Consider the following 56370-nt stretch of genomic DNA (forward strand, 5'->3'; position numbering starts at 1 on the left):
AAAGACGCAGTTCCTGCGGGTAGAAAAATGGTGATCGGCATGATGTTATTGGCTGATCGACATGATGTTATTAGCCAATCAGTTCGTCCAACAACCAAATCGGTTTTTGCTCACTGGCAATCCGCCCCTCACTAACCCCCCAAGCTAACATTCTATTCTGGAGCATACATACTCCTCCCAAAAAAAGTTATTATTATTTGTTGTTTTTATAAATCAATGGTAGATATTAATTATTGCTATTTATAAAGATAAACATTGCAAGTAATCTTGTATTGATGATGTTCCGCAAATATAAAAAACAAACGCCATTCAGAATATTTTACAAAGAAAGATCTGAATCCATTTCATGACGTGCAGTCCTCTGGCCAGAGTGCTCGTGCTGAGATTTTAATGCATACTCTCCAGGCCTCATCCTGAAACGTGCAATTTTTTTGGCTGCTAATATAGGGTTATCCATTATGATTCTAAGACCTCGAGTAGCAATCTCACCGACCTCTGCGTACTCTCTACGGAGCCGCTCAAGGTCTGAACCTGCTCCTGCAACTGTTCGAGCGAAACGCTCATCTGATGAATGGAGTTCTCGGCAGAGACGTTGCTGTCGCTGGTATGCGTGTTCAAATGCTGCACCATGGTCAGCAAGACCTGATGGTCGTTCATTATCTGCTGCTGTGTGACATGCTGCGATTGAACCTGCTCCCTGAGTGTTGCTATCGAGCTCATCTGCTCGGTGTTGATAAAACTGAGCAACTCTAATAATTGTTTCTCTAAATTCATGATTCACTCCTAGTAATGCTAAAATAGCGCTCAAAATTTTCATCAGCAGTTGAATTAATGCCTTTTCGGTGTCTACTGTTAGGGTTCCCTCAGGGTTAATTGGGGTCAGTGTGTAACCTGCATATAGCTGCATCTGCTGTTGCCAAAAAAGAGCATTTGTTGGCTGTTTGCGATGTCTCTGGGTTATCACTGCGGCCATACCTGTCGGTCGTCTCACAGGCCTCGGAGAGGGCATTGGGTGCAGCGTCTCAGTGACGTTATAGCGGCTCTGATTGAAGGCCCGGCGTTTGGCTATCCGCTCCTCAATCTGCTGCCAGAGTGCATCCAACGACGGTTGTGGAGGTGTTGTTATCGTCAACGTCGGTCTCACCGCATCAATACTGGTAAACGCACGGCTAAATAAAGGTCCTTTCAGCCGAAAAGCCTTGATCTTTCCCTCTGGCACAATCCGTATGTAATCCTTTTTAGCCTCGACTTCGCTAATACCATACATTTGTCGAGTCTGAGGTTGCTCCAGCCAATCAATCACAGCCTGTCGGTTACATAACTGACCCTGAGTTACCCGTAACTGCACCGCATCAGATAACGCTGCAATCAAGTCCGCATTTTTACTGTACCGTGGTATTGTTCCTGTCAGCCTCTGGCGTTGCGGATCATCTGGACGTGCGAGGTTATGTTTCAAGTTGAGGTAATCACGGATCGCATTAAAATCTCCTTCCGCACCTGGTGGGTGAGGGTTGAAATATTTTCCAGTGCGAAGATTAATCCGTGGGATTAAGAAATGATTCTCCAGATTTTGTTCATGCGTATGTTGTACCCACAAGATCATCCTGTCCTCTATGGGTAATCCCGCAAAAACCAGCTCCTCCATCAATGCACGAAATTCCTGGGCAATATCAGGATTGGAGCTCAGCGTCTGGTTGTCCTCAATTGCATGTGCAATGACACCGCTGGTGTATTTATATTTATGTGGCGATATCTCGATTGCATAAGCGATGTCTCGTGGATTTCCAGCCAACAGCTCAGGTGGTGGTGTCCGCCTTACACCATGGATCAGTCTCAGTTGTTGGTTCAACCGATGAACCAATGGAGCGTCATTTTTATCACGAGCAACCCTAATCGCATCAGTGATTGTACTACGCTCATTTTTTTGTTGCGGAGTCAGAGCGCTGTAGATACCCAGTAGGTAATCTATTGGGGCGCTGGATTTAGTCTGGCGATGCCCATTGGTTGCAAAAAATCTAATCACCGCCATAGCTCATGCTCCTCATACTCACTCTCGATTAATGCTGGATTTACCTCCACTGCATCCTCGTCATCCTCACCTGAGTGTGACCATGTAGTGTCTGGGGTCGCAGTATCGCTTTTATCATGGCGTATAACCCGAGATGGCTGTGTTAATTGTGGTGATAACATCTCGTTGATTTTATCAACCTGCTCTTTATGTTGTTTTTCTAGTTCCCTGAGTTCGTATAAAATAAAAAGTAGATTTACATCGCCCTTATGGGAGTTACACCATTTTACCAGCTGATTGAAATTGTTATAAAACCCGGTCTGTTGCGCAATAAGATTATTTATTGTGTCGCGTAATGTTTCTGCTGGAGAAATGACGATTTTCAATTTTGTGAGAGATTGAGATGCTAACCTCGATACAGTGATGCTTGCATTTTTAGCCTTTTTCTCCCAACGACGTTTTTCCTCATATGTGCAGCGTAGCTCGATTCGATGATCACGGATCTCTGTAAAACTCGGCAGCATTTGTCGAACGATGTCTGTATCCATATTTACATCTCTAGCTATACCGTTAATAGTGACAGCGACATCGTCATTGATGCACCTGATAACGGCCCTTTCAATGAGCAGCATGAGATCAGGATCTCTTGTAAGCTCCTCACGTAAAGTGTTATTTTTGCTATTCCTTAATTTTTTATTTTCTTTTCCCACGTATTGTCTCCTGGCTGCTGAACAGCTCTAATTTATATATTTATTTAGCGGGTCTGGGCGGCAGCCCAGGTAGGTCCAGGGCGACAGCCATGGCAAGGCTCCGTACACCGTACATTGCGGAACGCAATTTGTACGGTGTAGGAGTGACCTTGCTCTTTTTATTAAAAGCAATAAACTGCCTGATTAGATAGTAGCGTCAACGATAGTTTTTAGCTGCAACGATACCGTACACACCTAGATCATATTAACCCGATAACTCTCTTTAATTTATGCTATCGTAATTCACTTCTTTTTAAGGAGCATTTCGATTAATGGTATTATCGATTGCATCTCTGGCATGGTCATCAACTCATTCCAATTTCTGTACAATGTGGCAGATGGCGCAGCAGACTGCTCTACCGTATCTACAGCATTCGAATGTAAGCACCGTTGCAAAACCGCTCCTGCCTGGGCTCCAAAATCGACTGCATCCTCGACTAACCATTGGCCATAACAGCGCTGAATCATTTCAGTACCAGCATGCCCCATCTGCCGTGCAATCCATGGTACATTTATTCCGGCAGACAATAGTTGACTGGCAAATGTATGACGGAATTGCGACGGCCCGCGATAATCAACGCCAAGAGAGATACAGTACGGTTTAAAGAATTTTTCTCTGTATTCATCAACTGAGGCGTAAGGACGCCGCTTTGCACAAAAATAGGCTAACAATGTCCGAGATTCGATTAATTTAGTTCGATTATCATTCTGCGTGACTTTTATATTTTTTGCCTTTCTATTCTTGGCTTGTTCTAGCAGCAGAGTTAGCGGTTCTATTGCCTGCGCTGTCAATTCTATTGTTCGTCTAGACCCCTCATTTTTAGGGGTTTTATACACACCATTTACCAAAGCCAGATCTATGGTCAGCATCTTTTTTTCGAGGTCAACCACTTCAGCACTTAAGGCGAGCAGTTCACTAATTCGTAAACCAGTTGCTATCCCTACCTGTATCAATGCAGTTTCAATTTGATAGTTTTCCTGCTTATTCTGTTGTAGCAAAAGTGCAATCTCAGACTGCAAGAATGGTTTCGGCTTCTTTCTGGTAAATTTACATTTCTTTATGTTTTCCATCGGATTAGATGGAATTAAACCGTCGAGTTTCGCCCTAACAAATACACTGCGCAGAATTTCCAGGTAGTGATTAACTGTACAGCCATTATATTTCTTTAAAAGTTTTACGACCATCATCTCTATGTCTGTAGAGCTAAAGTCGATCAACTTTTTCTTACCGAACCAAGTTACAAGCTGCTTACTCTTGCGGCGATATGGTCCAATGGTTGATTCAGCATAGCGGGCTTCTTTGAATTTCAGATTTTCATTTATTGCCAGTCCAAGAGTCTTATTTAAATCTTTGGCCTGTGAGTTTTTATCATTGTTCATCGGCTCTAATCCAGTTGATTTGCGCATAGGTTATGAGCATTAAAAAAATAAGTCAACAGATTTTTGATGCACAAACGAAATTGCAAGTCAAGAAAATTATTTGGTTTTTTAAATAATATCGTTCCGCCACAGCATCTGAGCCACACAGGGCACGATTTCTGGTTGAATTTCCCTGTTGTAGAGCGCGACTGCTCCCACCTATCAGATAAGTGAGCATTGAGTTTGGGGCTTATACGTCTATGAGCACTACAGCAAAAGTTCACCAGACGGTACTGGATTGACGCTTACACTAAGTCTCTGGGAATCAACTCTATCTTTTCTTTCAAAAGAGAGACGCTTACCCGTTTACCATAACGGCCAAACGTGAGCCCCTTTTTACTATGTCCCGCCAACTCAGCCACAATATGCTCAGCAACGTCCGCCTGTTGCAGCTCATCGATAAACGTGTGTCTCATCCCGTAAATGGTGGGGCGGCCCTGACCTACGATGCCAGCATCATTGAGGTGGCGTTGGAAGCGACAGGTGATGTTATGCGCCCAGTCGTCGTCTTTGCCTGATGGTTGGTCATCGAACAAAAATACCTTCCCTTGACTGCGACGACTCTCCACATAGTCCAGGAATTGATGTCCGATCAACGTACTGTGTAGTGGAACGGTACGGTAAGCATTGACGGTTTTGAGCTGCTGATCCACCTCTCCCGCATCGACCATCAGACACCAAATCCCCTCAACCTGTTTGATGTTCTGAGTTTTGAGCTGGCAAGCCTCGGAGGGTCGCAGCCCGGCATACAGGCACAGCAGGGGCACCCACCAGTCTTGGATCCTCAATTTTTTGCCTTTCTGGGATTGTTTGCTGCGCAGGCTGGCAAACAGCTGAGCCAGTTGAGGGCGATGCCAGCGCACTCGCTCCTCATCCGCCCGTTTGTGCGGCTTCTTGCCTGCCGTCAACCCATCAAAAGGGTTACGGCTGCAATAGTCCAGCGCCACGCACCAACGGAAGAACTGTTTCAGGGCGGCGAGGTAATCTCCTTTGGTTTTGAAACTGAGGTTGGTCTTGCGCAGCAAGCTGTTGCGGTACTCCTGCGCCAGAGCGGGCGTCACCTCATCGACTTTAACCCCTTTGGCCCAGGTGACGAAGGCGTTGATCCGAAGTTGGAGCTGGCCCACCGACCTATGCTGGATCCCCTCACTGGTTTTAGTCTCGATGAATCTCGCCAATGCGTGGGTGAGCGTGATCCCACTGCTGGGGCAAGCTGGGGCATCAACAGAAGGTTCACAAGGTGTGGAAGGTGTTTGAGGCGGCAGGATGAACCCCGCAGCCTTGAAAGCGTCAAGATCGGCGCGGATCCAGCGATAGAAACTGCGAGGGGAAGTATCAGCAGGGGTAGCCGCGATCAGTGCGCGAGTGCGAGCTGCCACAGCCAGATTTCTATCTACGGCGACTCGGCGATCTTTGGTGCAAAGGGAAGTACGGATAGCGAAGGGCAAGCCACGGTCACGTAGTGACTTAGGCAGCGGGAGACGAGTGTAGTAGGTGCCGGAGGCATTTTTACTCAGATACATGATTGTTCCACCTAGTTGATCCAGGAAAAAAATCACGTAAGTCTAGAAATGAAAAAACCCGTTGAAATTCAACGGGTTATATTTGGCGGTGAGGGAGGGATTCGAACCCTCGATACGTTGCCGTATACACACTTTCCAGGCGTGCTCCTTCAGCCACTCGGACACCTCACCAAATTTTTGCTCACTGCTTTATGTACTTGAGCTGCACATTCGCTGGCGGGCCATGCCGCGGCGACGGGGCGTAATGTAAGGGATACGATGGCTTTTGGTCAATGCAATTTTTTACTTTTTGCGTTCGTTTGCTCAATAACCGAGCCAAGTGACCAAAAATATGCCGTTTCGTATCCCTTTCAATCAATTTACCGCCACTTCGTGCAAATGTTCACCTTTGAGCGCTTCTTCCAGCGAGCCGTAAAACTCCAGCTTGCCGGGCTGCGGCCGCACCTTGGCGCGGGCCAGGGTCTTGAGCGGCTGGAACTGCAATTCGGCCACCCGCAACTCGACACCGGCTTTGGCCATCTGCTTGCCAAAGTGGAGGAAGGCAGACAGGCCGCCCGCATCGAGGATGGAGACCGCCTCCATCTGCAACACCAGCACCTTGTGCCCTTTGACTTGCGCTTCCAGCTCGGCAAAGACCCGTTCGGCCGCTGCAAAGAAGAGCGGGCCGTTGATCTTGTAAAGCAGACCGTTGTCCGGCACCTCATGGGCATAGCGCTTATGCTCGGCCAAATCGTGCAGTTTGGTCATCTTGGCGATTTCGCGCATAAAGAGCAGGGACGCCAGGATTACCCCGAAGGTGATAGCGATGACCATGTCGAAAATGACGGTGAGCGACAGGCAGACCAGCAGCACCAGCACATCGGATTTGGGGGCGCGACGGATCAGCTCCACCACCTTGTGCGCTTCACTCATGTTCCAGGCCACGATGAGCAACAAGGCAGCCATGGCCGAAAGCGGCAACCAGGAGAGCCAGGGGGCCAGCACCAGAATGGCGGCCAGCACCACCAGCGCATGGACGACCCCCGAGATGGGGGACGTCGCCCCGGCGCGGACGTTGGCGGCAGAGCGAGCGATGGCGGCGGTGGCGGTAATGCCGCCAAAGAAGGGGGCGAAGATGTTGCCAAGCCCCTGCCCCACCAGCTCGGCGTTGGAGCTGTGTTTGCGACCGGTCATGCCATCAAGCACCACGGCGCAGAGCAGCGACTCGATCGCCCCCAGCATCGCCATGGAGAAGGCGGCAGGCAGCAGCCACTCAAGGGCGGCCAGATCCCACGCCACAGGGGCGCCATCCGGTCCTGGCAAGGCCCATGGCATCACCAGGGTCGGCGCGATGGGCGGGATCCCCATCCCCTGGCTGCCATCGGCCAGGGTATAGCTGAACTTGCTGCCGATGGTGGCCACATCGACCCCGAAGTAATGGAGGCCAAAACCCAGGCCCACCCCGACCAGCACGGCGGGCAGGTGGCCAGGCACTGGCAGACGCAGGCGCGGCCAGAGCAGCAGCACGGCCAGCGTTGCGACCCCCACCAGGGTATCGCCCCACTGCCAGCTTGGCAGGGCGGCGGCCAGGGCCTCGACCTTGCCCAGATAGGTTTCCGGCATCTCGGGCACGCTCAGACCAAAGAAGTCCTTGATCTGCAAGGTGGCGATCACGATGGCGATACCACCGGTAAAGCCCAGCGTCACTGACGGCGGAATGTACTCGATGAGGCGGCCAAGACGGGCCATCCCCATCGCCACCAGAAAGAGGCCGGAGATAAGGGTCGCCATCAACAGGCCACCGACCCCGAACTGCTGGGCGACCGGATAGAGGATCACCACAAAGGCAGCGGTCGGGCCGGAGATGGAGTAACGGGAGCCACCGGTCACGGCGATCACAATACCGGCGATGATGGCGGTATAGAGACCGTGTTGCGGCGGCACACCGCTGGCGATGGCCAGCGCCATGGCGAGCGGGATGGCGATGATGCCCACCGTCACCCCGGCGATAAGATCACGGCCGAAGCGGGCCATGCTGTAGGGTTCATCAATACAGGACTGGCGTAAGGCGATGGCGAGCTTCACGCTATTTAAAGAGGCTTGCTTGTGCATGTATATCGTAATACCAGAAGAGGGAGATAAAGGCCGGAGAGATCCGGCGCCCGATCATCATCAAGGGCCGGCAGGGCTGTCGACGCGGCGATGGTATCCTGCGCAACCTTACTCCAGACTGGCCATTTTTTCGATGGGCAGGATCAATGAAAAGCACTCTGACCCATTATTTGGCCTATTTGCCGCCAAATCGCCGATCTTGACTCCTGCTCTCCCTCTTTTAGCCGCAAAGATTACCATTTGAGCCTCACCGGATTGCCAGCACGTTCGCGACATCATGCTGGCATCATCAGGTTGATGCGAACCGAATAAATCCACCCTGCACCGGTTGCCAAAGGTAATGGCAAGGGACTGATTGTGCTGAAAATAAACTGCAAAGCGCAACTTTTGGGCAAACAGTCCGAAAATCCAGTTTTCGGGGAGTTCGCGGGTTGACACCCGTCTCCCTGGTCATTAATATTCGCCCCGTCTTAACGAGACAGGCAATTCCTCCTTAGTTCAGTCGGTAGAACGGCGGACTGTTAATCCGTATGTCACTGGTTCAAGTCCAGTAGGAGGAGCCAATTCCCTCGTAGTTCAGTCGGTAGAACGGCGGACTGTTAATCCGTATGTCACAGGTTCAAGTCCTGTCGAGGGAGCCACATTCTAAAGCCCAGCCTTTTGGCTGGGCTTTTTCGTATCTGCTGTTCGCTTACGTCCCTGCCTCGCTCTGCTCTCAAACGCCCTTTGTCATAACGTCTCTTGTCGGCATGTGATGACCAACCAGCACACTGTTTGACATGCCAATTGCGCGCCATCCCATCAACAAGGGGCTGGATTGACCAGCCCCTGTGTGTGCACCTCAGCTCGCTGCCGGATGCCGGGATCAGAAGCGGTAGAGCAGACCCGTGGTCATGCTGGTGGAGCGAATGTCGTAAAAGTCGATCCCGGAGTCTGCATTGGCGTAGCTGGCGCTCAGGAGTGCAGAGAGCGGCGCGATGCCAAACAGCTGGTGCCAGAAGAGGGTGGCATCGATGGCCATGTCGCGGCTGTCGGCACGCTGGCCAAACAGCGGGTTGGCTTCGTCATAGTCGCGCTTGCCCAGATAGAGGTTGCTGACAAATGACCAGCGGGGCGAGGTTTTGGCGTAAGTGAGCTGCAACCCCTTGCTCACATAAGACTCGGCACTGCCCGCCAGATCCGCCTTCTGGTAGCGCAATGCTGGCTCGAGGAACTGATCGTCCGCCAGCCGGAACTGGTAGGAGAGTTCGGCGGTGTTGACCCGGCCATTGCGATCCAGCATCCCCATCACCGCACGGCCATATTGCTCGCCACTGGACTCCTCATCCACCCTGACGTCGCGGCTGGTGACGCTGCCACTGAGCGCGCTGCCCCAGATGTTGTCCCACGCCAGACGGGCACCGTGGGAGCGCACCTCGCTCTCCTGACGAGCCACCCCCACCGCAAAGGGATCGCGCCACACCTTGACCGGCGTGGCATTGAACACCAGCGAACCGGCCACGATCCCCTTGTTGCCCAGCTGCTGGCGCAGCCCGAACTGCTGGGTGCCGTCGCCGCGAATGGCATCCTGAATGAGGTTGCCAAGAAACAGCTGGCTGCCGGTGGAGGCAAAGGTGTAGCGCAGATCCCCGTTGATCGCCGGTGCAACATTGTGCTGCTTTACCGCCGCCCCCTGCGCGTCTATCCGCTCGCGACCTGCACTCCCCGTGGCAAAATTGGACCTGGTCTCGCCAACGCTGGCCCCCGCCAGCACACTGCCGGAAAAGCCAGATTCCCCGGGAATGGCTCCCAGATCTTGCGCCTGAACCCCGCTTGCAACCAGTACACCCATACCCAATAGCAGACCAATACGCATCGCAACACTCCTGGCAAGCGGCCACAAGAGTGGGCCGAGCCTGATAAATAGGAGGGAGGCAGTCGCCCCCCTGTATCGAGAAGCGGCATGTTACGACAGGGAAAAATCACAAATAAGACAGCGGGATGCGGTTTTATTTTTTATGATGGCTTTTTATTTTTTATAGGTGCAAGCAGGGGGCGACCCGGCATAATGAGTCCCGACAGGCATGCAACTCTGCGGGCTGCTCGCGTCATACTCACTCTATTTACCCCTGTTCCCAACATCGGAGTTCTCATGCGTCGATTCAATTTCATGCTCAATGGCAGCCGATTGATGATGTTCCCCTTCTACGTCTGCATTCTGGTGTGCGTGGCCCTGTTGATGGTGAAGTTTGCCATGCAGCTCTATCTGCTCTGCATCAACATCATCGAGATCCCCTACATGGACCTCATCACCGGCGTGCTGACCCTGGTGGACTTCGTGCTGGTGGCCCAGATGCTGATCCTGGTGGCAGTCTGCGGCTATGTGCAATTTATCCAGACCCAGGAGCAGCGCGAGGCCATCGGCGACAACTGGCTCAGCAAGATCAACTTTGCCTCCCTCAAGCTCATCGTCATCAACTCGCTGGTCACCATCGCCGGGGTGGAAGTGCTCAAGGCATTTCTCGAAGATGGCATCATTAACGAAGTAGATATGAAGTGGTCCGTGGTGGTGTTTCTCGCCTTCTCGCTGGCCGCGCTCATCTATGCGGTGACCGAGCGGATGGCGGAGCATAAATAGTCGAGCTTGATCACTGTGCTTGTTCAGCCTTGATTCACCAGCAATACAATTGATAACACTTTTCATTACTCTTACTGCGTTATAAACTTGCTCCCCCCGGGCTGCCCCGCCCGGGTGCTGGAGCCTTTATGACAAGCCTTTCTCTCTCACCCCGACAATTCTGGCAGTGGCTGGCCTACCACCATCAGGCCGCCGAGGGCACCCTCTATCTGATGTTCTTCTCCGGCTTGCTGCTGTGGGAACCGCTGACCCCGCTCTGGTCGCTGGCACGCTGGAATCTGTTCTTGCATGTGATGCTCTCGCTCACCCTGTTTCCCCTGCTGTTTGGCGCCTTCTGGCTCTCCCATCGCAGCTTGTTGCACCGCAGCAACAAACCTTTTTTGCGCACCACGGGACGGATTATCGAAGCCCTGCTGTTGGTCTGTCTGGCCAGCGGCCTGCTGCTGGTGCTGCACGGCACTCCGGGCGATGCCATGGGCAACCTCGCCAGCTGGGCCCACTGGTTGAGCGCGTTGGCGTTAACTCCTCTGGTGCTGCACCACGCCTGGCGCTGGACCATCTTGAAATGGCGCACCTGATCCCATGTTGAAGTCATCGTTTTCTGCATATTTGTCACCCCTGCTGGCCCTCGTCCTGCTGCTGGCCAGCCCCTTTGCGTTGGCCCAACAGATGGGCGCAGGGATGCTTGCCTATGAGGAGGGGCAAAGCCCGCGCTTCGTCACCGCCAACCTGAGCGCAGGTTCAGTCACCCTGCTTGAGCGCGATAGCGGCAAGCGGCTCAAAGAGGTGCAGCTGGGAGGCGATCTGCGCCAGCTGGCCCGCGCCGATGACGGTACCCTGCTGGTCACCGACTACAGCGGTGATCGCCTGTTGCTGCTGGATGATGACCTCGATCTGGAAAAGGCGATCCCCACCGGCCATAGACCCTATGGGGTCATCTTCGATGCCAAACGGCAGTGGTTCTGGGTCACGCTGTTCGAATCCGCTCGCCTGCAGGCCTACGACACCGCGGGCAACCTCCAGCTGGATGCAGAAACCGCCGAGACTCCCCGCGGGCTGGCCCTGACCGACAACGATCGCCTGCTGCTCACCCACTCCATGACCGGCCAGCTCGCCATCTATGATCTCGCCAAGCTTGGCCACGGCGCCAAGGGATCTTCGCTTCCCAAACCCAAGCTCATTACCCTGGCCGAGACCCATAGCGACACGCCGAGCGACTCGCAGGGCTTGCCGCGCCTGCTGGACGGCATCGCCCTCTCTCCCGATGGCAGCGAGGCCTGGCTGCCTCATGTGCTGTGGAGCTTCAGCCACCCCTTCCAGTTTCAAAGCACCGTCTTTCCGGCCGTCTCCATCATCGATCTCGATGAGGAGAAAGAGCGGGTCGATGAAAGAAAACAGCTCTTTTTGCAGATCAACCTGCCAAGCGTCGGCAACCGCAGCCAGATCGTCTCCAACCCGTTTGCCGCCCGCTTCGCCGCCGACGGCAAGCGGGTCTATCTGACCCTGGCGGGCTCGGAAGATATGCTGGTGTTTGACCTGTCGCGCAGCGGCAAGTCCAACAACAACCGCCACCGCCGCAAGAAGTTTCAGGGGGGCGCCAAAGCGACCCAGCTCTTGCGCCACCTGCCGGGCCAGAATCCGCGGGATCTGCTGATCGACGGCGATCACATTCTGGTGCACAACGCCATGGGGCAGGATCTCACCCGCCTCAATAGCGGCGGCAGCGGCCCGTTTGCCCGCGTCACCGTCGATGTACCCCACTTCGCCAAGCTGGTCGAGACAGATCCCCGCCCCGAGCCGCTTCAGCGCGGCGAGCGGCTGTTCAACCTTGGTAACACAGCGGCCAACTCACGCTTCCCTATGGCGGGGGACAACTGGATGAGCTGCAACTCCTGCCATCTGGATGGGTTCAACTTCACCAACCGCTATCTGATGGCGGCCCATCGCCAGCAGAGCGGCGACAACGCCATCAACGGCCACGCCAACCTCACCAACATGGTGGCGGGGGATTTTGTCGGCGAATACCTGCGCATGACCCAGCAAACCCAGGGCGGCATGGGCCATGACACCCGCGATGGGGCCGAGGTGGTTGACCCCGCCCAGCCTCAGCCCGAGGTGAAGGTAATGATGGAAGATCTGCACGCCTTCGTCACCGCCGATGGCAACCTCCCCTATCTCGCCAACTGGCTGCGACTCGATGCCCCGCGCACGGATCCCGCCAAGGCGCCGACCACTCACCCGAAGGCGTGGCTCAACTCCGCCTCCTGCCAGAACTGCCACCAACAGGCGTTCAAGGATTGGAGCGAGAGCAACCACCGGCTGATGGGCAACTCCCACCCCTACTACAAGGTGGTACAGGCGCTGGCCCGCGAAACTGAGGGCGAAGCCTTCGGTCAGTGGTGTCAGGGCTGCCACATGCCCCAGCAGGTGATGACCGGCCAGCTGGATCTGCCCAAGGGCTCCCACATGTTCGAGCAGGGCGGTGCCTCGTTGATTGCCGCTCACAAAGCGGGCGAACCTGTGGTGGAGGAAGGGACCGGCTGTGTGCTCTGCCATCGCATCACCAAGGTGGAAGATGCGGGCGGCAACAGTGCCTTTACCGTGAATTTGAAAGACCGCGAGAGCTATGTGTTCGAGGATGCCGCGGGCGGCAGCCTCAAGCACTGGCTGGCCGAGCGGCAGATCAACGCCCGCCCGGCGGCCCATAAAGCCTCCTACCAGAAGGATTTCTACCGCGACGCAGCCCTGTGCAAATCGTGCCACAACGAGTTTGCCCCAGGCACCGGCGCCAATATCGTCAACACCTGGGACGAGTGGGAAAACTCCAGCTTCGCGAATGCGAAGGATCCCGCCAAGCGGCGCACCTGCATCGACTGCCATATGAACCCCGAGCCGGGCAATGGCGGCGCGCCGGTGGCGGGCCAGTCCACCGAAAATGGCACCATGAAGGCGCGGCTCTATCGCCACAACTTTACCGGCGCCCAGCACCAGCTGGTGGGGCTGCGCAATCCCGACCTTGAACAAGAGAGTCTGGCGCTCTTGCGCTCCAGCGCTACCCTTTCGGCCCGTATCGAACAGGCTGCCGATAGTCAGCGGTTGGTGGTGCGGGTCGCCAATACCGGCGCGGGCCATGCCCTGCCCACCGGGGTGGCCGATTTTCGTGAACTCTGGCTGGAGCTGACCATCACTGACGCCAGTGGCAAGGTGGTGCTTGCCAGCGGCCAGCCGGTGGATGGCGCCGTCCCAGAAGATGCGCGACTGTTCAGAAAAGTGTTCGGCGATGCCGAGGGCAAGCCGGTGGGGCTCAAGTTCTGGCGCTACGCCAAACTGCTGGAAGATACCCGCATTCCGGCCGATGGCTGGCGCGATGAAGTCTGGTCGCTGCCCGCAGATGCCCAAGGGCCCTTCAAGGCCGATATCAAACTCAATTTCCGCACCTACCCCAAGTGGGTCAATGATGCGGTGCGCGCCGCCGAGCCAAGCTTGCCGGAGCCACCCATAGTGCAACTCAATCGGCTGCAACTGACCCTGCGGCCTCTCCCCGTCACGCCTGCAACGGAGCCTCAATCCTGATGTTTGCAAGTTTTCTCATTACCCTGCGCGAGGGGCTGGAAGCCTTCCTGCTGGTCGGCATCTGCCTCTCCTACCTCGCCAAGCTGGGGGCGAGCCGCTACAACAAGTTCATCTATCTGGGGGTGGGGCTCGGCCTTATCGCCTCCCTTGTCGTCGCCTTCCTGTTCCAGGTGGTGGTGAGCCAGTTCGAGAGCGAGCGCTACAACCACCTCTTGATGGCGGGGATCCTCATCTTCGCCACGTTGGTGCTCACCTATATGGCGATCTGGATGCAAAAACAGGCCAAATCCCAGGTGGGGGCCATGACGGCGCGCATCGATGCAGCCATCGATGGCGGCAACCTGTTTGGTCTGGTGCTGCTCGCCTTCCTAGCGGTGATGCGCGAAGGGTTTGAAACCGTGCTCTTCTTCTCCGCTCTGCTCTACTCGGGCCAAGGGGTGGATCTGCAATCCGGCCTGATAGGCGCGCTGGTGGGGCTGCTGGTCTCCATCGCGCTGGTGTGGGGGCTGCTGCGCTCCACCCGCAAGGTGGCGCTGGCCCCCTTCTTCCGCTGGACCGGGCTGCTGATCATCATCATCGCCGCAGGCTTGTTGTCATCTGCCGTCAATATGTTGCAGGCGGCAGATATCATCACCTTCTGGACCACGCCGGTGTTCGACATCAGCCACATTCTCGACGATCAGGGGGTATTTGGTACCTTCCTGCGCGCCCTGTTTGGCTACAATGCCTCACCCGCTGGCTTGCAGTTGCTGACCTGGGCCCTCTATCTGGCGATCTTCGTTACCCTCTGGCAGCGCAGCTATCGCCCGCAGGTGAGCGCCGCAACTGGCAAGGGCTGAGCACGCACGCCCTGTGGCAACAAGGCCACGGGGTAACAACACTATTCGGGAGCCGCGCCTTGGCGCGTTTCCCTTATCTATCAAGCAGTTTCGGAATAGGTCATGAGCGATAACAACAAGAAGCACATTGCGGTGCTGGGCGCAGGCCCCGCCGGTTTGATGGCTGCCTGGCGCCTGCGCCGCGCCGGTTTTACGGTCACCCTGTTCGAGCAGGAGCCGGTGGTCGGCGGCATGTGCGCCACCCAGACCTTCAAGGGGCGCGATGGCGAGTATCGCTTCGACTACGGCGGCCACCGCTTTATCACCAAAAACCCCGAGCTGCTCGCCTTTATCGACGAGCTGATGGGGGACGATCTGCTCCACGCCGAGCGCAAAAGCGTCATCCGCTTTGGCGGGCGCACCTATGACTACCCCTTGAACCTGCCCAACCTGCTCAAGACAGCGCCGCTGACCCTGATGGCCGGTGCGGTGAAGGACTTACTGCTGTTGCCCTTTAGCAAGAAGCCCACCGACTTCGCCAAGGCGAGCTTTGCCGAGTGGATCCAGAGTCACTTCGGCCGCACCCTCTATCGCCAGTTCTTCGAGGGTTACACCGGCAAGCTCTGGGGCATCAACCCGGACAAGCTCTCCGCCGACTGGGCCGGTCAGCGCATCAGCCTGATCGATCTCAAAGACGTGGCGCGCCGCCTGCTGCCAAGGCGCAACGGCAGCCTCTCGGTGCGCACCTATGCCCGCAAATACCGCTACCCCAAATATGGCTTTGGCCAGATCTTCACCACCTTGGGCGAGCGGCTGGTGGCCGAAGGGGTTGAGCTGAAGACCGGCGCCACCATCACCCGCCTTGAGCAGGCTGATGGCCGCATCGAACGGGTGTATTGGAAACAAGATGACGTTGAGCAGAGTGAGCACTTTGATCTGGTGATCTCCACCCTGCCGCTGCCGCTCACCTGCCAGCATCTGGACTTGCCGTGCGATCTGCACTACCGGTCACTTCGCTTCGTCAATATGCCGCTCAAGCAGGAAAACCTGTCGGACAACACCTGGCAGTACCTCTCCGACCCCCATATCCTGGCCACTCGTTTGCAGGAGCCGCGCCGGCGCAGCCCCTTTATGGCGCCACAGGGCCAGACCTCGGTGATGCTGGAGATCCCCTGCAATCCGGGGGATGCCACCTGGCAAGCACCGCTCTCTGATCTGCGCGGTCGGGTTACCGCCGATCTCGCCAGCCTCGGTGTCGATACCGCCAAGCTTGGCGATGAAACTTTTGAAGCGCGTAGCGAATACGCCTATCCGCTGATGGATTTAGGCTATCAGGCGCGCCGTAACGAAGCGATCAAGGCGCTGATGCCGATCACCAACCTCATCATGACCGGCCGTCAGGGGACATTCCGCTACATCTTCACCGACACCGCCATGGAGATGGGGATGATGGCCGCCGACATGGTGATCGACGGGGTAGACAGACGCCACGCCATCTTCAATCATCGCAACGAAAACACCGTGATCGAAACCCAGAGTGTGGCCTGATGGCCCCTGAATGTGGTGATCGACGGGGTGGACAGACGCCACGCCATCTTTAACCATCGCAACGAAAACACCGTGATCGAAACCCAGAGCGTGGCCTGAGGGCCGCGCCATTGGAATAGCCTCTTGGCTAAGAAAGGAGAACAGGATGACCATCCGCCCGGGTTTACTCGCCCTCACCCTGCTGCTGACCCTGAGCGGTCAGGCGCAGGCTTACTCCTACGCCGCCGCCGGCAAGGAGCCACTGATCGACGCCCGCGAGGCACTGCTGACCGCCGCCACTGACGGCAAGGATGCCAGCGCCACCTTGAGCGAGATTGCCGATGAGCTGACCTATCTGGAACAGCACCACAAGGTGGAGCTGCAAGCGCCGCTGACCGCCGCCATCAAGGCCCAAGATGCATCCGCCACCGCCGCCCTGCTCAACCGCGCCTACAAGGCGGAGATCGAGCGCCGCCTCGAAGGGGCCAGCCAGAACCTCGGCGACTACCAGACCGCCAAGGTGCTGGTGGTCAAGAGCAAGCGCTTCCTCGACTTGATCCTCCCATCACTCAGTGAAGGGGATCGCAAGGCGGCCGAACAGGCGCTGGCCAAGGTGCTGGATGCCATCGGTAACCCTGGGGTGTTCGGGGTGGGCGCCAAGCCCGCCGATTCCGCAGCCTTTAGCGATGCAGAAAAAGCGCTGATAGCCGTGCTGGCGCCGCTTTGATGACCTCTCATCGATGATGACAGCCCCCCTCATCCCCAACCCTTCCCCCGCAAGGGGAGAAGGGGGGCGTCACCACGGCCGATTATGCTTCGCTAATCGACCCTACTTACTGCTCCTGTTACTGATCCTGCTGCAACTGACCTGGCTTTGCTGGCTGCTGACCTTTCCGGTGGCGCTCGATTCCGACGATGCCCTCAATTTCGCCCATGGGGTGACGCGCTTTAGCGTGCTGGAGTTCTCCCCCCACTTTCCGGGCTATCCCGCCTTTATCTGGCTGGCGCGGCTGATCAATCTGGTGGTCGACGATCCGGCCCGCGCGGTGCAGTGGGTAAGTCTGCTCGGTAGCAGTTTGCTGGCGCCGCTCGCCGCCTTGCTGGCGGTGAGATTGTGGCAACGGCCCAGCCTGCTGGCACCAGTCTGGTTGCTGGTGCTGGCCCTGCCGCTCACCCCGACGCTGGCGCTCTCCGGCCTCTCGGATGGGCCCGCGCTGGCCGCCTGGCTGGGCGCGCTCTTGGCCTTGCGACATCGCAAACCAGCGCTGGCCGGTCTGCTGCTGGGTCTGTTGCTGGCCCTGCGCCCCTCCTACTTCGTGCTGGCGCTGCTGCCCCTGTGGCTCGGGCTGGCGCAACAGGGAACGCGCGTCAGGTTTGTGCTCCCCATCGCGCTGGTGGGGCTCACCAGCCTGCTCTTTGTCTGGCAGGCCGATGGCTGGGCCTATTTCAGTGAGGGGCGACGCTTTACCGACGGCCACTTTACCCTGTGGGGCAACACGGCGGCGGCCCACGGCGATCGGCTGCTGAGCTGGGCTAACACTTTCAACGATCAGCTCACCCTGCTCTGGCCCCTGTTGATGGTGGCGCTGCTGGTGCTGCCACTCTGGCAGCGCTCAAAAGGCCACACTACCGCCCTCTCCCCGCTCTGGACGATCTACTGGCTCGCCCTGCTGCTCTGGACCCTGTTTGGCCAGAATCCCGACAATCCCCGCCATCTGGCGCCCATCACCTTGCTCGGCATAGTTTTGCTGGCAGGCTGGCTGCCACGTCGTGGCGAGAAGCTGGCTGCAGTGGCCGGATTGCTGCTGCTCGGCGCGACCTTCACCCTGCCCCGTCCGCCCGCCATGGTGCAGGCAGCAAGGCTGGCAGAGAAAAGCTGCCCGGCGCTGGTGACCCAATGGGGCGTAAGATTGCTGCGAGAGACCATGGCCCTACCGGTGACCGATGGCTGGTACAAGGGAGATGCGGCGCTGGCGCTCTCTCAGGGAGCCTGCCGCCTCAGTCGCCGCCCCATCACCGCGAACGAAATGCCCACTGCGGTGCGCCAGCACTGGTTTGCCCCGCGCTTTGCCGCCGAGCCCGGCCTCTGGCTCGCCATACCGGATCCATAGCCGCGACAAAACTGATAGACTGCTTTTTTCGCGCTTTTCAACCCGACGTTTCGCATCAACTGGACACCCTATGCCCCAATCGCCAACAGCTCAGGCTGCCGCCCTCTCCCCCCGTTTCCTGTTTATCCTGCTCGGCGCTCTGGCGGGTCTGACCCCGCTGGCGGTGGATATGTATCTGCCCGCTATTCCGGCCATTGCCCGGGATCTGGCCACCAGCATCGACGGCGCCCAGCTCACCATCAGCGCCTTTTTGGGCGGCTTTGCCATCGGTCAGCTCTTCTACGGCCCGCTGGCCGACAGCTATGGCCGCAAGCCGGTGATCCTGGCGGGGCTCATCATGTTTGCCATCGCCTCGGTGGGCTGCGCCATGGCGGACTCCCTGCCCGAATTGCTGGCCTACCGGATGTTGCAGGCGGCGGGCGGCGCCGCGGGGTCGGTAGTGGTCAATGCCCTGCTGCGCGATCTGTTCGAGAAGGATGCCTTTTCCCGCGCCATGTCGTTCGTCATTCTGGTGATGACCCTGGCACCGCTGGTGGCCCCAGTGGTGGGTGGCTATATCAGTGCCCACGCCGACTGGCGGGTGATCTTCTGGCTGCTGGTGGGGATCAGCCTGCTGATCTGTCTGGTGATGCAGTGGAAAATTCAGGAGACCCTGAAACCGGAACATCGCCAACCCCTTAATCTGGGCCAGATCCTCAAGAACTACTGGGGGGTGCTCTCCCATCGCGGCGCCATGGGTTATGTGCTGTGCGGCTCCCTCTCCAGCTCCGGCATGTTCGCTTTCTTAAGCGGCTCCCCTTACGTCTATATCGAGTACTTCAAGGTGCCGACCGAGCACTACGGCTGGCTGTTTGGCCTCAATATCCTGCTGATGATGGTGGTCACCTTCGTCAACAGCCGACTGGTGAAAGGGGTAGGCGCCGAGCGGATGCTGCAATACGGTCTGCTGGTGCTGCCCTGCGCGGGCGCCCTGCTGGTCTACAACGCCTGGAGCCAGACCGGCGGCCTGTGGGGCATCGTCATTCCGGTGGTACTGTTTGTCGGCCATATCAGTCTGGTGGGCGCCAACGCCATGACCGGCCTGATGGGCCACTTCCCGCAATCTGCGGGCACCGCCTCGGCACTGGCGGGCACCCTGCGCTTTGGCATCGGCGCCGTGGTGGGGATTCTGGTCAACCTCAATCCGCCCCAATCGCCGCTGCCCATGGCCATCGCCATTGCCTGCTGCGGCGTGGGTTCCACCCTGAGTTACTGGCTGCTGACGGGCAAGCGAGGAGAGTAGCCCCCCTTCTCCTGCACCGACCACGATCCTTGCATCTGGATCAACGAGGCCCCGCATCTACGGGGCCTCGCTGGTTATGGCGTAATACCGATTCAGAACATGGCGCGATTGAGCAATAGATGCGCCCCTATGCTCACCAGATAACCGAGCACGATGGCAGGCAGCCACTTCAGGTGGCCAAAAAAGGTATACATGCCGTGGGCCTGCCCCATCAGGGCCACCCCGGCCGCAGAGCCGATGGAGAGCAGGCTGCCCCCCACCCCGGCGGTCAGGGTCACCAGCAGCCACTGCCCCAGCGCCATATCGGGGTTCATCGACAGCACGGCAAACATCACGGGAATGTTGTCGATGACGGAGGACAAGACCCCGATGAAGATGTTGGCCATGGTGGGATCCCCTCCGGCATACAACCAGTGTGACACCAGCTCCAGATACCCCATAAAACCCAGACCACCGACACACATCACCACCCCGTAGAAGAAGAGCAGGGTATCCCACTCCGCCTTGGCCACCTTGTTGAACACGTCAAATGGCACGACAGCCCCCAGACTGCGCAACCGCACATCATCGCCATTGCGTTCATAGAGCGCCCGCTTGCGAGCAAGAGATCGTGGCAGCGACTTGCGCAAATAGAAGCCGAAAAACTGCAGATAACCGAGCCCCAGCATCATGCCCAGTACGGGCGGCAGATGGAGGAAACTGTGGCACAGCACCGCCGTGGTGATGGTCAACAAGAACAGCACGACGATGCGGCGGGCACCGCGCTTGAGATCGACCACCTCATTATCAGCATCCGGCACATGGCGCGGCACCATCAGGCTCATCAGGATGGCCGGCACCAGAAAATTGAGCAGAGAGGGAATAAGCAGGGCGAAGAACTGGCCAAATTGCACCTTGCCCGCCTGCCACACCATCAGGGTGGTGATATCGCCAAAGGGACTGAAGGCCCCGCCTGCGTTGGCGGCGATCACTATGTTGATGCAGGCAAGATTGACAAAACGCCGATCACCGTTGGCTACCTTCAACACCACGGCACACATCAGCAGCGCAGTGGTCAGGTTGTCTGCCACTGGCGAAATACAGAAGGCAAGCCCCCCGGTCAACCAGAACATGGTGCGCAAGTGAAACCCCGAGCGTACCAGCCAGGCACGCAGGGCATCAAACAGCCGCCGATCCTCCATGGCATTGATGTAGGTCATCGCCACCAGCAGGAACAACATCAGCTCGGCATATTCCAGCAGGGTATGGCGAAATGCCTGCTCGGCGACAGGGCTCATCCCCTGCTGTGCATAGGCGATACCGATCAGGATCCAGATCACCCCGGCGGCCACCAGCACGGGTTTGGACTTGCGCAGTTGCAGATACTCTTCAGCCATCACCAGGGCATAGGCCAACACAAACAATCCGACACAAAAAAGTCCGATGGCGGAGGATGTCAACACAACAGGGCCACTACTGGCATGGGCGGGAGGGATAAACAGGGAAAGCAGCAAAATAACAGGGGTGAGCGCAGACATGGTCTCTTCCTTTTAGAACCATCTGGCCACGATGCTAGCACCTGGATGAAAAGAAAAATTCATCCAGGTCAATTAACGATTAATTAGTGTACTGTCGAGACGCCGGGTTATTTCTTGCCGAAACCCGACTGCTTGAGGGTATAGCCAGCGCTGTTTTGCCAGGCATCCAGACCGCTGCGGTTATTGCCCGCTACCAGACTGGCGGCCAGGCTCGGGCTGTTGAACAGCTGATCGGCGGTAAAGACAAAGCCGCCCTGACTGCGGGGCACAATGATCCCCTTTTGCAGCAACTCCAGCCGCAGTTCGATCACCGCTTCGCGCAAAGAGGCGGCATCCTCACCATTGGCGGTGGAACCGGCCAGCACCATAAAGCCCGGATTTTGCCGCTTGCCCACCGGATAACCGTGGGCCTCGGCCCCTTTGCCGTTGAAGTGGTAGAGCTCGCGCTCCCCCGGCCGGTTGTCAGAGAGCGCCTTTTGCAGGGTCATCAGCTCGTTGTAGATCTCGATGGGGACGACGGCAGCCTGCTTGTTGCCCTTGCTATCGATGATAAAACTGACTTGCTTGTGTAACATCCTTGCTCATCCTGTGACCCATGGAAGCCCCTATTCTAACCACCTCGGGCAAGCGGGATCCAGCGAGGATCCACTGCTCTTTTGCCGCCTTGATCACTAACTGGCACTCCTGATCAACCGTAAGGGGTGTTGATCATTGTCGGCCGTGCTAGCGTACCAAGCATGATGAAAGCCATTGACCATCAAACGGTTACCCCATGCTGACCCTGCGCAACCTCTGCAAGAGCTTCGATAACGGCAGTGAACGACTGCCGCTGTTCCACCATCTCGATCTCGCCCTCCCCGCTGGCGAGATCACCCTGCTGCTGGGCCAAAGCGGCTGCGGCAAGTCCACCCTGCTCAATCTGATCGCCGGGCTGATTGCCCCGGACGAGGGGGAGATCTGGCTGGGGGAGACCCGGATCGACACCCGTTCACCCGACGAGCGGGCGCGCCTGCGTGGCCGCCATTTCGGTATCGTCTATCAGGATTTCAACCTGCTGCCGACCCTGAATGTGGCCGAGAATCTTGCCCTGCCGCTGGCCATCAACGGCCTGCCACCGGATGAGGCCAGGATTGACCAGTTGCTGCAACGGCTCGATATGAGCCACAAGCGCCATGCCTGGCCGGAGCAGCTCTCCGGCGGTCAGCGACAGCGGGTGGCGCTGGCCCGCGCCCTCATCCATCAGCCCCAGTGGCTGCTTGCCGACGAACCCACCGGCAGCCTCGATGAGCACAATGCCGAACAGGTGATGGCGTTAATGATCGCGGCGGTGCGGGGCACCGGCGCAGGCTTGCTGCTGGTGAGCCACAACCCGGCCTACGCCGCGCTGGCCGACAGGGTGCTGCGCCTCGAAGGGGGCCAACTGATCGAACTCAAGGGGCCCCGTCATGACTAGACAGCGACTGCGTCTGCTGGAGGCACGCTGATGCTGCCACTCAAAGCGCTGCTGCGCCTCTATCGCAGCCACCCCTGGCTGCTGTTGATGAGTCTGGCCGGGCTGGTATTGGGGGTGTCGCTGGTGGTGGCCATCGAGCTGCTCAATCACAGCGCCCGCACCAACTTTGTCGCCGCCCGCAGCCAGCTGGCAGGGGAAGCCAACTACCGGCTGGCCCCCGCTGGCGGGCTGGATGAGCAGCTTTACGTGCAGCTGGTGACCAGCCAGCACGCCCTCGATGCCATGCCCCAGCTCCATGGCTGGCTCAAGGATGAGCAGGGGCGCAGCTTTCAACTGCTGGGGATGGATCTCTTCAACCCCGGCCCCCTGCGCCAGCTGTTTGGCGCCCGCCCCGCGAGCGAGCCCGCCTTCCCCCTAAACCGGGCCGACAGCATCTGGCTGGCGGCCCCCGAAGCGGAGCGCCTTGGCTGGCAAGCGGGCCAGAGCCGCCGCTTTGTATTGGGCGGCAGCGATGGCGCAAGCGCCCGCCCCCTGACCCTGACGCTGGCGGGCACGTTTGAACCGGGCGCCGTGCCCATGGAGCGACTACTGATAACCGACATCGGCCTCGCCCAGCCGTTGCTGGATAAAGCGGGTCGGCTCGATCGCATCGTCTTCAAGCTAAGCGAAGCCGAGGCTCGTACCCTGCAGGCCACCCTGCAAACCGATTACCCGAACCAACCCTTGTGGCTTGAGCCCATCAGCCCAGCGCTGGATGCCAGCCAGCTTGGCGATGCACTGGCCCTCAATCTGACGGCGCTCTCATTGCTCGCCATGGCGGTGGGATTGTTTCTGGTGTTCAACGCCCAGCGATTTGTCCAGAGCGTGCGCCGCCCCCAGCTGGCCCAGTTGATCATTCTGGGGATGGGGCCGAGTCGGGTGCTCGGCTGGCTCATCCTGGAGCTCGTTATTCTCGCCACCATCGGCACCCTGCTCGGTGTGCTGCTCGGCAGCCTGTTGGCGCTGGCACTAATGGGACAGCTGACCCAGGCGCTGGCCGATCTCTATGGCCCCAACCCCATCGACCTGTTGCGCCTCTCCCCTGTGAGCCTGCTCAAGGCGCTGTTGATCGGGCTGCTCGGTACGCTGGCCGCCAACCTGCCCGGCTGGTGGCAACTGCTGCGCCAATCCCCCCTCGAACTGCGTGCTGGCAGCAACCGTCCTCCCGCTCACCCGTGGCGACGGCGTGTGCTGGCCATCGCCATCTTGCTGCTGTGCGCTCTGTGCCTGTGGCTGCCGCAAACCGGTCTGAGTGGCGCCCTCTTTATCGCCGGAGGCTGGCTGCTGGCCATGGCGCTCTGGCTGCCCGATGCCCTGCGCGGCCTGCTTGGCTGGTTGCGACGGCGCGCGGGCGGCCCCCTCACAGCCCGACTCGGGGTGGCCGAGACTCTCTATCATCTCGATCGCACCGCCATCGCGGTGATGGCGTTGCAACTGGCCATCGCGGCGGCCATCGGCATAGGGGTCATGGTGTCGAGCTTTCGCTCCAGCGTGGAGATCTGGCTCGGCCAGCGTCTGGCTGCCGATCTCTATGTCACCGCCCCCAAGGGGGTGGCGGGCAACAAGGGCACCTTGAGCGAGGCCACCCTCGAGACCCTGCTCGCCAATCCGCTGGTGAGCGCCGCCTCGCGCCGCTCGGTGCACCCTGCCCGCTGGCAGGGGCAGCCCATCGAGTGGGCACAGATGGACTTTATTCCCCAGCTTAAAGCGGCCTATCCGCTGCTGGCCGGACGCTGGCCGACCCATCCCGATGAGGTGCTGGCGAGCGAACCGCTGACGGTGCGCCTCGGGGTCAAGGTCGGCCAACAGTTGGCTATCAGCGGCGAGCAGGGGCCAAGGCAGTTCACCGTCACCGGCGTCTATCAGGACTACGGCAGTGACAAGGGGCAACTCCTGCACGCCTTCGAGGCGGGGGCGGTGCAGTCCCTAGCCCTCTTCAGTGACGACCCCGAACAGCTGGCCGACCGCCTGCGCGGGCGCTTTGGCGAGCAGCTCAATCTGCTCTCCGCCCCCGCCATCCACAGCGCGGCGCTCAAGGTGTTTGACCAGACCTTTGTGGTGACCGAGCTCTTGAAACTGCTGATCCTCGGCATCGCCTTTGTCGGGATCGGTTCGGCCTTTATGGTGCTGGGGCTGGCACGCCGTGGCGAGCTGCAGACCTTGCAGAGTCTGGGCTTGAGCCCGAGCCACTGCCGCCAGCTGCTGGTGTGGCAAGGGGCGGGGTTGGGGCTGCTCACCGCCCTGTTGGCGCTGCCGGTGGGATATGGCCTCGCCTGGGTGCTGATCGAGGTGGTCAATCCCCGTGCCTTTGGCTGGCGCCTCGCCTTCGAGGCCGCCCCCCTTCATGCGGTCACCGCCCTGCTATTGGCGCCGGTATGTGGCGCACTGGCCTCCTGGTATGCGGCAAGGAGAGTGGTATGAAAAAAATCAAAGGGTGGGCGCTGGGGGTTCTCTGGACACTCTATAGCGGGGCTATCGGTGCCAGCGATCTGGGCGCCCTGCTCGGCGGCGGCAGCGACAGCTTCAAAAAGGTGCTGCCGGGGCAAACCATTCAATTGCCGGAGGATCACGCCGCCCACCCCGATTACCGCTCCGAGTGGTGGTATCTCACCGGCAACCTCAAGGATGAGCAGGGGCGCGAATATGGCATGCAGTGGACCCTGTTTCGCCAAGGGATCGAACAAGAACTCCGCACCAGCAATCCCTGGCTCACTCCCCAGCTCTGGCTGGCCCAGTTTGCCATCACGGATCTCGACCGTGGCAGCCACCAGCAAGATGAACGGGCCAGTCGGCAGGGACCGGGACTGGCGGGAGCCAGCGGCGGCCAATATTGGCTCAGGGAGTGGCGGCTTGCCTCGCAAGGGGCAGCGCTGTTCCCCGCTACCCTCAAGGTGCAGAGCAAGATTGGCGAACTGAACCTCACCGTCAGTGCCGCCAAGCCGCTGGTGCTGCAAGGCAAGGCCGGTTACAGCGAGAAGAGCCCGGGCAACGCCTCCTTTTACTACTCCTACCCGCGCCTCACGCTGCGCGGCACCCTGACCCGCGATGGTGAGACCCGCACCGTGACCGGACAAGGCTGGTTTGATCACGAGTGGAGCAGCTCGGTATTGGCCGAGTGGCAATCGGGCTGGGACTGGTTTTCGCTGCAACTGGCCGATGGCCGCGAGCTGATGCTGTTTCGCCTGCGCACCAAGGCGGGCAGCACCGAGCCAGAAAACCGTTACGGCATTTTGATTGAGCGGGACGGCAGCAACCGGGTGCTCGCCCCCGACGCGATTCGCCTCACTCCAGGCAACACCTGGCGCGGCCCCAAGGGGCAGAATTACCCCGTAGAGTGGCAGCTAAACGCCGCAGGGATGAGCCTCACCATCAAAGCCCGTCAGCCCAATCAGGCCATGACAGGTCGCTTTGACTACTGGGAGGGGGCGGTAACGGTGGAGGGAGATGCCAAGGGGGTCGGCTATCTGGAGATGACCGGCTACTAAGGTATGGACCCGTATGTCTGCCTAGGTGGTCCACCAGCCCCATGACACCCCTATTATCCGGTAGCGACCTGTGGTTGACACGATCGCAACAGAGCACCCGTCATTTTTCGCCAAACGGCGGTCAGGTAACACTCTGCTCTTGCACCATACGGTTGAGCAGTTCCATCACCTGCTTGCTCGCGTTCTCGGCACTTTCCATCTCGATCAGAATGGTATGAAGCAACTGGTCATCATGGAGCCAATCACCCCGCGCAGCCACCAGCGCCTTGTTGACTGCGCCATGGACCTGTTGATGTGGTATTTCGAGCTGTTTGAAGCTTGCCAGGGAGCCAAACAGGGCGGCGCCATCCCCCTCGTAATACCAACGGCCAAGGCGGCAATCGGTGTGGCTCACAGCTGAGCCATCAGCACCACGAGCCTCCAGCCCCCGATAGCCGCGCTGCATAAAGATGATGTGATCTAGCTTGAGCAACGAGGCAAAGGCCAAGCCTCTGGCATAGTGCAGATGGCCAATATTGGATTTAGCCCCCTCGGCTACGGCCTCGAAGCTATGCCGAAATCCATCCACGTTGTCACTGATCCGCTGGCTGCGATCCCCCAGCGAGAGCACACTGGAGACGATCTCCTCAATACTGGCTGTCAGCCCCTTGACCACCTCACGGATCTCGTTAGTTGACTGGCGGGTACGTTCAGCCAGCGCCCGCACCTCGTCGGCAACGACGGCAAAGCCACGGCCAACCTCGCCAGCGCGCGCAGCCTCGATAGCCGCATTGAGGGCCAGCAAGTTGGTCTGCGCGGTTATCTCGTTAATCAAATTGACCGTCTCGGTAATCCGGGCACTATCCCCCGCCAGGGTAGTGGCTACCCGTCCGGTATCCTGCATCTCGCGGTTGATGCCTATCAGCTCCTGACTAAGCTCCTCGACCACAGTCATGCTGTGTAGCGAAGCATCCAGCCCCTGCTGGGCAGTACCTAGCACTTCTTCAACCTTGTTGCTGAGGGTCAGCAGATCTTCCTGATTGCCCGCCAGATTGTGCCGCAGGTTATGGTTGTTGGTCTGATGCAACTTGTTGAGCAGATCCCCCTGACGGGATAGCTCGGTCGCCTCCTGCATTGCACGCAGAGAGAGGTTGATATTGTCTGCCGTTTTGGAGAACTCCCCCGGCAATCCCTGCTTGAAAGCGTGGCGATAGTAACGTCCCTGACCCGCATGCTCGAAGCAAGAGACCATGTCCTTGATATTGGCCTCGACGATGTCGAGAAAGCCGTTGAGGTTCCAGGCTATCTTGCCGAGCTCGCCAAGCCCCTTGGTTCGCGTGACCCGTACATGGGTCTCACCAGCAGCGGCCTTCACCAGCACGTCATTGATCTGATCCATAACGGCCACCAGTCGCCGCTGTTCACGCAATGCCAGCACGATAAACAGCAAGGCCAGCGCCGGAATGCCCAGGTTAAACTAGGTCATCCCTACCGTGCTGATGGAGAAGATGGCCAGCGCAATAACAGAGAGACCGAATACCGTACAGATGAGCAAAAACTTCTGGCTGATAAAGAGGTGCTTTTTGCTGGCACTACTGGTTTTGGAGAGAACGGTAGACATGGGATGACTCCTTAATCCTGTTGCACCAGATTGAGCACAAACCGCTCGTAATCAGTCCCCTGAGTGGCCAGATGCTGCTCCAGCCAGTCCCAGGATTGCTTGGGCACATCACCGACCATGCCCCGCTCTAACTCACGCATCTTCTGGTAAACAGGCTCTATCGCGGCAATGGACTGACGTGACGGACAACGACGCACCGAGAAGTAACCGATCGCCTTGCCATCACGAAAATCGGGCCTGACATTCGCCAACACCCAGTAATAATCGCCATTGGCAGTCATGTTTTTGACGAGGCCAAAAAATTCCCGATTCTCCTTGAGAAAATGCCAGAGGCCCCAGAAGACACCACGGGGCATATCAGGATGGCGCACGATATTGTGCGGAGCACCCAGCAAGGTCTCTTCTGAAAAATCGCACAGCCGCATGAAGATCTTATTGGAGTAGGTGATCCGCCCTGCCAGATCGGTCTTGGAGACAATCAACTCATCCTGATGGAAAGTGACTTCTCGTTGGGTAGGGGTAATAGTCTGGCGCATCGTTGATATCCCATCCTTAGGTCATTGATAAACAATCTATATCTCAACAAGGTAGCAATACAATATGAAGGAAATGGTTAATTGCTTCACACTCTGCCGGAAAAAATGGCACAACAAATCGATGTCCTGCTATCTCCATATGGCTATCGGCAACCGGGCAAACAAGATGAGCTACGTTATCGGGAATATGACCGATTACGGGGTGTAAAAAGGATGGCAAAAGAGCACCACAGGACAGAGCTGTCCGGTAGCGTGAGGAGAGAACAGACTTGATACACGAACCGATCAAACAGCTCGTGGTGAAGATCAGCCGTGACGGCGGGACAGGGAGTGAATAAACGCCAGCGTACGGCGATTAAACTGCTCCGGCTGCTCCACATTGCAGACATGGCCACACTGTTCGATCACCGCCAGCGAGGAGCTCGCATCGCGGGCCACCTGTTCGCGCACCGGTGCCAGAAACATATGATCCTCCTCCCCCATCACATAGAGGGTGGGAATGGGCAGGGAGCGTTCGCGAAAATAACGCATCAGCGGGTTGACCTCGGTGGCGAGGCGGAACCAGCGTTTGAACTCTTTCTGGCAGAGTTTGCGGGCCTCGCGCACAAAGAGGTTGCGCGACTCCTGATGGTGCTGGCGCGGCATGATGATGAAGGCAAACAGCCGGTAGAGCCACATATAGGGCAGGATATGCTGGCCGAGTCGGCCAAGCTGCACCAGCACCCGCGAGCGGATATCGAGCCGCAAAATGGCGCCCCCCAGTACCATGCTTTTGACCCGCTCCGGGCAGAGCTCGGCCAGATGACGAATAAGGATGGTGCCAAGGGAGATGCCGACAAAGTGGGCGCGGCGGATATTGAGATGATCGAGCAGCCGAACGATATCTTCGGTCACTTCCCGAAAGCTGTAGTGGCCCTTGACCACCTGTTGCAGCTGGTGGGACTGGCCGTGGCCGCGCAAGTCCAGCAGCAGCACGTTGAAGTGTTCGCGATAGGCGCGCAGCTGCTTGAACCAGATGGAGGAGCTGCCACCGGCACCGTGGACAAACACCACCCAATCCCGCTCGGGACCCAGCTCAAAGGTCTTGTGATACAACATCCAATAGGCTCCCTTGGTGATGGGGGGTATACTCGGCTGCGCGCATATTAACAGAACAGACCCGCCGATAGATATGCGCCTGACATGACCCGGATCACCCCTTCTGCGAGAACTCTCCATGGATTTGACCCGTTTGCGCCACTTTCTGCTGACCCTGCCGGGCGCCACCGAAGATACCCCGTTTGGCCCGGAGATCCTGGCCTACCGCATCGCGGGCAAGATGTTCGCGCTGGTGGATTGGCAGGCCGACCCGCTCACCATCAACCTCAAGTGCGAGCCCGAGCTGGCGTTGCTGCTGCGCGAGATCCACCCCGAGGTCAAACCGGGCTGGCATATGAACAAGCAGCACTGGAACACGGTGACGTTAACCGATGCGCTGCCGGACGATCTGTGGCAAGGCTGGGTGCACCACTCCTATGAACGGGTTGTCGCGGGTCTGCCCAAAGCCAAACGGCCACAGGCACCGCGCCCCCTCCACCCCACTGACGACCAGACCTTATGACCCCGGAATTACGTATTGTCCCCCTTAGCGAGGCACATATCCCCGCCCTCGTGAGCCTGTTTGAGCAGGCGGTGCGACGCAGCGGCCCCGAGCACTACAGCGCCGAGCAGGTGGAGCAGTGGGCTCTCGGTTCACAACATCCCGGCTTTGTCAGCCAGTTGCGCGAACACCACGGCTGGGTGGCGGAGCAGGCAAATGTGCCCCTCGGTTTTGTCACTCTGAGTGCTGATGGCCACCTCAGTCTGCTCTATGTGAGCGCCGACCATCAGCGCCAGGGACTGGGCAATCTGCTGCTCACCACGGCACTGGCGGGGGCTCGGGCGCTCGGTCTGAAGCACATCACCACCGAGGCCAGCGCCTTCAGTTATGAGCTATTTTTACGACATGGCTTTACGTTGACCGGGCTGGAGTGCGTGGAGCGGGGCGGAGTCAGTTTTACGCGCCATCGCCTGCACTGCTGCTTGCCAAGCTAGGGCAAGCCACTAAAATACGCTTAATTTTCGTATTGTTACTGTATTGAGGCAGCAACCATGGTGGTAGAAAGTGAAGGCTATATCTCGCTGATCGAGTATCTGGTGGAGAGTTTGGGATTGTTTGAATCCCAACAGCAGAGCAACGGTGAAGAGACCATCGAAGATCTGGTCAGTGGCCGTGTTGCCAGCAACCTGATGGCTATTTGCGAGCAAAACCCCCAGCTCGATGCCAAGGTGCGTTTTGCCATTATGCAGGAGGCCGATGCCGTGGTCGCCGATCTGGAAGAGGTGCTCTCCGCCGTCTGGCTGCGCGCCCCGACCCCGGAACAAAAAGCCTTCCTCATCGAGTTTATTGACCTGATCAAGAACCTGTTCGACAGCGCGATCGGCTGATCTGCCGCTTGGTTCTCTCGCCCAACGCAAGGTTTTCAAAACACGCAGACAGGAAAAGGGCCGCCTTGGTGGGCAGCCCTGCTTGCTATCATTTTCAATCCACCCAAGCGTTCATTCATTGGGTGGTTTTCAAGGCAAGAAATGTGTCTGGACTTTGCATCCGATCCCTGGACGCTACCTAGTTAGTCCTGCCAGGTAGCAATAAGTTCCCGCCAGACCTCATTTATTTTCACTTTTTTTAAGAAAACCCCTACAAACCTGTTCAGCGGTTCAGACTCGGCGGCAAACAGACTCCAATGCCCCCCAATCCGCAGTAGCCATCCGGATTTTTCTCCAGATATTGCTGATGGTAATCCTCGGCGTAATAGAAAGGCGCCAGCGGCAGAATGCGGGTAGTGATAGCACGGCTGTCGCCGCTCGCCGCCATCGCCTGCTGATAGGCCGCCATGCTCTGCTGGGCAATGATCTGCTGGCTCTCGTCGCCATAGAAGATCACCGAGCGGTACTGGGTGCCCACATCGCCCCCCTGCCGCATCCCCTGCGCCGGATCGTGCTGCTCCCAGAACAGTCTGAGCAGATCGCCGTAGCTGATCACCGCCGGATCAAACACCACCTGCACCGTCTCGGCATGGCCGGTCAGGCCGCTGCACACCTCTTTGTAGGTGGGATTCTGGGTCACGCCGCCCTGATAACCGGCCGCGGTGGAGTAGACCCCCGGCTGCAGCCAAAAGAGGCGCTCCACGCCCCAGAAACAGCCCATGCCAAACCAGGCCACCGCCATCCCTTCTGGCCAGGGGCCCCGGGTCGGGTTGCCGTTCACCGCATGCTGCTGACCAATCACCATCGCTTCGCGTCGTCCCGGCAGGGCATCTGCCGGTGAAATAATCTGTTCCATGAATTCTGTCCTTGTATAAAACCCTGTGAAATCACACAGCTGACGAAAAGGAGCATCGAAGATAGCAGTTTATCGCGCCGGATCAACCGGCGGGCCCCTTCCCGCTCGCCCCGTCATACCATCTAAGCCTCCCGCCCCCCTTCCCCGATCCGCACGGCCAAGCCGTCTCTGGTAGACCAGAAACAGTCAAAATCAATATTTAGTCTTGATTTGTGAATTAATTTTCATATATTGAGCCAATCGCTGTTTTTTTATGGAAGAAATATCAAGTGCGTGAACGCGAACCCAGTCTGGTCAATGCCTTTCGGCAATCCACCCCCTATGTCAATGTGCATCGGGGTGCCACCTTTGTGCTGATGATGGGGGGAGAAGCCATCTGCCACCCCAACTTCGCCAATATCGTCAGCGATATCGCCCTGCTGCAGACACTGGGCATACGCCTGGTGCTGGTGTTTGGTTCACGTCCGCAAAATGATGAGGCACTGGCCCGCGCCGGTATCGAGGCCCAGTATCACAAGCGGATCCGGGTCACCGATGACGAGAGTTTCACCATCATCAAACAGGTGTGTGGTGGCCTGCAATACGACATCACCGCCCAGCTCTCCATGGGGCTCGCCAATACCCCCATGCAGGGGGCGCGGATCAGCGTGGTGAGCGGCAACTTTGTCACCGCCCAGCCGCTGGGGGTGGATGATGGCATCGACTTTTGCCACAGCGGCCGGGTGCGCCGCATCGACGTGGAGGGGATCACCCGCCAGCTCGATCAGAAGAGTCTGGTGCTCATCTCCCCCATCGGCTGTTCGGTCACCGGCGAGAGCTTTAACCTGAGCTCGGAAGAGGTGGCCCGCCGGGTGGCGGTCGATCTCAAGGCGGACAAGCTCATCTGCTTTAGCAGCACCCAGGGAGTCATGGACAGGCGCGGCGAAGCCATCTCCGAGCTCTTCCCCGAGCAGGCCGAAGAGCTGCTGGTGGAACTGGAGCAGGCGGGAGAAGAGATGTCCGGCACCGCCCGCTACCTGCGCGCGGCCATTGCCTCCTGCCGTGGCGGCGTGCCCCGCTCCCATCTGGTGAGCTATCAGGATGATGGCGCCATGTTGCAGGAGCTGTTCAGCCGCGATGGCCTCGGCACCCAGATCGTGCGGGAAAGTGCCGAGCAGGCCCGCGCCGCCACCATCGAGGATATCGGCGGCATTCTCGATCTCATCCGCCCGCTGGAGGAGGAAGGCATTCTGGTGCGCCGCTCCCGCGAGCAGCTGGAGATGGAGATCGACAAGTTCACCATCATCGATCGCGATGGCCTGATCATCGGCTGCGCTGCCCTCTACTGCTTTATGGAAGAGGCGATGGCGGAGATGGCCTGCGTCGCCATCCACCCCGACTATCGCAACTCCAACCGCGGGGATCAGCTAGTGGCCAAGGTGGCCGAGCGGGCCAAGCGGCTCGGCATCCGTCGCCTGTTCGTGCTCACCACCCGCTCCATCCACTGGTTCCGGGAGCGGGGCTTCGATCCGCTGGAAGTGGAAGATCTGCCGGTGGCGCGTCAGCGTCTCTACAACTGGCAGCGCCGCTCCAAGGTTTTGTCAAAGACCATTGCCTAAGCCATTGATTCTGCGTTGAGTTAGCCGACAATTTGAACTTTTTCACAAACTCGATTGACAGTACAATCCAACGCAGGGTATTTCTAAATGCACTCCACCGCCCTGGTGGAGCCAGAAGAGGAGCGCTGCCCAGGCAGCCCAAGGGAGGACGCCAGCGTCCGGTGAACTTGGGTCAGGGGGAGCAGCGCCGAGACGAGTGAGGAGACTGGTGACCTCAACGTCGGCTGCGGGGGCTGAATCCCCCGGGTTGTCATCGGTAGTGATCATCCCCCACCGCGCCCTGTCAGGGGCGGTACGGGATGGGCTCTGCAGGTGGAGTGCTTCTGGCCGGGATAGCTTCGTTCATTCCTGCCATTTTCAGCCTCCTCCTCTCTTTTTTGCCCGATGGAACCGGAATCTTAAATTAAGACAGGAGTAAGCAATGAGCCCGATCAATGTCGCCAAGTTTGGCGGAACCAGTGTCGCCAACTTCCCGGCCATGAACCACTGCGCCGACATCGTGCTGGCCAATCCCGCCACCCGGGTAGTGGTGCTAAGCGCCAGCGCCGGTGTCACCAACCTGCTGGTCGCCCTGGCACAAGGGGAGCTGGACGAAGCGGGCCGCGACGAGCAGCTGGCCAAACTGGCCGGGATCCAGCAAGCCATTCTGGCCGATCTCGGCAACCCCGTTGATATGAGCGCCCTCATTCATGGTCAGCTGGACGAGATCCGCCTCATGGCCCAGCAAGCCCACCAGCATACCGATGCGGAGCTGGCCGATCGCCTCATCGCCTGCGGCGAGCTGATGTCTACCCGCCTCTTTACCGAACTGCTGCGCCAGCGCGGCGTCAAGGCCCACTGGCAGGATGTGCGCCAGCTGATGCGCACCGACAGCCGCTTTGGCAAGGCCACCGTCGATCTGGCTACCACCCGCACTCTCTGTCAGCAGACGCTGGGCCCGCAGCTGGGTGACAGCCTCGTCATCACCCAGGGCTTTATCGGTGCCGATGGCGATGGTCGCACCACCACGCTTGGGCGCGGCGGCTCTGACTACAGCGCAGCTCTGCTCGCCGAAGCACTCGATGCCGCCAGTATCGAGATCTGGACCGATGTGCCCGGCATCTACACCACGGATCCGCGTCTCGTCACCCGCGCCCGCCCCATTCCCGAGATCAGCTTTGTCGAGGCGGCCGAGATGGCTACCTTCGGCGCCAAGGTGCTGCACCCCGCCACCCTGCAACCGGCGGTGCGCCAGAATATTCCGGTGTTTGTCGGCTCCGCCAAGGATCCCGCCGCCGGTGGTACCTGGATCCGCGCCAGCACAGATTCAAGCCCGCTGTTTCGCGCCGTCGCCCTGCGCCGCCAGCAGGTGCTGGTGACCCTGCACAGCCTCAACATGTTCCACGCCTACGGCTTTCTGGCGGAAGTGTTCGGCATTCTGGCCCGTCACCGCATCTCGGTGGATCTCATCACCACCTCGGAGGTGAGCGTGTCGCTGACGCTGGATCACACCGGCAGCCAGAGCAACGGCGAGCCGATCCTGAGCGACAAGGTGCTGGCCGAGCTGGGGCAACTCTGCAAGGTGGAGGTGGAAACCGGTCTGGCACTGGTGGCGCTCATCGGCAACCGGATGAGCGAAGTGAACGGGGTGGGTAGTCAGGTCTTTGACGCCCTGCGCGAGCACAACATCCGGATGATCTGCTACGGCGCCAGCGCCCACAACCTCTGCTTCCTGGTCAAGGAGAGCGAGGCGGGCAATATCATCAATCGCCTCCATCAGGAGTTGCTGGACTGACCCTCACCGCGATGCGGTTCCTACCATGCAACAGGGCGCCGACAAGGTTAATGCCGATCAGTCAAGGATCCATTGACCGATCCTCCTGATGTGTAAAAATCCGAAACCTGTTGATTTTGTTTCGGATTTTTTATGCGTATCGACCAGGATCTCGACTTCCTCAACGCCAACAATGCCGCCCAGTTTGAGTCACTCTCTGACCTCATTCCATCCGAGCTAATCATGACTCTGTTCGGCGAACAGACCACTCGTTGACCCTGTTCGACAAGGGGGGTCTATTCGCTTAGCCCGTTCCATACCTGTACCTGTCAAACCACCGGCTGCGAGCGGCACTGGCTCTTACCGCCCAAAAAGGGCGTGCACGCCAGCTGGGGCGTCATGATGTGCTGGTGCATCTGACGACCAGTCCACAGGCACGCAAGAAGTGGCCGCAACTGCCGGACACGTTGGAAGCCCGCTTGCTGACCCGCAACATCAACGGCAAGGAGCGCCAAGTGTTGACCTCAATGGTCGACCCGATGCGTTTCCCGGGAGCCGACATCGTCGAGCTCTACAGCCACCGCTGGGAAATCGAGTTGGGCTATCGGGAGATGAAGCACAGCCTGCAGCCGCACCGGCTGACCCTGCGTAGCAAGACGGCGGCGGGGATACGGCAAGAGCTGTGGGGCGGGCTGCTGGCATACAACCTGCTGCGCAGCGATGGTGAAGATGGCGGCGAGTTTGAAGGGATACACGGCGAGCCAGTTGAGTTTTCACATGGCGTCGGTCTATCTCACCCATGAACGGAGCTGCATGCCATACATGTCAGCGAGGACTATCCCGAAGCGAGTAGCTGACCTGGAGAAACAAACGGGGCAGTTTGTGTTACCAGAACGAAAGGTACGACATTACCCTGCGGCGTGAAGGCCAGGCCACAGAGAGATAGTGTGAAAAAATCAATAAAAACAATACCAGTCAGGCTTGATTGGCTGGCATTAGTCACACCGGTGACCTCTTTTGCTGCGCTATTCACGAACCTGTAAGGTGCGCTCGGCATTGTGCGCACAATCAATCCTGCTCGAAATAATCCGCAGGCACCACGACCACAGCGCCGGTCGCCACCTCTTCGGCGATCACCTCTGCCAGCGGGCACAGGTGAAACTTGATCTGACCGGAGGGCAGCATCAGGCCGATATCGGGGTTGCGGGTATCCTGCATATTGCCGGTTTTGAACGGGTGCTCGGGATAGTGCGCCACCAGCTCCTGCAGTGAGGCGACCACCAGTTCGATATGCTCCAGTCCCGCCTGATGGACACGACCCGGCTTCGGCGCCGCCAGTTCGATACAGGGCACCTGCACCTCACCGACCAGCAGCGGCTGATGCAACTGATAAGTGGCGATGGGACGACCGCCGATCATCCCCTCCACCAGCAAGATGCCCGCCTCAGCCAGCACAGCACATCGCGCACGGTACTCCTGCAAGGTTGCCGCCCGATAGCAGAGGTGATCGACCGTTGGCTGGGGAATATTGATGCCAGTGGCGGCCAGTTCGGCCAACAGCTGAGAAACAAATGGGGCCATTGGCCCCAGTGTGGAATCGAGTGGATGAGACATGCTTACCATTTCTTCTTGGGTTGAAACAGGACATCGAGCTCGTCGGCTTCCTTGTCCTTGATGTTTTGCAGATCCTGCGCGCTGTTCTGCTGTTGCAGCTCTTCCAGCTCCTTGAGGCCCTGGCGCATATCCTCTTCACGGGCCAGCAGGTAGGGATCCTTGTCGGCCACACTCGCCATTGCCGACAGGCCCTTGGTATAGAGCTGACGGCAAGTGCCATATTGGCCCTGAATGCGGGCATCCATCGCCCGCTTGACCAGATTGGAGATGTTGATCTTGAGCTGCATCAGCTCGAGGCGGCGCTCTTCCTGGGCGAACCCCTGAGGGTCAATCTTGCCCTTGTTGTGCTCGACACGCAGCACCGCCCGCAGCTTCTTCACCAGTTGCAGCATCTGGATCGCCTGACGGTCGGACTCCGGCGTCTTGAAGTGTCCTTCATCCTGACTGCTGTAATTTTCCTGCACGTTCTTGATCTGGATCTGCACATCGGCGATGCGCTGTTTGATCTGGTTGTTGGGCATCACCTGCACGATGGCGCGATAGGCATCGAGGATCCGGTGCTGCAACAGCAACACCATATTCTTGGAGAAAGGCACCAGATTGACGTTCAGCAGCACCTCTTCGGTCTCGTCGGCCACCGTCTTGTGTCTGGCAATGGCGTGACGCTTTTCCGCTTCCGCCTTCTGCTTATATTGCTGCACCACGTTATAGGCGATAACCAAAAACAGGAGTGCGCCGATAGACAGCAATACCAAAGTTAAAATCATAGGATGTCCAAACCCCTGTTCCTATCCAATTGCGTGATCCTACAACAGCTTACCCACTTAAGGTAGCCTGCAGATCCCCCCTTGCCCACGATTTGTCGCCAAGCTGTGTCCCCGGTCTCAGGGAGAGATTGCAGGATCAGGGGATGATGACCATGACGGTCACCTCCCCATAGTATCGCCCATCAGCGCCATTACTTGAGGTTAAAGCCCCGAGATTGCAGGAAGCCCAACATGAAAGGACGGGACTCCTTGCCCAGAATGGCGCGGATCTGGCCACTCCAGGTCTGCTGCTTGTTGTTGCTGCTACGGGCCTGATAGTAGTCCGCGATCTGCTGATCGTATTGGGCCAGCAGGTCGCGATCCAGCTCGTGCCGGTAGCGCTCCTGATGCACCACCAACCCCCTGGGCAGACGGGGTTTCTGCTCCGGCTGCTGGGCAGGATGGCCGAGACAGAGACCAAACAGCGGGATCACCTGATGGGGCAAGCCGAGCAGCTCGCTCACCTCGGCCGGATGGTTGCGAAGTCCGCCGATATAGACCCCGCCCAACCCCAGCGACTGCGCCGCCAGCAGGGCATTTTGCGCCATCAGGGCGCCGTCGATGGCACCGATCAGCAACTGCTCCGCATAACCGGTCTGGGCCTCGGGCACGATCTGGCTGTGACGATGGTAATCGGCGCAGAACACCAGAAACTCGGCTGCCTGCACCACATAAGGCTGATTGCCCGCCAGCACGGCCAGCTGCTGGCGCGCCTCGGGCTCGCTGACTCGCACAATGCTGGTCACCTGCAAGAAGCTCGAGGTCGAGGCAGACTGGGCGGCGGCGAGAATGGCATCCAGCTGCTGCGGGGCGATCGGCTCGGCAGTGAACTGACGAATGGAGCGATGGGAAAGGATAAGATCGATGGTCTGATTCATGGCACCTCCAAAATGAGGTAACACCATAGCGAAAAAAACGAGGGAGCCCAAGGCTCCCTCGCACACCCGGCTTAAGGGGCCGGATAGACGTAAGGGGCTTGCAACCCGAGCGGGAAACCTAGCGCCCAATAAAGCAGCAGGAAAATGGTCCAGCTCACCAGGAAGGCCAGCGAGTAGGGCAGCATCATGGAGACCAGAGTACCGATCCCGGTGCTCTTCACATACTGCTGGCAATAGACCACCACCAGCGGGAAGAAGACCATCAGCGGGGTGATGATGTTGGAGGCAGAATCCCCGACCCGATAGGCTGCCTGGGTCAGCTCGGGGGAGATCCCCACCGCCATCAGCATGGGCACCAGGATCGGGCTGATCAGCGCCCACTTGGCCGAGGCCGACCCCACCACCAGATTGACGCTGGCGGTGAGCAGGATCATCCCGACGATGGTCACTTCACCGGGCAACGCCAGTGCATGGAGCACTTCGGCGCCGGAGAGGGCCAGCAGGGTGCCCAGGTTGGAGTCGCCAAACGCCTTGATAAAGAGGGCGCAGAAGAAGGCCATCACCATGTAGGAGCCCATCTTGTTCATGGTGGCCGACATGGCGTCGATCACATCCTTGCCACTCTTGAAGCTACCTGCGACAAAGCCGTAGACAATCCCGGGCAGGATAAAGAGCAGGAAGATCAGCGGTACGATGGACTTCATCACCGGCGCGGCGAAGGTGGTCAGGGAACCATCGGCGGCACGCAGCGGCGAATCGCTCGGGGAGAGCGCCAGCGCCAGCAGCACGATAGCTGCCAGCATGGCAAACCCGGCCCAGTTGAAGGCCCGGCTCTCTTGCGCGCTGTAGCGCCCCATCTCGTCGGCACTCTCCAGATCCTCGTTGAGCGCCACGTGCTTGAGGCGCGGCTCCACCACCTTCTCGGTAATAAACCAGCCGACGCAGATGATCAGCAGCGAAGAGGCACCGGTAAAGATGATATTGCAGAGGGTGTTGACCATGTAGTCAGGGTCGAGGATCTGGGCGGCGGACTGGGTAAAGCCCTGCAGCAGTGCATCTCCGCCGGAGGGCAGGAAGTTGGCGGCAAAACCGCCGGAGACGCCGGCAAAGGCGGCGGCGATGCCCGCCAGCGGATGGCGCCCGGCCGCGTGGAAGATGATGCCGCCAATGGGGATCACCAGCACATAACCCGCATCTGCGGCGGTATGGCTGACGATCGCCACCAGGATCAACATGGGGGTGAGAAAACGGGCGGGAGTCACTTTCAGCAACTTTTTCAGACCGGTATTGATAAAACCGGACTGCTCGGCCACCCCGACCCCGAGCATGGCCACCAGCACGATCCCCAGCGGGGCAAAGCCGGTGAAGGTAGTCACCATGGTGGAGAGAAACTCGGCCAGACCGGCGCCAGTCAGCAGGTTGTTGACCACCACGGCCTCCCCGGTGCGGGGATTGACCAGATCAAACTGGAATTGTGACAACACCCAGGAGCCGACCCAGACGATCAGCAAGGCGTAGAGAAACAGCATGGCGGGGTCGGGTAATTTGTTCCCGGCTTTCTCGACGCCATTGAGGAAACGGTTCAGCCAGCCCTTGGAAGAGCTGGCCGGACGGTCATTGGCAGCAGCATGACTCATTATTGCGATACTCCTTTCCCTAGAAATGAGCTCGCATGCTAACAATTCCTGCCAATCCGTCTCATGACGGGCCGCAAAAAGATGATTAATATTGATTAAATGTGGCGGAATAAAATCCCAAATTGTGGCCTAACGCACACTTGTTACTCTGCCATTACAGCATTAAGCAGTGGATAACGCCCAACCTGACACTCCACCACAAAGCCGCTCGCCTCGACTTGCGCCACCGTCAGTGGCTTGCTGAACAGATACCCCTGGAACACATGGCACCCCTGGGTCTGCAGAGCTGCCAACTCGTGAGGCTCCTCCACCCCTTCCGCCATAATCCCCAACCCCAAATTGGTGGCCATGGCCGCAGTCGCCCGGATCACCGGCAAGTTGAGACCGACCACGAAGGAGCGATCCAGCTTGATGTTGTTGATCGGCAAGCGGTTGAGGTAGGCCAGTGAGGAGTAACCGGTACCGAAATCGTCGATGGCAATCTTGATCCCCTGCTCGCTCAAATCATCGAGGATGCCGAGGCACCCCTTCATATCGAGCATCAGCACGGTTTCGGTCAGCTCCAGTGTCAACAGGGAGGCATCCACCCCGTGCAGCTCCAGCTGCTGGCGAACTTGCCCGGGCAGCGCCGACGAGAGCTGGAAACCGGAGAGGTTGACGGAAACCGGCACCCGCTGCTGGAAACGCTTCTGCCAGCTTGCCATCTGGGCCAACGCGGTGGAGAGCACCCAACTGCCGATCTCGCGGATCAGCCCCATCTCTTCGGCCAGCGGGATAAACTCCACCGGCGAGACATGGCCCAGCACCGGGTTGTACCAGCGCAGCAGCGCTTCGTAACCGATCAGGCGCTTTTTGGCGGCATCGACCTGTGGCTGGTAACAGAGACTCAGCTCCTGACGACCGATGGCCTTGGCCAGAAACTGCTTGAGGTTGAGCTTGCGCTGCAGGGTCTGCTGCATGCTGGGGGTGAAACGCTGCCAGCGCAGCCGCCCCATCTGCTTGGCCTGATACATCGCCATGTCAGCACGGGTGATCAGGTTGTCCCCGTCATCGGCATCATCGGGATAGATGGCTATGCCGATACTACCGCCAATGGTCACCTCCGGCAGCCCGCTCAACTGCAGGGGCTTGGTCATCTGGGAGAGCATCTGATCGGCCACCTCTTGCGCCCGATCCCCCTGATTGCCCAGCGGCACCAGCGCAGTGAACTCGTCGCCACCGAGGCGAGCCAGCTCCACATCCCGCGGGCAAATCTGCTTGAGGCGACCGGCGACGCGCTCCAGCAGGCGATCTCCCGCCTTGTGGCCGTAGTTGTCGTTAACCAGCTTGAAGTTGTCCAGATCCATGAACACCAGCGCGAAACGCTCACCCAGCCCGCAATAGGCCTCGAGGGATTTCATCAAGCCATAACGGTTGAGCAGGCCGGTCAGGGAGTCGTGCCAGGCGAGGTGGCGATGCTCCAGCTCCTCGAGTTTGCGGTCGGTGATATCGCGCATGGTGAGCAGAATGCGGGCACCCTGCTGGATATAGCGGAACTGATACTGGAACCAGCGCATCCCCTTGAGGGTGCGACACTCTCCCTCGGTCACCACCTCATCGAGCCGGGAGAGCTTCTGGTAAAAACTGTCGTCATTACCGGAGAAGACCTGGGAGAGCCGGGCTACCTGTTGACCGAAACAGATCTCGAAGTGGTAGTTACCGCTCTCGAAATTGCCCTTGCTATCAAACAGGCTGGCCAGGGTATCGCCGCTCGCCAGGGATGACTCCTGATAGAGGGCATCGGAGTCGAGCACCGCTTCGGTCATCATCATCAGACGACCAGCCAGCTGAATGCCGGAGAGGCGCAGATAGATCTGCTTCTTGACCCCCTTCGGGGAGAGGGTCCACCACTCGTTGTAACTGCGCCCCTGCTGAAAATCACCCAGATAGCGCTGCAACAGCAGATCGATGGCGGTCGCCATGTCGGCAGAAAAGTCGCGAGCGCAGAGCTCGTCGAGTGAGGTCGCCTCCCACACCGGGAGCGCGGCGCTGTTTGCCCAGAAAATACGATGATGCTCGATGTCATAGACCCAGATCGGGGTATGCAGAACATCCATCGTCTTCAGTAACCGTTCGTCAAGCGTATTCATCTGGTCAAGGTCATTCATGCGGGATGGTCACTGGTTAAAAACAGATCTAGCAAACCGCTAGATGGAGAATGCAAGGTGCAAACACCTCCCGGCCATCATCTTTTTTAACATGGCCAAGAGCAGACAACACTATTTCAGACATGAGCAACAGGGGGAGCATATCCTGAAATACAGAAACGGACTCAGCCAAACAACCTGTTAATCAGAACAAATCACACTGTCGATTTTTATCTTTTTTCCCCAGTAAAAACAAGTACTAAGAGCTACCCACTCGAGACCTTGAAACACAAATTCATTATTCGCTGCGACAACACAACTATTAACAATTAAATCAACGACAGAAATAGTCGTCATTCATTGCCACAAAGCTTTCATTAATTAACCAAGTGGCTGGGTAAACAGCCAAAAAACCACCAAGATGGACAAAAATAGTGCGTCCGGGAGGAACAGATATATCCAGGATGGATTTTTCCACTGTCTGTGTGCAAAAACCGAATATATGACCTTGGTCACACTCTTCAAAAAGGAGAAACCGCACTGTGAGGCAGATCTGGCTGACTTTTACGCCCCCCTCACCCTCAGATTCGCCCCGTGACCACTGCGTTTGGCCGCCTTGAACGGTGTGGCTGACCGGGACGGGTTGACGCGCGCATGGTGAGGAGCGAAAGCGAGCAGGTAGCAGGAGTGTGAACGAAGAGTCGAAAACTGGTATCAGCAGAAATCGAATCCAGATCAATTAAACGCTGAATTACCCTTGCCAACCCGGAACGCTCTTTTTATGGTTGCCCCCTTGTTACACCCAGAACAGCGTTTATGAAGCACATCGAAGAGTTCTACCTGTTCGTCAAGGTGGTGCAAGAGGGAGGATTCTCCCACGCTGCCGCCGCACTGGGCATGCCAACAGGCACCATCAGTCGACGCATTTCCCAGCTGGAAGAGCAATTGGGTTGCTCCCTGCTACATCGCTCTACCCGCAAGCTGCGCCTTACCGATGAGGGGCTCAGATACTACGAGCGCCTCTGCACGCCGCTCGCCCAAATCGAGCAGGCCACCAGCGAGATCCAGGGTAAAGAGGCCGATATCACCGGGCTTATCCGGGTGGCGGCGCCGATCGCGCTCTCCAACACCATCCTCATCGATATGCTGGCCGAATTCGGACTGCACTATCCCGAGGTGCAGTTCGACATCACCCAGACCAATGATCACCAGCACCTGTTCGACAATGATCGGGATCTGGTCTTTTTCAATGGCGAGCTGCCCCAATCCCTGCCCAATGCGATCTGTCTCGGTCATATCGAATACGGCCTGTTTGCCTCGCCGCTCTATCTGACCAAGAAGGGGACCCCGTCCCACCCCAACCAGCTGGAAGATCACGATCTCATCTACTGCTGGCCGCACCAGCATTGGCAGCTGACCGACAAGGATGGCCAAAGCGTCTGCGTCAAACGCAGCGCCAAGCTGACCGTCAACCAGACCCAGGCCGCGGTGCGCGCAGCCCGGCGCCATCTGGGGATCGTCAACGCCCCCTTGCACTATCTGAACAACTTCCTTCATGACGAGCAGTTGGTGCCGGTATTGACCGACTGGCAAACCGGCAATCGCCCCTTCTACATGTTGTGTTGCCAACACCAGTTTGCGCCGTTGCGTGTTAAGATGTTCGTTGAATTTGTTGAAAAATACTCAGCGCGCTATCGCAACCGGCAATGGGACAACCAATTTTCACAAGGCGACACCCTCACCCATTGCATCTGACCGTTAGCGGGCCACACTTATAGCAACCCTTGCCAACAGAGCCTGCCTAACGCCATGAATGTATTGATATGTGATGACTCCGGGTTCGCCCGCAAACAGCTGGCACGGGCACTCCCGGCCGACTGGAAAGTCGATTTGCACTACGCAGCCAATGGTCTCGAAGGGATCGAACAGGTGCTGATGGGTCATGGCGATCTCATCTTCCTCGATCTGACCATGCCGGAGATGGACGGTTACGGCGTGCTGGAGACCCTCCAGCGGGAGGGGCTGCGTAGCAAGGTATTCGTGGTCTCCGGCGACATCCAGCCGGAAGCCTATCAGCGGGTCATGGGGCTGGGGGCGCTCGATTTCATCAAGAAACCCGCCGCCCCCGATACCCTGCTCGCCCTGCTCAAACAACACGGCTTCTGGAGTGCGACCCCGAGCGGTTTGCCAAGCGCTACCGAGTTGTTGCCCAGCGGCGTGATAGCCGATGCGGGCGTCAAGATCACCCCCGAAATCCGCGATGTCTATCAGGAGCTGGCCAACGTCTCCATGGGGCAGGCGGCCGACTTGCTGGCCCGTCTGCTCAACGCCTTCGTGGTGCTGCCCATCCCCAACGTTAACGTGCTGGAAGTCTCCGAGCTGCACATGGCCCTCTCGGCGGCTGCGGATTCAGATACCCTCTCCGCCGTCTGTCAGGGCTTTATCGGGGCCGGGATCGCCGGCGAAGCGCTGATCCTGTTCCATGACTCCAGCTTCAAAGATTTGGCCAAGCTGATGAACCATCAGGGGACGCTGGATCGCACCGCCGAACTGGAGCTGCTGATGGATACCGCCAATGTGCTGATCGGCGCCTTCCTGCGTGGCTACGCCAACCAGCTCGATACCCCCTTCAGTCAGGGCCACCCGGTGGTGCTCGGCCAGCACAGACCCATCAACGAGCTGATCAACACCAACAAGAGTCGCTGGCGCCGCACACTCGCCATCGAGATCAACTACCGGATCCAGGATTACGCGGTGCAGTGTGATCTGCTGCTGCTGTTTACCGAAGATTCCATCGCCACCATGAACAACAAAATCATGCACATGCTCTAGGAGTGACTATGGAAATCCGTGAATTTCATTGGCTGATGAACATAGTCCAGAACCTGGACGTAGGCTTGGTGGTGCTCGACAAGGAGTACAAGATTCAGGTGTGGAATGGCTTTATGGAGAGCCACAGTGGCCGGCTGGCCGGTGAAGTGCGTGACGGCGTGCTGTTCGAGCTCTTCCCCGATGTGGACAGAGCCTGGTTCGAGCGCAAGGCCAACATGGTCTTCAAGCTCAACAACCGCGCCTTCAGCACCTGGGAGCAGAAGCCCTACCTGCTGCGTTTCTCCAACTACCGCCCCATTACCGGCTCGGCCCCCCACATGTTCCAGAACCTGACGCTGGTGCCACTGGCCGATTTCGGCGGTCAGGTGACCCACATCGCGGTGATGATCTACGATGCCACCGATGAGGCCATGCTGATGAGCGGCCAGCGGCAGGCTTGAGCTTGCTGCAAATAACAGAGGGCGCCGCGGCGCCCTCTGTTATTTCTGTATAAACAGGTCTCGGTATAACCTCTACCTCACCAAACCGCCTCAACGCGCTCCGAGATACTCGGTGAAGGCGTCGATCACCTCTTCAATATCGTCATCGTTGATTTGCAGATGGGTCACCAGCCGCAGCTCGCCGTAACCGGAGAAGAGGATCCCCCGCTCCTTCATAAAAGCGAGCAGAGGGGCTGATTCCCCCTCACTCAGCCGCAGGAACACCATGTTGCTCTGCACCAGCGAGAGGTCGAGCTCGATGCCCGGCAGTGCCGCCAGCCCTTCGGCCAGCCGTTTGGCACGGCGGAGATCATCGGCCAGACGGGTCACATGCTGCTCGAGGGCAAACAGACCGGCTTGCGCCAGAATGCCCGCCTGACGCATGCCGCCCCCCAGCATCTTGCGCAGACGGCGCGCACGGGCAATGAAGTCGTGACTGCCCACCAGCAGCGAACCCACCGGTGCGCCCAGCCCCTTGGAGAGGCAGATCGAGATGCTGTCAAATGGCGCGGCGATCACCGCGGCCGCTGTCTCGCTGGCCACGGCAGCGTTAAAAAGCCGGGCACCATCGAGATGAAGCTTCAAGCCGCGTTCAGCAACGAATGCCCCCATCTCTTGCAGATAGGAGAGCGGCAGCACCTTGCCGTTGTGGGTGTTCTCAAGGCAGATCAGGCGAGTCTGGACGAAGTGGGCATCATCAGGCGCCAGCGCGGCCTTGATATCATCGAAAGCCAGCGTGCCGTCACGCTGCATCGGCAAGGGTTGCAGGGCCACGGAGCCCAGCACGGCACTCCCCTGCGCTTCGTAACGATAGATGTGAGCGGCGGATCCCAGTATGGCCCCCTCACCGCGCTGACAGTGGCTCATCACCGCCAGCAGGTTGGACATGGTGCCGGACGGCACAAACAGTGCCGCCTGTTTGCCCAGCAATCTGGCCCCGTGGGCCTCCAGCGCGTTGACGCCCGGATCTTCACCATAGACATCGTCACCGACTTCGGCGTGGAGCATGGCCTGACGCATGGCATCAGTAGGCTGGGTGACGGTGTCACTTCGTAAATCGATATAGCGCATGAGATCCCTCCTGAAACAGGAGAGTGACGTTAGCCATGCGCCCTTCGCTTGGCAAGGGGCGCATGAGCAGAATGTGAAGCGAATGGGCGTCTGGCGAAGCCGTTAGCGAGATTTACCAGGGCAGCGGCTGACCGTTGAGATCCACTAGCTGGCCCGATTGAGTCAACGATAACCCCTTGATGAGATTGAGTAGTTTCACCGCCACCTCGGCAGGATCCTGCAATTGTTCCGCAGGCAACTCGCTCAGAAAGGGGGTGTTCATCGGGGAGTCCATCAGGCCGGGCGCCACCGCCACCACCCCTGCTTGCGGGAAACGCTGCGCCCACTCGAGGGCTAGGGTTTTCACCCCCATATCGAGGGCCGCCTTGCTCATCCGGTAGCTGTAACGTCCCCCCTCCAGATTGGCGGCGATGGAGCCCGCCAGATCGGAGATGGCGCAGAGCCACAGCGGATGGTCATTGCCCATCAACCGGCTGAAGCGGGCAGCCAGCGCCAGCGTTGGCCAGGCATTGGCCAGCAGGCTGTCGCACAGCCACTTGGGGTGCACCTCTTCAACCCGCCGCTCCGGCATAAAGCTGACATCGTGCAACACGCCGATGGTGTTGATGACCACAGTGGGGAGCGGATCGGTATCGTAGAGGGTAAACAAGGCATCGAACGAGATCGCATCCACCTCTTGCAGCGGGAAGAAGGCCCCCATCTCGATCCCTTTTGGATAGGTGCGCCCGGCCAGCAGGAAGGATTCCCCCCTTGCCATCAGCTCTCTTGCCAGCGCCGAGCCCAGCGCACCGCTTCCGAGGATCAAGTAGCTCATCGCCCATTCCATGGAGAGTTATCTTGCTTAGAGCGTATCAGAATAATCAACCGGCCGTGACACGACCAAAGGGTAATATGCCCCTCATCACGCTTCCCCCAGATGGCGGCCAAACTCCCGCGCCAGCGCCAGATCGAGAAAACCGTCCGCTTTCTTGTGGGTGCGCAAAAACTGGTAGTAGGCGAGCAGGGTGACCAGCGCCTCCTCATCGGGCAGCCCAACCCCGGGTTGCTGCTCGCCCAGCAGTTGCTGCGCCGCCGCCAGCGCCTCCCTGTCCACCACTTCCGCCTGACGGTAGAGATAACCGCAGCCGGTTGCCAGCCACTCCAGCGAGCAGTTGGCCCCCATGGCGATCTGGTTGGCCCGCGCCAGGCCAGGCTCGGCTCCCTTCAAATATTTGCGGATCAGCGCTTCACTGAGCCCCACCTTGCGGGCAAAGGCACTCACGCTCATCTCCCCGATCAGGCTCTGCAAGCGCTCGGCAAATCCTTCCATATAACTCTCTCCGGTCAGAACCAAAGTTCGAATCATGCCACTGCCCATGATTGCTTTGCCAGCCACATGGCGCCAAGATGCCCGCAGTCATCTATGTTGCACATCGTTTTCGCATCGCGTTTTTAAAGGAGTCAACCATGTCTGTATCCCGTGTCACCCTGCATCCGCAAGGCCCCACCTTCTCTCGCCTCATCATGGGTTACTGGCGCCTGATGGAGTGGCAGCTCTCTCCGGCCGCTCTGCTCGATCTGATGAAATATCATCTGGATCTGGGGGTCACCACCATCGATCACGCCGATATCTATGGTGGCTACCAGTGCGAAGAGGCGTTTGGTCACACCCTGCGCCTCGAACCTTCCCTGCGCGAGCGGATGGAGATCGTCAGCAAGTGTGGCATCGCCCTCACCGCCAAACCGGAACATGCCCTCAACCACTACAACACCGGCAAGGGTCATATCATCGCCAGCGCCGAAGCCTCGCTGCGCAAACTCGGCACCGACCATCTGGACCTGCTGCTGATCCACCGACCGGATCCCCTGATGAACGCCGATGAAGTGGCCGACGCCTTTATCACCCTGAAACAGGCGGGCAAGATCAAGCACGCCGGGGTATCCAACTTCACCGCTCGTCAGTTCGAGCTGTTGCAATCGCGCCTTCCCTTCCCGCTGGTCACTAACCAGCTGGAGATCTCGCCGCTTCATCAGGAAGGGACCCTCGATGGTACCCTGGATCAGTGCCAGCAGCTTGGCATCAAGCCGATGGCCTGGTCATGTCTCGGCGGCGGCCGACTGTTCAGCGATGATGCCTATGCCCCGCTGCGCGCAGAGCTGGAGCAGATCCGTCAGGAAGTGGGCGCCCAGACTATCGAGCAGGTGGTCTACGCCTGGGTGATGATGCTGCCAAGCCAGCCGCTGCCATTGATTGGCTCCGGCAAGCGGGAGCGGATTGCTGCCGCCGTGGCCGCCGAATCCATCGCCCTCAATCGCCAGCAGTGGTTCCGCATCCGCAAAGCGGCGCTCGGCTACGACGTCCCCTGATCACAGCAAAACGTCCAGAAACAAAAACGGCATGGGGGAAACCCATGCCGTTTTTCATTGCCGAGGCACCTTAGCGGTGGCGCTGTTGCGGGCGACCACGAGGAGCATCTGTCTTCGGTTTGGCCTGGTTGACGGTGATGGTACGGCCACCGACTTCAGTGCCATGCAGACCGGCGATGGCCTTTTCGGCATCACCATTGACCGGCATTTCAATAAAACCAAACCCCTTTGACTGGCCGGTATCGCGGTCGATGATGATATCAACCTTGTCGACCTGTCCAAACTGGCTGAACAGGGTTTTCAGTTCGTCGGCCGTCATCCGGTACGACAGATTTCCTACGTAAATCTTCATGCCATCCACTCTCGATTCAAGGTGCCTTCTCTATGCAATTCCCGGCATAACGGTAAGGGCACAACCCCTATGCCGGACCTGCCATGGCTTCATGCCGTGGCCTTCTCCACACTGTCGTCAAGTGATTGATCTCTTGGGTGAACAGTGCAGACAAGATCAATTCGAGTCACTGGCAGTATCTGAGCTTTGCCGGGAATTGTCGAGAAAATAGTCGATTCAGGCCGCTTGCAGATCTGACAACCGTTGCGCCAGCATCCGGCGACCGTGCCAGGCCCGTTTAAAGCCGAAGCGATAGACCGACGGGCTCACCAGATGCAACTCCCCCGCCTTGAGATCCAGCAAGGCCATGGCCGCCGCCAGCTGCTCTTCACTCAGTTGCAGATCGAGGCTGAAGTCGAGCCACTGGCCATCGTGACCCACTCGCCGCTCTCGCTCGAGCGCCACCAGCTGGCTGCGGGGCAGCGCCAGCGCCTCATCCTTGTTGCCATTGAGCAGATAGATATACTGTTCATCCCAGCCCAATTCCGCCAGTCGCCAGGGCTGCCAGCTGCGGGGCAGCGACACCATGATACCGGTGATGCCACCAAAGACCACGCCCACCCAGTTGAGCAGCGCCATGGCGCCCCAGCCATGCCACAAGGAGGCCGCCACCACGCCCCAACTCACCAGCAACAGCAGAAAAATGACGCAGCGATAGCGAACCGCTGGCGGCATCAACAGCTGTACCTGTGAATCGGCAAGCAAGGATGTAATACGCATGAAAAGCTCCTGTCATCACGAAATGGCGCCATTGTGAATAGCCATCAGGATGCTGACAAGGGGGTTTTCTTTGTCATCCCCCTATAAAATCAATACCATGGCGTAAATGATTCTCAGTGGAACCCGTTTCTTGACCAGCTCGCAACCCTGTGTGCGCTTTTGTGGCGTCGACAAATTCTATGGCGACTTTCAGGCTCTTCATCACATCGATCTCACCATTGAACGGGGAGAGAAGTGGGTCATCTGTGGCCCGTCAGGCTCCGGTAAATCGACGCTGATCCGCACCATCAACGGGCTGGAGGGGATCGACGGCGGCCAGCTGTGCCTGTTTGGCGAGCCGGTGACCCCCGCCTACCTGCGCCGCCTGCAAGGTCGGGTCGGCATGGTGTTTCAGCAGTTCAACCTCTTCCCCCATATGACGGTACTGGAAAACTTGATGGTGGCACCGGTACATACCCTGGGGTTGCGCCCCCGGGAGGCCAAAGCCCGGGCGCTCGGACTGCTCGAGCGGGTGCGCATTCAGGCGCAGGCCGACAAGTACCCCCACCAGCTCTCCGGCGGCCAGCAGCAGCGGGTCGCCATCGCCCGCTCCCTCTGCATGCAACCCGAGCTGATGCTGTTTGACGAGCCCACCTCCGCCCTCGACCCCGAGATGATCCGTGAAGTGCTCGATGTGATCCGCGAGCTGGCTGACGAGGGGATGACCCTGATCTGCGTCACCCACGAGATGGGTTTTGCCCGTCAGGTGGCAGATCGGGTGCTCTTTATGGACGAGGGCAAGATCATCGAATCGGCCACGCCCGCCCAGCTGTTCAGCGCCCCCCGGCACCCGCGCACCCAGGCCTTCCTCGAACAGGTGCTCAGCTATCATGGCTAGGCTCAAACACCCTCACCTGCTCGGCTGGTTGTCAGGCACTGTGATGCTCTCTGCGCTACTGGGCTGGGCGCTCTATAGCGGCGCTCGCCAGATGGGCTATGAGTGGCAGTGGCCGCGGGTGTTGCCCTTTCTCGGCGAGTGGGATGAGGGGACCTTTTATGCCGGCCCCCTGCTAAACGGCCTGCTAGTCACCTTGCAGGTGGCACTGCTCAGTCTGCTGGGCACCTTGGTGGTCGGGGTGTGCGTGGTTAGCCTGCGGCTGCTTCCCTCCAGGCTCGGCCCTTGGCTCGCCATCGCCTATCTGGCGCTGGTGCGCACCACGCCCCAGTTGGTGCAGCTCTATATTCTCTATTTCTTGCTGGGCCCCATGCTGGGGCTGGCCCCCCTTGCCTGCGCCGTGTTGAGCCTCTCCCTCTATCAGGGGGCCTTCACCGCCGAAGTGCTGCGTGCAGGTGTACAGGCCATTCCCAAAGGACAGTGGGAGGCAGCCCAGTCGCTTGGCTTGTCACGGGCCATCACCCTGCGCACCGTGATCCTGCCCCAGCTGGTGCGCATCACCTTGCCGCCGCTGACCAACGAGCTGGTCTCCCTTATCAAACATTCGGCGCTAGTGAGTGTAATCGCCATCTTCGATCTGACCAACGAAGGGCGTACTCTGGTTGCCGATACATTTCTGACCTTTGAGGTGTGGTTTACCGTAGCTGCCCTCTATTTGCTGTTAACCCTGACGCTGTCAGCCTGTTCGCGGGCACTGGCCCGTCACCTGAATCCGGATCAACAAGGACGCTAACCATGAATCTGTCATTCAAGACCACCCTGTCGGGCGCAGCCCTGCTGCTGGCAAGCCTGCTCACTCCGGCACTGGCAGAAACTGCCCCATCCGACACCCAGGCGCAGATCGAGCAGAGCGGTACCCTGCGGGTCGGCATGTCCACCTTCGCCCCCTGGGCGATGCGCGACAAGCAAGGGGCGCTGATCGGTTTTGAGATTGACGTGGCCCGTCGCCTCGCCACAGATAACGGCTGGCAGGTAGAGTTCGTGCCTACCGCCTGGGATGGCATCATCCCCTCCCTGCTGGCGAAAAAATATGACGTCATCATCGGCGGCCTCACCATCACCCCCGAGCGGGAGAAGAGCGTGCGCTTCACCCAGGCCTACTCCCATTCGGGGGTGCAGCTGGCCGCCTCCAGCACCATGGCCAAAGAGAAGAAAACCGTGGCGGACTTCAACCAGCGCGGGGTGATCCTGGCGGTACGTCGTGGCGCCTCACCGGTACAGGTGGCAAAAGAACACTTCCCCAAGGCCACCCTGCGCCAGTTTGATGACGAGTCACAGGTATTTCAGGAGGTGCTGAACGGCCGCGCCCACGGCGCCCTCTCCTCTTCCCCGAAACCCGAGCAAGAGGCGCTGCGCCACCCGGATGCCCTCTTTATGCCGTTTGCCGAGCCGTTGGCACAAGGCGATGAAGGCTTTGCCCTGCGCAAGGGGGATGATGCCCTGGCTGAGCAGTTCAACGAGTGGATCGCCGCCCGTCAGGCCGATGGCTGGCTCAAGGCGCGCCATGACTACTGGTTCAAGTCGCTGGCGTGGGAAGCGCAGGTCGCCAATCCCTGATGCTGATTGCTCTAAAAGAGACCATCCGGCGAATCGTCCAGAAGCGATGTCGGCGTATCAACTGGCTGGATGGGGCGATCGCCCTGCTCTTGCTGCTGGCAGGCCTCTGGCTGGCCAGCCGCTTGCACATCGGAGTGGCCTATCAGTGGCGCTGGCATGAAGCCTTCGACCTGCTGTTCACCCCCGGCCCTCACGGCGAGTTGCCCTACTTTTTCAGCGGTCTGCTCACCACCTTCCGTATCGCCCTGCTCGGCATGGTGCTGGCGCTGCTGCTCGGCACTGCGCTGGGGGTAGCTGCCTTCAGCCGCCGACCCTGGCTGGTGATGCCCGCGACCCTGTTTATCCAGCTGATCCGCAATCTGCCGCCGCTGGTCTTTATCTTCATCTTCTACTTCTTTATCGCCAACCAGCTGCTGCCTGCAAGCGGCCTCTCCCGCTGGCTCGGCACCGTATCACTCTCCCCGTGGCAAGAGGCGCTGTTTGGCCCACCTGCCCGCTGGGAGAACCTCATCTCAGGCACCCTCTGCGTTGGCATGATCAGCGCAGCCTTCGTCGCCGAGATCGTCCGCGCCGGGCTGGCCGCCATCCCCCGTGGCCAGTGGGAGGCGGCGCAGAGCCTCGGGCTCTCCCCCTGGGTGCGGCTGCGCCATGTGATCCTGCCGCAGGCCATGCTGCTGATGCTCCCCCCCCTCACCGGCCAGCTCATTGCGCTGGTGAAGGATACCGCCATCGTTTCCCTTATCTCGGTGCAGGAGCTCACCTTCGTCGGCACCGAGATGGCCAACTCCAGCGGACTGGTCTACGAGATCTGGCTGCTGGTGGCCACGGCCTATTTATTTATATGTTTGAGTCTGTTCGTATTGCTGAGCCGACTCGAAGCAAGACAAGGAGCACGCACATGCTGACGTCCCTGTTGCTGGCGACTGTATTGCAAGCGGAAGCCATCGGTGGTTATGCCGCCGGTTGCCTGAAAAACGGCGTATCCCTGCCCCTCGAAGGGCCGGGTTATCAGGTGATCCGCACCAAACGACTGCGCTACTACGGCCACCCCGACCTTATCCACTATCTGCAGACGCTGGCCAACCAGACCCGCATGGCCGGGCTGCCGGATCTCTATATCGCCGATCTGGCGATGGCCCGGGGCGGCCCCTTTACCTCCGGCCATCGCAGCCACCAGACCGGACTCGACGCCGATATCTGGTTTCGCATGGCCAACCGCCCCATCAGCAAATGGGAGCAGGATGCCCCCAAGGAGTGGGCACTGATCGACGAACCCAGCTACAAGATGTTACCGGGCCGCTTTGGCCCCCAGCAGCTCACCCTGCTGCGGCTTGCGGCCAGCAAACCCGAGGTGGCCCGTATCTTCGTCAATCCGGTGATCAAAGCCGCGGTCTGCCAACAGGCTGGTGACGAGCCCTGGGTCGCCAAGCTACGCCCCTGGGTGGGCCACTTCAGCCACTTCCACGTGAGGCTGCGCTGCCCGGTAGGCAGCCCCGATTGCGAACCTCAGGCCCCCATTCCACCCGGCAATGGCTGCGGGGAAGAGCTGGCCTCCTGGCTCAAAGACAAGCCCCAACTGCCCAAGGTCTCCGGCATCAACAAGCGACCCGAACTACCTGCGCGTTGTGGCAACTGACCCCAAGCTGGTATGGTGGTGCACTCTTGGTCGTACACCATCCATGGCGCACTATCGACTCGAAATATCAAAGGAGAACAACAAGATGGCCACATCACTCTGGCGCAGAACCACGCAGAGCCTGTTGACCCTGACCCTGCTGCTCGGCCTGACCGGCTGCGGCATGAACAATATTCCGACCCTGGATGAGCAGGTCAAGGCGAGCTGGGGGCAGGTGGAGAACCAGTATCAGCGCCGTGCCGATCTCATTCCCAATCTGGTCGCCACCGTCAAGGGCTACGCCAGCCATGAGCAGGAGACCCTAAAGGCGGTCACCGATGCCCGTGCCCGGGTCGGCAGCGTGCAGGTGAGCGATCCTGCCCAGCTCAAGGAGTTTGAAGCGGCGCAGAACCAGCTCTCCAGCGCCCTCTCCCGCCTGATGGTAGTGGTAGAACGCTACCCCGAGCTGAAAGCGGATCAGCAGTTCCTTGCCCTGCAGGCCCAGCTGGAAGGAACCGAGAATCGCATCTCGGTGGCACGCCGCGACTATATCGAGGCGGTGCGCCAGTTCAATACCGAGATCCGCACCTTCCCCGGCGTTATCTGGTCCAAGCTGCTCTACTCGGATCTGGAGGCCAAACCCAGTTTCAGTGCCAAACCCGGTGCCGATGAGGCGCCCAAGGTCAGCTTCCAATGAAGATGATGCTGCGTGCGCTGCTCCCTTTTCTGCTGCTCTGGACGGCGGCGCTGCAGGCCGCGCCGAATTTTCCGGCCTTGAGCGGACGGGTGGTGGATGAGGCGGCGCTGATGTCCCGCAAACAGGCCCATCAACTGACCCAACAGCTGGCCGCCTTTGAAAAGCGCAGCGGTATCCAGCTGGTGGTGGTCTCCATCGACAGCCTCGACGGGGAGACCATCGAGGAGTACGGCTATCAGCTCGGTCGCCACTGGGGGATCGGCCAGAAAGGCAAGAACAACGGCGTGCTGTTGCTGATTGCTCAGGATGAGCGCAAGGTGCGGATCGAGGTGGGATACGGGCTGGAAGGCGCCCTGCCCGACGCCATCGCCGCCAACATCATCCATGGTCGCATCCTGCCTGCCTTCAAGCGCGGCGATATGGTGGCCGGGATCATGGCGGGCAGCCAGAGCATCATGAAGGCACTCGCCGGGGAATATCAGCCAGTCGAGCAGCAGAAGGATGAGACATCCGGTGGCCCCTGGCTGTTTATTCTGGTGGTGATTGCGATGATCGTGCTCCACAACCTGCGCGGGGGTGGCGGCGGTGGGCCGGGAGGACGACGTCGGGCGGCCTACATGGCCGGTGGATTTGGTTCCGGCGCCTTTGGTGGTCGCTCTGGCGGCGGATTCAGCGGTGGCGGCGGCAGTTTTGGCGGCGGCGGAGCCTCCGGTGGCTGGTAACAGGATTAAAGAGACAAATCATGATTTCTAAACAGTTCTTCCACACGCTTCAGGCCAAGGTGCGCGAAGCGGAGCTAGAGACTGATGCTGAACTGGTCACCGTGCTGGCACCGGCCAGCGATGGCTATCGCTACATTCCGACCCTCTGGGCGGCGCTGCTGGCGATGCTCACCCCGCTGCTGGTGTTCCAGCTCGGATTCTGGCTCGGCTGGTACGAAATCCTGCTGGTGCAGTGGTCGGTCTGGCTGCTGCTGAGCCTGCTGTTCCACTGGACCCCCATCAAGATGCGGCTGATCCCGAAGAAAGTACGCCAGCACCGGGCGGCGCTGATGGCCCGCCTGCAATTTGTCGAGCAGGGGCTGCACCGCACCCGCGACCGGCTCGGGGTGCTGATCTTCGTCTCTGCCGCCGAGCACTATGTCGAAATACTGGTGGATGACGGCATCGCCCAGCATATCGACAATGGCCAGTGGCAGGAGATCATCGACGACTTCGTGGCGCGAGTGCGCAACAAGGAGATCGAACAGGGTTTTCTGGAGTGCGTGGAGCGCGTCAGCGCCATTCTGACCGATGCGTTCCCGGCCACCCGGGATCAAAACGAGCTGCCGGACAGTCTGATCATCCTCGACAAGCCCTGATCCGGTTTAAAAAACCGGCATTCTGCGCAAGGGTTAGTCATTCGGAAAAGATTATGAAAAATAAGGGGAAAAGAGGTTGACCCACACAGCCCTTTCCCCTAAATTACGCCCCGTTCCAGCGCAACAGCGCAGTGAACACCGTGTTGGCTGAACACGTTAAACCACAGACCAAAATTTGGTGAGGTGTCCGAGTGGCTGAAGGAGCACGCCTGGAAAGTGTGTATACGGCAACGTATCGAGGGTTCGA

At 58.9% G+C, this 56370-nt stretch carries 53 protein-coding genes, 3 tRNA genes, 1 pseudogene and 1 riboswitch; of the genes and pseudogenes, 32 read left to right on the plus strand and 25 right to left on the minus strand.

Going from position 1 to position 56370, the window contains the following annotated elements; genetic code table 11:
• Nucleotides 1-319 precede the first annotated feature (319 nt).
• From PG888_RS13795 to PG888_RS13825, 7 genes are all read right to left on the minus strand, one after another.
• The gene (locus PG888_RS13795; RefSeq protein ID WP_005346572.1) at nt 320-2029 is read right to left on the minus strand and encodes a relaxase/mobilization nuclease domain-containing protein; all 1710 of its coding nucleotides are present in this window, start codon (nt 2027-2029) and stop codon (nt 320-322) included.
• Nucleotides 2020-2718, minus strand: coding sequence for a plasmid mobilization protein (locus PG888_RS13800; protein WP_270693585.1), 699 nt, complete (start codon nt 2716-2718; stop codon nt 2020-2022). The genes PG888_RS13795 and PG888_RS13800 overlap by 10 nt, the downstream gene beginning before the upstream one ends.
• A gap of 282 nt (nt 2719-3000) precedes the next feature.
• Entirely contained in the window at nt 3001-4137 is a 1137-nt protein-coding gene (locus PG888_RS13805) for a tyrosine-type recombinase/integrase (RefSeq protein WP_042877944.1), read from the minus strand.
• A gap of 284 nt (nt 4138-4421) precedes the next feature.
• Nucleotides 4422-5699, minus strand: a complete 1278-nt coding sequence (locus tag PG888_RS13810; RefSeq protein WP_270693586.1) for a site-specific integrase — start codon at nt 5697-5699, stop codon at nt 4422-4424.
• Nucleotides 5700-5782: 83 nt separating this feature from the next.
• Nucleotides 5783-5870, minus strand: a tRNA-Ser gene (locus tag PG888_RS13815).
• Nucleotides 5871-6053: 183 nt separating this feature from the next.
• Nucleotides 6054-7790, minus strand: a complete 1737-nt coding sequence (dauA, locus tag PG888_RS13820; RefSeq protein WP_270693588.1) for a C4-dicarboxylic acid transporter DauA — start codon at nt 7788-7790, stop codon at nt 6054-6056.
• Nucleotides 7791-7898: 108 nt separating this feature from the next.
• Nucleotides 7899-8228 carry a hypothetical protein gene (locus PG888_RS13825; protein WP_182937651.1) on the minus strand — a complete coding sequence of 110 codons (330 nt, stop codon included), beginning with the start codon at nt 8226-8228 and terminating at the stop codon, nt 7899-7901.
• A 49-nt stretch (nt 8229-8277) separates the two neighbouring features.
• Between PG888_RS13825 and PG888_RS13830 the strand changes: the two genes are divergently transcribed.
• Nucleotides 8278-8353: transfer RNA gene (locus PG888_RS13830), tRNA-Asn, on the plus strand.
• 2 nt (nt 8354-8355) lie between these two features.
• Nucleotides 8356-8431: transfer RNA gene (locus tag PG888_RS13835), tRNA-Asn, on the plus strand.
• A gap of 224 nt (nt 8432-8655) precedes the next feature.
• Here the strand turns inward: PG888_RS13835 and PG888_RS13840 are convergent.
• Nucleotides 8656-9645: a DUF2860 family protein gene (locus PG888_RS13840; RefSeq protein ID WP_270693589.1), complete on the minus strand. Its 990-nt coding sequence runs from the start codon at nt 9643-9645 to the stop codon at nt 8656-8658.
• Between the two features lie 276 nt (nt 9646-9921).
• Between PG888_RS13840 and PG888_RS13845 the strand changes: the two genes are divergently transcribed.
• From PG888_RS13845 to PG888_RS13880, 8 genes are all read left to right on the plus strand, one after another.
• The gene (locus PG888_RS13845; protein WP_270693590.1) at nt 9922-10407 is read left to right on the plus strand and encodes a YqhA family protein; all 486 of its coding nucleotides are present in this window, start codon (nt 9922-9924) and stop codon (nt 10405-10407) included.
• 128 nt (nt 10408-10535) lie between these two features.
• Nucleotides 10536-10985 (plus strand): hypothetical protein, encoded by a 450-nt coding sequence (locus tag PG888_RS13850; RefSeq protein WP_270693592.1) that lies wholly within the window; start codon nt 10536-10538, stop codon nt 10983-10985.
• Between the two features lie 4 nt (nt 10986-10989).
• Entirely contained in the window at nt 10990-13980 is a 2991-nt protein-coding gene (locus PG888_RS13855) for a YncE family protein (RefSeq protein ID WP_270693593.1), read from the plus strand.
• On the plus strand, nt 13980-14819 hold the full coding sequence (locus PG888_RS13860; protein WP_270693594.1) for an FTR1 family iron permease: 840 nt from the start codon (nt 13980-13982) through the stop codon (nt 14817-14819). Before PG888_RS13855 ends, PG888_RS13860 begins: the two co-directional genes overlap by 1 nt.
• 102 nt (nt 14820-14921) lie before the next feature.
• Nucleotides 14922-16346, plus strand: a complete 1425-nt coding sequence (locus PG888_RS13865) for an NAD(P)/FAD-dependent oxidoreductase (RefSeq protein WP_270693596.1) — start codon at nt 14922-14924, stop codon at nt 16344-16346.
• Nucleotides 16347-16491: 145 nt separating this feature from the next.
• Nucleotides 16492-17052 (plus strand): hypothetical protein, encoded by a 561-nt coding sequence (locus PG888_RS13870; protein WP_139709267.1) that lies wholly within the window; start codon nt 16492-16494, stop codon nt 17050-17052.
• Nucleotides 17053-17065: 13 nt separating this feature from the next.
• Nucleotides 17066-18436, plus strand: coding sequence for a hypothetical protein (locus PG888_RS13875; RefSeq protein ID WP_257496283.1), 1371 nt, complete (start codon nt 17066-17068; stop codon nt 18434-18436).
• Nucleotides 18437-18506: 70 nt separating this feature from the next.
• Nucleotides 18507-19718: a Bcr/CflA family multidrug efflux MFS transporter gene (locus PG888_RS13880; protein ID WP_139709266.1), complete on the plus strand. Its 1212-nt coding sequence runs from the start codon at nt 18507-18509 to the stop codon at nt 19716-19718.
• A 92-nt stretch (nt 19719-19810) separates the two neighbouring features.
• Here PG888_RS13880 and nhaD read toward each other — a convergent pair whose 3' ends face one another.
• The gene (gene nhaD / locus PG888_RS13885; protein ID WP_139709265.1) at nt 19811-21235 is read right to left on the minus strand and encodes a sodium:proton antiporter NhaD; all 1425 of its coding nucleotides are present in this window, start codon (nt 21233-21235) and stop codon (nt 19811-19813) included.
• A 107-nt stretch (nt 21236-21342) separates the two neighbouring features.
• Nucleotides 21343-21810, minus strand: coding sequence for a DUF4357 domain-containing protein (locus tag PG888_RS13890; RefSeq protein ID WP_042059795.1), 468 nt, complete (start codon nt 21808-21810; stop codon nt 21343-21345).
• 197 nt (nt 21811-22007) lie between these two features.
• Between PG888_RS13890 and PG888_RS13895 the strand changes: the two genes are divergently transcribed.
• Genes PG888_RS13895 through PG888_RS13905 form a run of 3 tightly spaced genes read left to right on the plus strand, consistent with a single transcriptional unit; the run spans nt 22008 to nt 26212 of the window.
• Entirely contained in the window at nt 22008-22688 is a 681-nt protein-coding gene (locus tag PG888_RS13895; RefSeq protein WP_139406025.1) for an ABC transporter ATP-binding protein, read from the plus strand.
• A 30-nt stretch (nt 22689-22718) separates the two neighbouring features.
• Nucleotides 22719-25148, plus strand: coding sequence for an ABC transporter permease (locus PG888_RS13900; protein WP_270693599.1), 2430 nt, complete (start codon nt 22719-22721; stop codon nt 25146-25148).
• Nucleotides 25145-26212, plus strand: coding sequence for a lipocalin-like domain-containing protein (locus tag PG888_RS13905; RefSeq protein WP_270693600.1), 1068 nt, complete (start codon nt 25145-25147; stop codon nt 26210-26212). The genes PG888_RS13900 and PG888_RS13905 overlap by 4 nt, the downstream gene beginning before the upstream one ends.
• Nucleotides 26213-26333: 121 nt before the next feature.
• On the opposite strand, the gene PG888_RS23235 is transcribed toward PG888_RS13905, so the two are convergent.
• The 4 genes from PG888_RS23235 to PG888_RS13925 form a co-directional block, all read right to left on the minus strand.
• Entirely contained in the window at nt 26334-27641 is a 1308-nt protein-coding gene (locus tag PG888_RS23235) for a methyl-accepting chemotaxis protein (RefSeq protein ID WP_442866076.1), read from the minus strand.
• A 27-nt stretch (nt 27642-27668) separates the two neighbouring features.
• Nucleotides 27669-27812: a hypothetical protein gene (locus tag PG888_RS13915; protein ID WP_270693601.1), complete on the minus strand. Its 144-nt coding sequence runs from the start codon at nt 27810-27812 to the stop codon at nt 27669-27671.
• 11 nt (nt 27813-27823) lie between these two features.
• Complete coding sequence (locus tag PG888_RS13920; protein WP_270693603.1) at nt 27824-28348, minus strand: PAS domain-containing protein; 525 nt, start codon at nt 28346-28348, stop codon at nt 27824-27826.
• 306 nt (nt 28349-28654) lie between these two features.
• Nucleotides 28655-29446: an alpha/beta fold hydrolase gene (locus PG888_RS13925; RefSeq protein WP_075113036.1), complete on the minus strand. Its 792-nt coding sequence runs from the start codon at nt 29444-29446 to the stop codon at nt 28655-28657.
• A gap of 118 nt (nt 29447-29564) precedes the next feature.
• Here PG888_RS13925 and PG888_RS13930 point away from each other — a divergent pair, with 118 nt between their 5' ends.
• From PG888_RS13930 to PG888_RS13940, 3 genes are read left to right on the plus strand one after another with little or no spacing between them, the layout of a single operon-like run.
• On the plus strand, nt 29565-29948 hold the full coding sequence (locus tag PG888_RS13930; protein WP_270693605.1) for an MmcQ/YjbR family DNA-binding protein: 384 nt from the start codon (nt 29565-29567) through the stop codon (nt 29946-29948).
• Nucleotides 29945-30421, plus strand: coding sequence for a GNAT family N-acetyltransferase (locus PG888_RS13935; RefSeq protein ID WP_182937666.1), 477 nt, complete (start codon nt 29945-29947; stop codon nt 30419-30421). Before PG888_RS13930 ends, PG888_RS13935 begins: the two co-directional genes overlap by 4 nt.
• A gap of 57 nt (nt 30422-30478) precedes the next feature.
• Nucleotides 30479-30814 (plus strand): DUF3802 family protein, encoded by a 336-nt coding sequence (locus PG888_RS13940; RefSeq protein ID WP_042063403.1) that lies wholly within the window; start codon nt 30479-30481, stop codon nt 30812-30814.
• 262 nt (nt 30815-31076) lie between these two features.
• Here PG888_RS13940 and msrA read toward each other — a convergent pair whose 3' ends face one another.
• A complete protein-coding gene (gene msrA / locus PG888_RS13945) occupies nt 31077-31709 on the minus strand; it encodes a peptide-methionine (S)-S-oxide reductase MsrA (protein ID WP_182937667.1) in 633 nt (210 codons plus the stop codon).
• A gap of 269 nt (nt 31710-31978) precedes the next feature.
• Here msrA and argA point away from each other — a divergent pair, with 269 nt between their 5' ends.
• The 4 genes and pseudogenes from argA to PG888_RS13965 all read left to right on the plus strand — a co-directional run.
• A complete protein-coding gene (argA, locus tag PG888_RS13950) occupies nt 31979-33307 on the plus strand; it encodes an amino-acid N-acetyltransferase (RefSeq protein WP_042657634.1) in 1329 nt (442 codons plus the stop codon).
• 107 nt (nt 33308-33414) lie between these two features.
• Nucleotides 33415-33638, plus strand: a riboswitch (Lysine riboswitch).
• Between the two features lie 90 nt (nt 33639-33728).
• Complete coding sequence (gene lysC / locus PG888_RS13955) at nt 33729-35081, plus strand: lysine-sensitive aspartokinase 3 (protein ID WP_182937668.1); 1353 nt, start codon at nt 33729-33731, stop codon at nt 35079-35081.
• Between the two features lie 132 nt (nt 35082-35213).
• On the plus strand, nt 35214-35336 hold the full coding sequence (locus PG888_RS13960) for a hypothetical protein (RefSeq protein ID WP_267967743.1): 123 nt from the start codon (nt 35214-35216) through the stop codon (nt 35334-35336).
• Nucleotides 35315-36045 (plus strand): annotated as a pseudogene (locus PG888_RS13965) (transposase); the annotation flags it as partial. The gene PG888_RS13960 and the pseudogene PG888_RS13965, both read left to right, overlap by 22 nt.
• A gap of 83 nt (nt 36046-36128) precedes the next feature.
• Here the strand turns inward: PG888_RS13965 and PG888_RS13970 are convergent.
• The 5 genes from PG888_RS13970 to PG888_RS13990 form a co-directional block, all read right to left on the minus strand.
• Nucleotides 36129-36683: a VOC family protein gene (locus PG888_RS13970; RefSeq protein ID WP_182937669.1), complete on the minus strand. Its 555-nt coding sequence runs from the start codon at nt 36681-36683 to the stop codon at nt 36129-36131.
• Nucleotides 36677-37441 carry a hypothetical protein gene (locus PG888_RS13975; protein ID WP_058051754.1) on the minus strand — a complete coding sequence of 255 codons (765 nt, stop codon included), beginning with the start codon at nt 37439-37441 and terminating at the stop codon, nt 36677-36679. Before PG888_RS13975 ends, PG888_RS13970 begins: the two co-directional genes overlap by 7 nt.
• 191 nt (nt 37442-37632) lie before the next feature.
• Nucleotides 37633-38358 (minus strand): oxygen-insensitive NADPH nitroreductase, encoded by a 726-nt coding sequence (nfsA, locus tag PG888_RS13980; protein WP_182937670.1) that lies wholly within the window; start codon nt 38356-38358, stop codon nt 37633-37635.
• 71 nt (nt 38359-38429) lie between these two features.
• Entirely contained in the window at nt 38430-39995 is a 1566-nt protein-coding gene (locus PG888_RS13985; protein ID WP_182937671.1) for an AbgT family transporter, read from the minus strand.
• Nucleotides 39996-40138: 143 nt separating this feature from the next.
• A complete protein-coding gene (locus PG888_RS13990) occupies nt 40139-42091 on the minus strand; it encodes a putative bifunctional diguanylate cyclase/phosphodiesterase (protein ID WP_075112858.1) in 1953 nt (650 codons plus the stop codon).
• 846 nt (nt 42092-42937) lie between these two features.
• On the opposite strand from PG888_RS13990, the gene PG888_RS13995 reads away from it, so the two are divergent.
• Genes PG888_RS13995 through PG888_RS14005 form a run of 3 tightly spaced genes read left to right on the plus strand, consistent with a single transcriptional unit; the run spans nt 42938 to nt 45393 of the window.
• Entirely contained in the window at nt 42938-43876 is a 939-nt protein-coding gene (locus tag PG888_RS13995) for a LysR family transcriptional regulator (protein WP_075112857.1), read from the plus strand.
• A 54-nt stretch (nt 43877-43930) separates the two neighbouring features.
• Nucleotides 43931-44953 (plus strand): response regulator, encoded by a 1023-nt coding sequence (locus tag PG888_RS14000; protein ID WP_058051749.1) that lies wholly within the window; start codon nt 43931-43933, stop codon nt 44951-44953.
• An 8-nt stretch (nt 44954-44961) separates the two neighbouring features.
• Entirely contained in the window at nt 44962-45393 is a 432-nt protein-coding gene (locus PG888_RS14005) for a PAS domain-containing protein (protein WP_162626913.1), read from the plus strand.
• Nucleotides 45394-45483: 90 nt separating this feature from the next.
• Here PG888_RS14005 and ltaE read toward each other — a convergent pair whose 3' ends face one another.
• The 3 genes from ltaE to PG888_RS14020 all read right to left on the minus strand — a co-directional run bounded on the left by ltaE (nt 45484) and on the right by PG888_RS14020 (nt 47812).
• The gene (gene ltaE / locus PG888_RS14010) at nt 45484-46503 is read right to left on the minus strand and encodes a low-specificity L-threonine aldolase (RefSeq protein WP_182937672.1); all 1020 of its coding nucleotides are present in this window, start codon (nt 46501-46503) and stop codon (nt 45484-45486) included.
• 112 nt (nt 46504-46615) lie between these two features.
• Nucleotides 46616-47317: an SDR family oxidoreductase gene (locus tag PG888_RS14015; protein ID WP_182937673.1), complete on the minus strand. Its 702-nt coding sequence runs from the start codon at nt 47315-47317 to the stop codon at nt 46616-46618.
• An 87-nt stretch (nt 47318-47404) separates the two neighbouring features.
• Entirely contained in the window at nt 47405-47812 is a 408-nt protein-coding gene (locus PG888_RS14020) for a helix-turn-helix domain-containing protein (RefSeq protein ID WP_033137628.1), read from the minus strand.
• A 137-nt stretch (nt 47813-47949) separates the two neighbouring features.
• On the opposite strand from PG888_RS14020, the gene PG888_RS14025 reads away from it, so the two are divergent.
• Nucleotides 47950-48849, plus strand: coding sequence for an aldo/keto reductase (locus PG888_RS14025; RefSeq protein WP_182937674.1), 900 nt, complete (start codon nt 47950-47952; stop codon nt 48847-48849).
• 70 nt (nt 48850-48919) lie between these two features.
• Here the strand turns inward: PG888_RS14025 and PG888_RS14030 are convergent, their stop codons facing one another.
• Nucleotides 48920-49201 (minus strand): RNA recognition motif domain-containing protein, encoded by a 282-nt coding sequence (locus PG888_RS14030; protein ID WP_005337180.1) that lies wholly within the window; start codon nt 49199-49201, stop codon nt 48920-48922.
• A 216-nt stretch (nt 49202-49417) separates the two neighbouring features.
• Nucleotides 49418-49960: a hypothetical protein gene (locus tag PG888_RS14035; protein ID WP_182937675.1), complete on the minus strand. Its 543-nt coding sequence runs from the start codon at nt 49958-49960 to the stop codon at nt 49418-49420.
• Nucleotides 49961-50066: 106 nt separating this feature from the next.
• Here PG888_RS14035 and PG888_RS14040 point away from each other — a divergent pair, with 106 nt between their 5' ends.
• The 8 genes from PG888_RS14040 (at nt 50067) to PG888_RS14075 (ending at nt 56123) form a co-directional block, all read left to right on the plus strand.
• Complete coding sequence (locus tag PG888_RS14040) at nt 50067-50837, plus strand: amino acid ABC transporter ATP-binding protein (protein WP_182937676.1); 771 nt, start codon at nt 50067-50069, stop codon at nt 50835-50837.
• Nucleotides 50830-51627, plus strand: coding sequence for an amino acid ABC transporter permease (locus PG888_RS14045; RefSeq protein WP_182937677.1), 798 nt, complete (start codon nt 50830-50832; stop codon nt 51625-51627). The genes PG888_RS14040 and PG888_RS14045 overlap by 8 nt, the downstream gene beginning before the upstream one ends.
• 2 nt (nt 51628-51629) lie before the next feature.
• Nucleotides 51630-52451, plus strand: coding sequence for a transporter substrate-binding domain-containing protein (locus PG888_RS14050; RefSeq protein WP_043823663.1), 822 nt, complete (start codon nt 51630-51632; stop codon nt 52449-52451).
• Nucleotides 52451-53356, plus strand: coding sequence for an amino acid ABC transporter permease (locus PG888_RS14055; RefSeq protein ID WP_182937678.1), 906 nt, complete (start codon nt 52451-52453; stop codon nt 53354-53356). Before PG888_RS14050 ends, PG888_RS14055 begins: the two co-directional genes overlap by 1 nt.
• Nucleotides 53350-54087: a penicillin-insensitive murein endopeptidase gene (gene mepA, locus PG888_RS14060; protein ID WP_182937679.1), complete on the plus strand. Its 738-nt coding sequence runs from the start codon at nt 53350-53352 to the stop codon at nt 54085-54087. The genes PG888_RS14055 and mepA overlap by 7 nt, the downstream gene beginning before the upstream one ends.
• A gap of 85 nt (nt 54088-54172) precedes the next feature.
• On the plus strand, nt 54173-54763 hold the full coding sequence (locus PG888_RS14065; RefSeq protein WP_005346564.1) for a LemA family protein: 591 nt from the start codon (nt 54173-54175) through the stop codon (nt 54761-54763).
• Nucleotides 54760-55485 (plus strand): TPM domain-containing protein, encoded by a 726-nt coding sequence (locus PG888_RS14070; RefSeq protein ID WP_182937680.1) that lies wholly within the window; start codon nt 54760-54762, stop codon nt 55483-55485. The genes PG888_RS14065 and PG888_RS14070 overlap by 4 nt, the downstream gene beginning before the upstream one ends.
• Nucleotides 55486-55505: 20 nt before the next feature.
• Nucleotides 55506-56123, plus strand: coding sequence for a TPM domain-containing protein (locus PG888_RS14075; RefSeq protein ID WP_005337196.1), 618 nt, complete (start codon nt 55506-55508; stop codon nt 56121-56123).
• Nucleotides 56124-56370 lie beyond the last annotated feature (247 nt).

Origin of the sequence: Aeromonas sp. QDB23, assembly GCF_027707745.1 — a bacterium.
GTDB classification, from domain to species: domain Bacteria; phylum Pseudomonadota; class Gammaproteobacteria; order Enterobacterales; family Aeromonadaceae; genus Aeromonas; species Aeromonas allosaccharophila.

What these genes read in the sequence shown, in the direction of transcription:
- PG888_RS13795 (WP_005346572.1), bottom strand. Translation starts at nt 2,029, where the DNA reads ATGGCGGTGATTAGATTTTTTGCAACCAATGGGCATCGCCAGACTAAA.
- PG888_RS13805 (WP_042877944.1), bottom strand. Translation starts at nt 4,137, where the DNA reads ATGAACAATGATAAAAACTCACAGGCCAAAGATTTAAATAAGACTCTT.
- PG888_RS13810 (WP_270693586.1), bottom strand. Translation starts at nt 5,699, where the DNA reads ATGTATCTGAGTAAAAATGCCTCCGGCACCTACTACACTCGTCTCCCG.
- dauA (WP_270693588.1), bottom strand. Translation starts at nt 7,790, where the DNA reads ATGCACAAGCAAGCCTCTTTAAATAGCGTGAAGCTCGCCATCGCCTTA.
- PG888_RS13840 (WP_270693589.1), bottom strand. Translation starts at nt 9,645, where the DNA reads ATGCGTATTGGTCTGCTATTGGGTATGGGTGTACTGGTTGCAAGCGGG.
- PG888_RS13845 (WP_270693590.1), top strand. Translation starts at nt 9,922, where the DNA reads ATGCGTCGATTCAATTTCATGCTCAATGGCAGCCGATTGATGATGTTC.
- PG888_RS13850 (WP_270693592.1), top strand. Translation starts at nt 10,536, where the DNA reads ATGACAAGCCTTTCTCTCTCACCCCGACAATTCTGGCAGTGGCTGGCC.
- PG888_RS13855 (WP_270693593.1), top strand. Translation starts at nt 10,990, where the DNA reads ATGTTGAAGTCATCGTTTTCTGCATATTTGTCACCCCTGCTGGCCCTC.
- PG888_RS13860 (WP_270693594.1), top strand. Translation starts at nt 13,980, where the DNA reads ATGTTTGCAAGTTTTCTCATTACCCTGCGCGAGGGGCTGGAAGCCTTC.
- PG888_RS13865 (WP_270693596.1), top strand. Translation starts at nt 14,922, where the DNA reads ATGAGCGATAACAACAAGAAGCACATTGCGGTGCTGGGCGCAGGCCCC.
- PG888_RS13870 (WP_139709267.1), top strand. Translation starts at nt 16,492, where the DNA reads ATGACCATCCGCCCGGGTTTACTCGCCCTCACCCTGCTGCTGACCCTG.
- PG888_RS13875 (WP_257496283.1), top strand. Translation starts at nt 17,066, where the DNA reads ATGATGACAGCCCCCCTCATCCCCAACCCTTCCCCCGCAAGGGGAGAA.
- PG888_RS13880 (WP_139709266.1), top strand. Translation starts at nt 18,507, where the DNA reads ATGCCCCAATCGCCAACAGCTCAGGCTGCCGCCCTCTCCCCCCGTTTC.
- nhaD (WP_139709265.1), bottom strand. Translation starts at nt 21,235, where the DNA reads ATGTCTGCGCTCACCCCTGTTATTTTGCTGCTTTCCCTGTTTATCCCT.
- PG888_RS13890 (WP_042059795.1), bottom strand. Translation starts at nt 21,810, where the DNA reads ATGTTACACAAGCAAGTCAGTTTTATCATCGATAGCAAGGGCAACAAG.
- PG888_RS13895 (WP_139406025.1), top strand. Translation starts at nt 22,008, where the DNA reads ATGCTGACCCTGCGCAACCTCTGCAAGAGCTTCGATAACGGCAGTGAA.
- PG888_RS13900 (WP_270693599.1), top strand. Translation starts at nt 22,719, where the DNA reads ATGCTGCCACTCAAAGCGCTGCTGCGCCTCTATCGCAGCCACCCCTGG.
- PG888_RS13905 (WP_270693600.1), top strand. Translation starts at nt 25,145, where the DNA reads ATGAAAAAAATCAAAGGGTGGGCGCTGGGGGTTCTCTGGACACTCTAT.
- PG888_RS13915 (WP_270693601.1), bottom strand. Translation starts at nt 27,812, where the DNA reads ATGTCTACCGTTCTCTCCAAAACCAGTAGTGCCAGCAAAAAGCACCTC.
- PG888_RS13920 (WP_270693603.1), bottom strand. Translation starts at nt 28,348, where the DNA reads ATGCGCCAGACTATTACCCCTACCCAACGAGAAGTCACTTTCCATCAG.
- PG888_RS13925 (WP_075113036.1), bottom strand. Translation starts at nt 29,446, where the DNA reads ATGTTGTATCACAAGACCTTTGAGCTGGGTCCCGAGCGGGATTGGGTG.
- PG888_RS13930 (WP_270693605.1), top strand. Translation starts at nt 29,565, where the DNA reads ATGGATTTGACCCGTTTGCGCCACTTTCTGCTGACCCTGCCGGGCGCC.
- PG888_RS13935 (WP_182937666.1), top strand. Translation starts at nt 29,945, where the DNA reads ATGACCCCGGAATTACGTATTGTCCCCCTTAGCGAGGCACATATCCCC.
- PG888_RS13940 (WP_042063403.1), top strand. Translation starts at nt 30,479, where the DNA reads ATGGTGGTAGAAAGTGAAGGCTATATCTCGCTGATCGAGTATCTGGTG.
- msrA (WP_182937667.1), bottom strand. Translation starts at nt 31,709, where the DNA reads ATGGAACAGATTATTTCACCGGCAGATGCCCTGCCGGGACGACGCGAA.
- lysC (WP_182937668.1), top strand. Translation starts at nt 33,729, where the DNA reads ATGAGCCCGATCAATGTCGCCAAGTTTGGCGGAACCAGTGTCGCCAAC.
- PG888_RS13960 (WP_267967743.1), top strand. Translation starts at nt 35,214, where the DNA reads ATGCGTATCGACCAGGATCTCGACTTCCTCAACGCCAACAATGCCGCC.
- PG888_RS13970 (WP_182937669.1), bottom strand. Translation starts at nt 36,683, where the DNA reads ATGGTAAGCATGTCTCATCCACTCGATTCCACACTGGGGCCAATGGCC.
- PG888_RS13975 (WP_058051754.1), bottom strand. Translation starts at nt 37,441, where the DNA reads ATGATTTTAACTTTGGTATTGCTGTCTATCGGCGCACTCCTGTTTTTG.
- nfsA (WP_182937670.1), bottom strand. Translation starts at nt 38,358, where the DNA reads ATGAATCAGACCATCGATCTTATCCTTTCCCATCGCTCCATTCGTCAG.
- PG888_RS13985 (WP_182937671.1), bottom strand. Translation starts at nt 39,995, where the DNA reads ATGAGTCATGCTGCTGCCAATGACCGTCCGGCCAGCTCTTCCAAGGGC.
- PG888_RS13990 (WP_075112858.1), bottom strand. Translation starts at nt 42,091, where the DNA reads ATGGATGTTCTGCATACCCCGATCTGGGTCTATGACATCGAGCATCAT.
- PG888_RS13995 (WP_075112857.1), top strand. Translation starts at nt 42,938, where the DNA reads ATGAAGCACATCGAAGAGTTCTACCTGTTCGTCAAGGTGGTGCAAGAG.
- PG888_RS14000 (WP_058051749.1), top strand. Translation starts at nt 43,931, where the DNA reads ATGAATGTATTGATATGTGATGACTCCGGGTTCGCCCGCAAACAGCTG.
- PG888_RS14005 (WP_162626913.1), top strand. Translation starts at nt 44,962, where the DNA reads ATGGAAATCCGTGAATTTCATTGGCTGATGAACATAGTCCAGAACCTG.
- ltaE (WP_182937672.1), bottom strand. Translation starts at nt 46,503, where the DNA reads ATGCGCTATATCGATTTACGAAGTGACACCGTCACCCAGCCTACTGAT.
- PG888_RS14015 (WP_182937673.1), bottom strand. Translation starts at nt 47,317, where the DNA reads ATGAGCTACTTGATCCTCGGAAGCGGTGCGCTGGGCTCGGCGCTGGCA.
- PG888_RS14020 (WP_033137628.1), bottom strand. Translation starts at nt 47,812, where the DNA reads ATGGAAGGATTTGCCGAGCGCTTGCAGAGCCTGATCGGGGAGATGAGC.
- PG888_RS14025 (WP_182937674.1), top strand. Translation starts at nt 47,950, where the DNA reads ATGTCTGTATCCCGTGTCACCCTGCATCCGCAAGGCCCCACCTTCTCT.
- PG888_RS14030 (WP_005337180.1), bottom strand. Translation starts at nt 49,201, where the DNA reads ATGAAGATTTACGTAGGAAATCTGTCGTACCGGATGACGGCCGACGAA.
- PG888_RS14035 (WP_182937675.1), bottom strand. Translation starts at nt 49,960, where the DNA reads ATGCGTATTACATCCTTGCTTGCCGATTCACAGGTACAGCTGTTGATG.
- PG888_RS14040 (WP_182937676.1), top strand. Translation starts at nt 50,067, where the DNA reads ATGATTCTCAGTGGAACCCGTTTCTTGACCAGCTCGCAACCCTGTGTG.
- PG888_RS14045 (WP_182937677.1), top strand. Translation starts at nt 50,830, where the DNA reads ATGGCTAGGCTCAAACACCCTCACCTGCTCGGCTGGTTGTCAGGCACT.
- PG888_RS14050 (WP_043823663.1), top strand. Translation starts at nt 51,630, where the DNA reads ATGAATCTGTCATTCAAGACCACCCTGTCGGGCGCAGCCCTGCTGCTG.
- PG888_RS14055 (WP_182937678.1), top strand. Translation starts at nt 52,451, where the DNA reads ATGCTGATTGCTCTAAAAGAGACCATCCGGCGAATCGTCCAGAAGCGA.
- mepA (WP_182937679.1), top strand. Translation starts at nt 53,350, where the DNA reads ATGCTGACGTCCCTGTTGCTGGCGACTGTATTGCAAGCGGAAGCCATC.
- PG888_RS14065 (WP_005346564.1), top strand. Translation starts at nt 54,173, where the DNA reads ATGGCCACATCACTCTGGCGCAGAACCACGCAGAGCCTGTTGACCCTG.
- PG888_RS14070 (WP_182937680.1), top strand. Translation starts at nt 54,760, where the DNA reads ATGAAGATGATGCTGCGTGCGCTGCTCCCTTTTCTGCTGCTCTGGACG.
- PG888_RS14075 (WP_005337196.1), top strand. Translation starts at nt 55,506, where the DNA reads ATGATTTCTAAACAGTTCTTCCACACGCTTCAGGCCAAGGTGCGCGAA.